Here is a 57,671-nt window from a genome sequence, read left to right as displayed (position 1 = left end):
TGGTAAATATCGTATGTTCCAGGGCATGTTCTTAGGTACAAAGGAGCAAACAGATGACTTTGAACAACGTTTCGCTGAAGAACTTTGTCAGAGATTTAGCGGTGTTCGTTCACAACCAGTGATCTATGAAACAATGCCACTTGGCACAACCAAGGCTTCTGCTCTTTCTCGTTTGGCTGCGATTTTGGATATCCAACCTTCTGAAATCATGGCTATGGGTGATGCTAATAACGACATTGAGATGCTCCAGTTTGCAGGGCTTGGTATTGCCATGGGAAATGCCAGCGACCACGTCAAATCTCTAGCTGATGATGTAACTGCCAGCAATGAAGAAGACGGCGTTGCACGCGCCATTGAAAAATATATTTTGTAGAAAATAAGCCCAGTCAACTAGTATTTCTAGCCAACTGGGCTTTTATTTTTTTTAAATTTAAAAACTTTAGAAACTCTTTAGAAATGCTTGACGATTCTTTGATATCTATGCTTTATACTAGAGTTATAAAAATAAAACATCTTAAAGATTAAAGGAGAAAACTATGAAAACAGTCCTCGAAATCCATGGCTTGTCCAAACAATTTGGCAAACAACCTATTCTACAAGATCTTAGTCTCTCAGTTAAAGAAGGAGATATCTATGGACTTATCGGAAAAAATGGTGCTGGTAAAACAACCCTGATTAAAATCGTTACACAATTATTATCTGCTGACCATGGAACTATTTCCCTCTTTTCTAGTCAAGGGTATAAGGAGTGCACGAAAGCCCTATCTCGAGTAGGTTCAGTCATTGAATCCCCAGTAGCTCACAATCATTTAACAGCCTATCAAAATCTAAGGTACTATTGTACTATTCGACATATCCCAAATGCTGATCAAGTCATTCAGGAAACATTAAAGTATGTGGGATTAACAGATACAGGTAGAAAAGTTTTCCGAGATTTCTCTCTTGGGATGAAACAACGCCTAGGCATTGCTATTGCCCTCCTATCAAAACCAGACTTTCTCATCCTTGATGAACCTATCAATGGACTTGACCCAATCGGTATCAAAGAGTTTCGTCAAATGATTCAACGTCTGAACCAAGAATTAGGAATAACAATTCTCATCTCTAGTCATATCTTGTCAGAACTCTATCTGGTTGCTAATCGCTTTGGAATTTTAGACCAAGGGAAAATCATTCGAGAAATCAGTAAGGCCGAATTTGAAACACTCAATGAAGACTATATTGTTCTAAAAACAAGTGACAAAGAAAAAGCTAGTCAAATCTTAAAAGACAAAGTGCAACTTGAATTTAAAGTTGTTAATTCTGACAATGAGATTCATATTTTTAGTCATGAACAAGATGTCAAACGCATTCTCAAAGAACTTACTCTAGCAGATGTTGCCGTGGATGAGATTTACTATGCTCGTCAAAATCTTGAAGAATACTTCACACAATTAGTAAAATAGGAGGCAAACCATGATACATACAATTCAAGCAGACTTTTACCGTCTTTTCCGTTCCAAAGGATTTTGGATTACAGAGCTCGTTCTCTTTGCACTCATGTTAATGGGGGCTACTTTCGGAGCTACAGGACAGATCATATCCGTCAGTACAAGTACAAACGCAGAAACCGAACTGCCAAGCAAGGGATGGGATGGTATACAAGCCCTTATTAACACCTCTAGCAATAGCTCAAACCTAGTTTTCCTCTGTATTATCCTTGCTTGCTTAGTTCTAGGAGTTGATCTTATCGGAAAACTCTATAAAAATAGTTTGACAGTGGGTGTTTCTCGCACAGAATTCTTCCTAGCTAAGTTTGTAGTATTAGCAAGTATCGCTCTAATGCAAATTCTTGTTAGCCTAGTTATTGCTTTCGTACCAGCAACTATCCTAAACGGGATTGGTACGATGCCAGAAGGATTTATTGGCAATCTCCTTCTAACAATTACTATTCAATTTCTCTGCCTTCTAGCTTGGCTATCTATTGTGTCCTTCATTCTCTATGTGACTCATTCTTATTTAGCTGTTTTCATTGGTTATTTAATCACTTCTATCTTGCTTTCAACGCCGATGCTTATCTTTCCAGATATTGAGATTTTACGCTATTTATCCTTAAATTTTGCCTATGCAATGACTAACTATAGCCAGGCCATTCTATACACCGTTATCGTTACAGTGACCATTATTCTACTCTTTACTATTAGTGGACTTGCTGTTTTCAAGAAGAAAAGCCTATAAAAACAACCTCCTCTATTCAAAAAGAGGAGGTTCTTTGTTTTAAAAGAGAACTCTAACTGTAAACCAAGAACCATCTGTACTTAGTTGTAGTTCTGCACCAAGTAGATGGGATAATTCTTCTGTAATATAAAGACCTAAACCTGATGATTCTTCAGTATCTGAGAGGTTTTCAGAGTAAAATCGTTGACTGAGATTTTCAATTTTACGAATGGGTTGTTTAACTAGATTAGCAATTTCCAAACAGATATGATTGTCCACTTCTTTCAAAGAAAATCTCGCTTCATCCTTACCATGTTTTAAAACATTGCCAACGAGATTTTGCAAGATACGCTCTAATAAATCCGAGTCTGTCAGTAAATACAAACCAGGTTCTACTTGCAAATCAAGGTTAATCTTTGCCGTCTGAAATGAATCATAATAGGCCAGCAATTTTTGCGTCATAAATGTCGAGACTTCTAACTCAGATAAGTCAGGTTTTACTGCTCCCTCCATTAACCGACGATAGTCCAAAAGAGCCTCTAGACGTTTTGAAACTTGATTGAGATGATGAGCAATTTTTTTCAAACTCTCAGACTCAGGATTTTCTGTTTTAAGCAATTGCTGAGTATAACCTGACGCAATCGTTAAAGGTGTCCGAATATCGTGGGCAATATTGCTAATCGCCATGTCTAAAGTCTGTTTTTCACGCTTCATAACCAAGCGTGACTGTTCAACTTCTTGAAAGAGATAATTGATTTGCTGGTAAAGATGTAAAAAATCCTTGGAGAAGGTTGATACTCCTATTCTCTTCATACTTCCAGTCAGAATCTTGTCTTCGATTTGTTGGCTCAAGTTCACGAGTGCTATATGATAGCGAATCAATCCTATCGTCAATAGGATAATAACCAGCAGTAGCAAAGAAAGTAAAATATAGATCATTGCTCATCTCCTTTTAACCGAACACCAACTCCCCAGATAGTCTCAATATACTCTTGCTCTGGATCCAGTTGGCTTAATTTTTTACGGAGATTACTTAAATGAGTGTTGAGAGTATTGTCGCCTAGTAAATAAGTATCCTCCCAGACTAATTCATAGAGTTCTTCTTTCGTGAAAATTTTCTTAGGATGTCCCAACAAGGTTTGGAGAATCAAGCATTCTTTCTTAGCTAGGCGAATAGTTTCCTGGCTATTTTTGATTTCAAAACTATCTACATCAAATTGAATATTTTTTAACTTTTGAATTAACTTGTCTGGATGTTCAATTTCAGCTGGTTGCTTATCACTATTTTGACGTAATTGTACCGTAACCCTGGCAAAAACTTCATCCAAATCAAAAGGCTTTACAATATAATCATTAGCACCATCTAAGAGATATTGGCTGATGAGCTTTTTATCGCTTAGGGCAGTTAGCATGATGACAGGAACTGAGCTATCGTGTCTAATGGCTTTTAAAACCTGATCGCCATTTTTTCCTGGAAGCATAATATCTAACAAGATTAGATCAATGTCACCTTGTTCAAATCGTATCATTCCTTCAGTACCAGAAAAAGCCTGAATCACCTCATGCTCCTCAGAAAGAAGAGTTCTCAAAATTTCTTGAATCTCATTATTATCTTCAACGATAAGTATTCTAGCCATAAACACCAACCTTTCTAATAGTATTATATCATGTTTTTTTAGGAATTTCGGATAAAGAAAAACTCACCTTCATAGTTAAATACGAAGAAGAGTTCACTCTATGTATTAAATTAAAGCTGTCAAAGCGGTTATAATTCCTAAAATTATCCCAGGGATATTAGCTGCAACAATAGGAATATCTCTCTCTTCCTTAAAGAAGCCATAGTAACACCAGAGGCAACAGTTTAAAGCTGCAACTGCTGGTTGGATAAAATTCCCCTTATGACCTGCTAGATTATCTAAAATTTGTGGAATATAAGAAACATACATCATAATGGACATAAAAGTTGCAATCCAACCTACTTTTTTCATTTGTTTTTCAGACATTTATTCTCCTTTTTCTGTCTAACTATATCTTTTTAACATATTTGACTTAAGCTTTTTTCTCTATCGGTGCTACACTGGCTAACAGTTTTTTGAGGCCGACTTCCGGGAAGTTGATTTTTAGTTCCTGAGTAGCTCCACTACCTGATACTTCAAGGACGGTCCCTTCACCCCATTTTTTATGAAGGGCAATATCACCAATAGACCAGCTAGTTTCACTGGAAGACGATTTTGATCCATCAGCAAACTGTCCAAATGGTAGCCCACTTGACTGGATAGATGTAGGCGCAGTATTGCGTTTTCGTTCTTGTAGTGCTTGAGCTAGACTCATTCCTTGCCCAAATGTAGTACCACCACTGCTGTAAGAAGCTTTAAAGCTTGTATTAGTAGGACGAGCTAGACCTTGATAGTCAAGTAAATCCGAACTGATTTCATTAATAAAACGCGTCGGACGATTGTAACTAGTACGACCGAAAAGCAGGCGAGAGTTTGCGTTGGTCAAATAGAGAATTTTCTCGGCACGCGTGATTCCTACATAGGCCAGACGGCGTTCTTCTTCCAGTTCATCAGGATCTTCAGAGGCACGACTAAGTGGAAAGACATTTTCCTCCATCCCGATGATAAAGACAACTGGAAACTCGAGTCCTTTGGCAGCATGTAAGGTCATCAAGGTCACTTCTGATGTTTCCTGACTGCCTGAATCAGTATCTGCGATCAAGGCAAGATCATTCAAGAAACGACTGAGTTTATCCAAGCCAGTTTCTTCCTCTTGGCTTTCAGGATTGTCATCAAAGTTTTTGGTAACAGAAAGAAATTCTTCGATATTTTCAACTCGCGCCTTGCTCTCCAAGGTAGCTTGTGCATTTAGAATATCAACGTAACCTGTTTTTTCAAGGACAGCCTCAACCAACTCTGTAATGGTTAATTGGTCCAGTTTCTCCCTCAAATCCAGAATCATATTGGCAAAGTCCCAGATCGACTGGGCTGCCTTACCCTTAATTCCTGATAACATGATATTGGCTGAAGCATCCAGCATGGACATTTCTTGCAAATTAGCAAAATCACGAATCTTCTCAACAGTTCCTGGGCCAATTCCACGCTTTGGTTCATTGATGATACGCTCAAAACTGATATTATCACTTAGGTTGGCAATGAGATTAAGGTAAGCAATGATATCACGGATTTCCTTACGGCTATAGAACTTGGTACCACCAACCATGGTATAAGGAATATTAGACTTGAGCAGGGCCTCCTCAATAGTACGTGATTGGGCATTGGTACGGTAAAGGACTGCAAAGTCCTTATGAAGGAAGCCATGGCTTCGACTAAGTTCATCAATGGTTTTGGCTACAAAAACAGCCTCATCCTGTTCATCGTTGGCCCTGTAGTAAATAATCTGTTCGCCATCTGCGTTCTGTGTCCAGAGATTCTTTGGACGACGATTTTTATTGTTTTTGATAACGTCGTTAGCAGCTTGGAGAATGGTTTTGGTTGAACGGTAATTTTCTTCTAGTAAAACCACCTTAGCATCAGGATAATCCTTTTCAAAATCGAGGATATTCTGCATATCAGCACCACGCCATCCGTAGATAGACTGGTCAGCATCCCCAACAACACAGATATTTTTAAAGCGAGAAGCCAAGAGTTTAACCAGTTGATACTGGGCATGGTTGGTATCCTGGTACTCATCCACGTGAATGTACTGGAACTTTTGCTGGTAATAAGTCAAGACATCAGGATTTTGATCAAACAGACGCAAGGTCAACATAATCAAGTCATCAAAATCAACTGACTCAGACTGACGAAGTTCCTTTTGATAGGCTTCATAACACTTAGCGACAATATCTGTATACAAATCTCCTGCTTGGGCAGCATAAGCTACATCATCAATCAGGTCATTTTTGGCATTGGAAATGGTTCCCAAAATAGTCCGTTCATTCCACTTTTTTGGATCCAAGTTTAATTGCTTGAGAATGCGTTTCATCAATGTTCGCTGCTCACCTGGATCAATGATAGTGAAGTTACGATTGTAACCAATATGATCTGCATCACGACGTAGGATACGCACACACATAGAGTGAAAGGTCGCAATCAAACAGTCCTGAGTGGCTGGATTGAGACTGTAAGCACGCTCCTTCATTTCACGGGCAGCCTTGTTGGTAAAGGTAATAGCCAAGATATTCCAGGGATTAACCATCTTTTCATCAATCAAGTAAGCAATTCGGTGAGTCAAAACTCGAGTCTTACCAGAACCAGCCCCCGCCATGATAAGCAGTGGACCTTCTGTTGTTTGGACCGCTTCTGCCTGTTTGTCATTCATACCATTTAATAAAGGATTCATCTTCTCTCCCTATTCTTTAAATCAATGTTTCTATTATATCAAAAAAGACTAAAAATAACTCTATCAGAAACAAGCTTCCTTTTTCATAAAAAAAGAACACCAAGAAGTGTTCTTTAATTTTATTCATGGATAGACTCTAGAAGAGTCAAGAGTGCTTGAGCAGAGCGTCGTCCAGCTTCTACGATAAATTCATCAAATGAAATAGAGGCTTCATGGTTTGCATTATCACTCATAGCACGAACGACTAAGAAAGGTATATTAAGCGCGTGAGCTGCCTGAGCGATAGCTGCTCCTTCCATCTCCACAGCAAGAACCTGAGGAAAGTGTTCCTTAATCGTTGCAATCTTATCTTCACCAGCTACAAAGCTATCACCCGTCACAATTAACCCTAAATGCCAATTTTGGTCTAGTTTAGACAAGCTCTCTTGAATCAAGCTAACAAACTTTTTATCAGTTTCAAAGTAAAGAGGTTGTTGGGCCATCTGACCGTATTCATAACCAAAAGCAGTCACATCAACGTCATGATAAGCTAACTTATCTGCAATGACCACATCTCCAACTTCAATACCCGTTGCTAAAGCACCAGCTGAACCGGTGTTGATAACAGCATCTACTTTAAAGTGGTCGGCTAGAATAGCTACACTCATGGCAGACATAACTTTACCGATCCCACTTTCTACCAAGACAAGCTCAACTGACCCAATATTTCCTGTATGATAGCTATTTCCTAAGACCGTCTCTTCTTTAGCATTTTCTATATGTTGAATAAGATAAACCAGCTCTTCTGGCATCGCTGCAATGATTCCAATTTTCATAATAGTCTCCTTAAATAAATCTCATTGCTAAGATCAGTAAAATCAAAAGAAGAATAACTGAAAATAGAATTTTATTCAGTTTTGAGTTAAAGACATTTCTCTTAGTATTTTCAATGCGACGACTCTTATGAATTGAAGGCTCGACTTCAATTGTTAAAGTTTCCTGGCTAAAACCATGATCACTTGAGCGAGACGTTCCATAATGTTGAGATGAAGTTGATAATATCTTAGTTTCTTGGTCATCTACTAACGTAGAACCAGAGATATCTTCACCACGATTCGCACGCTCAATCATTTCGTCTGTTAATAAAGGTTTTCCCATGGGTTCCTCCTCTATTTATTTTGTAATTCCCAGTACTGGATTGCCATGATAGTCTTGGCATCACAGATATGACCAGTCTGGATAAGTTCTTTGGCTTCTTCTAGACTAACTTCTAGTAACTCCAAGGTCTCATCTTCATCCTGAGGACGAGGATGTTCAACCTTTCTTAAGTCACTGGCTAGATATAATCTTAGCCTCTCGTTACAAAAGCCGATGGCAGAATAAAAATCATACAAAAGACTTAATTTACCCGTGTAAGCTGCTTCTTCTTCTAATTCACGAAGAGCAGCTGCTTCTGGATCTTCATTTTCACCCACTTCAAGTTTTCCTGCTGGAATTTCGTAAGAAACTTTTTCAATCGCCTTACGATATTGCTTGACTAGAACAATCTTATTGTCTGGAGTAACAGCGAGAACACATACCGCACCGTTATGGAAAATCAAATCTCGCTGAGCAGTTCCCTTTCCGGCAGGTAATTCAACCTGGTCTTGAACTAGCTGGAAAATAGGCCCGGTGTAGATTTCTTTACGGCTAAGTGTTTTTTCTTCAAATTCCATCGTAAGCTCCTATTGGTTTTTAGGATGATGAGGGAGACGCGTAGCATATTCGTCCTTGATAACCTGACGACCACGACCAATAGCAATGGCATCTGCTGGTACATCTTTTGTAATGGTTGAGCCAGCACCTACAAGAGAATTATCTCCTAGCTCAACTGGAGCGATGATGGTTGAATTCGAACCAACAAAGACATTGTTCCCAATTACTGTCTTGTATTTATTTTTCCCATCATAGTTTACTGTAATAGTCCCAGCTCCAAAGTTGACGTCGCTACCAACTTCACAGTTTCCAATGTAAGTCAAATGGCCAGCTTTAGTATTTTCTCCAATGCTAGAACCTTTCACTTCAACGAAGTTTCCAATATGGACATCTTTCGCCAAGCTAGAACCTGGACGAATATGAGCGTACGGTCCTACTGTCACGCCATCGGCTACTGTGCTTTCTTCAATCATAGAGTTGGTAATCACGGCACCTGCACCGATTTCACTGTCCACAATATAGGTGCCGTTGGTTAAGACTGTCTCAGCCCCAATTTTTGTGTGTCCTTTTAGGGTTACATTTGCTTCTATTTGAACATCTGGAGCAATCTCAACATCAATATCAATATAAGTCGCTTCTGGATTTACAAAGCTAACACCATTGACCATGTGAACTTGGTTAATACGACGACGCATTACAGCTTCTGCTGTAGCGAGCGCTACACGGTCATTAACACCAAGACTTTCATCAAAATCTTTGAGAGTATAGGCTCCTACTTTTTCACCAGCTTCACGGAAAATCCCAATCACATCCGTAATATAATATTCACCTTGAGCGTTGTTGGTATTGATGTTTTTGAGAGCTTCAAAGAGACGAGCATTATCAAAAACATAAGTTCCTGTATTGATTTCTTTGATTTGTTTTTCAAAATCAGTAGCATCTTTTTGTTCTACGATGCGTAGCACTTCAGCATTTTCATTACGGACTATGCGACCATAACCAAATGGATCTTCTGCTTCTGCAGTAAGAATGGTAGCTACATTCTTATGATTTACGTGAAAATCAATCAAATTTTTAAGACTTTCTCCAGTGATTAGTGGTGTATCACCAGCAATAACCAATGTTTGTCCAGAAAGTCCTTTCAGAATAGGTTCTGCCATCATAACTGCATGACCCGTTCCTAATTGTTCAGACTGTCTCACAAATTCAGTTTTACCAGCTAAAACTTGTTCAACTAGCTCTGCCTTATGTCCAACTACAGTAACTGTTTTTTCAGGATTAATTGCTCCAACGCTACGAAAAACATGCTCAAGCATTGAAATGCCTGCAACCTTGTGCATGACTTTTGGTAGATCTGATTTCATACGGGTACCCTTACCCGCTGCTAAAATAATTGCATAATTTGCCATATTATTCTCTTTTCTATAGAAATTCTTTATCATTATACCATATTTTAGCTCACCTTACACAAATTTGTTGAACTCAAGACCACTCTAATGACTGTCACTACCCTATTTTGAGTAAATTTTTTGATTTTTTTATCAAATTAAGTTAAACTATAGGAGTATGAGAAAAAAAATTCAACCAGCTTTTATAGTTATTATATTTGCTGCTTTTATAGGACTCTTGATTCTCAATCGGCCCAGATTCGAAGAACATCCTGTAAAAACTAAACAAAATCCAGTACAAATAGAAACACAAGCTCTACATAACTTGGATAAGCCTATTATCGATATCTCTGGTTGGCAAAGACCATCAGAGATCAACTATGATATTTTATCGCAAAACATCTCTGGTGCTATTGTACGCGTTCATTATGGAGGTCAAGTTTCTGAAGAAAATGACGCTGCCTATAAAAACGGAGTCGATAAGGTCTATAAGGAGCATATCACTGAGTTTCAAAAACGAAATATTCCAGTAGCTGTTTATGCTTATGTTGCTGGAAAAAACGTAGAGGAAATGGAAAAGGCCGCTGAGTCTTTCTATAATTCAGCTTCACCATACAACCCTAGCTACTATTGGTTAGATGTCGAAGAAAAAACCATGTCAGATATGAACAAAGGGGTTGAAGCTTTCCGTGCTAAGTTAGAATCACTTGGTGCAAAAAATATTGGTATCTACATTGGTGTTTACTTTATGGAAGAACATAGCATCAGTACAGATAAGTTTTCAGCTATTTGGATTCCTTCCTACGGACCAGATTCGGGTTATTTTGAAAGTTCTCCGAATACAGACCTAGACTTTGATCTTCACCAATACACATCAAAAGGGAAACTAGTTGGATTTGAACACTATCTAGACTTAAATCTTATCTCTTTATCAAAAGATAAGGAAGAAACCTTTAGAAAGCTATTCTTAAAACCTTAATTTCATTCAGCAAGCATGATATTCCTTCTGCTTGCTTTTTTTATTTCTCTTACTTTGTGATATAATACTAGAAGAGAATTTTAGAGAATAAATACGGAGAGAGTTTATGTTATCTTGGATTTCAAAAATCATTAAAGGGATTGTTATCGCGCTTGGTTTTATTTTACCAGGTATTTCTGGTGGTGTTTTAGCAGCTATCTTAGGGATCTACGAAAGAATGATTCGTTTCCTTGCCCATCCATTTAAAAACCTAAAAGAAGATATCCTTTATTTCTTACCTGTCGCTATTGGTATGTTGCTAGGAATTGGACTATTTTCTTATCCAATTGAGTACCTCCTTGAGCATTATCAGGTTTATGTATTATGGAGTTTTGCTGGTGCCATTATAGGAACAGTTCCTAGTCTTGTAAAGGAGGCAACTCAAGATTCAGAAAGAGACAAAATCGATCTTATATGGTTTTGGGTAACCTTTATTGTGTCCGGAATTGGTTTGTACGCTTTAAACTTTGTTGTTGGTACACTCAGCGCAAGCTTCACTAGCTTTATCTTGGCTGGTGCTTTACTAGCTCTAGGTATCTTAGTTCCAGGCTTAAGTCCCTCAAATCTCCTTTTAATTTTGGGTCTTTATACTCCGATGTTAACCGGATTTAAGACTTTTGATTTATTCGGAACCTTCCTTCCAATAGGAATTGGAGCACTTGTTACTCTTGTCATTTTTTCAAAATTTATGGATTACGCACTTCGAGTTTACCACTCTCGAGTTTATCACTTTATCATTGCAATCGTCCTTTCAAGTACTCTCTTGATATTGATTCCAAATGCAGGTAGTGCTGAAAGTATCAATTACAGTGGTTTATCTCTTGTGTCTTATGTCATCATTGCCTTCTTCTTTGCCCTTGGCATTTGGCTAGGGATTTGGATGAGTCAATTGGAGGATAAATACAAATAATGGCTAAGAAAGTTAAAGTTAAAAAAACCTTAGTCGAGCAGATTCTGACTAAGGCAGGTATTGAACATCAAGGTATTCAAATCAACGCTTTAGAGGGAGAACTTCCTTCTGAATACGAGAGAAATCATATCTTTAAAACCTTGGCTTTATTAGGAGATAAGGCTGGTCCAGTTATAGGTATTGTTCCCATTACTGAACATCTCTCTGAAAAGAAATTAGCAAAAATTTCTGGTAATAAAAAAGTTTCCATGATTCCGCAAAAGGATTTGGAAAAAACAACTGGATATATACACGGTGCTAATAATCCTGTTGGCATTCGTCAAAAACGTAACTACCCTATTTATATTGATGAAACAGCTTTAGAATTAGAAAAAATGATTGTCTCAGCTGGTGAAGTCGGACACAGTATTATCATCTCTCCAAAAGATTTGGCACACTTTGTAAAAGCTAGCTTTGTAGATATCTTGGAGGATAGTAACTCATGAAACTATACTTTGTCCGCCATGGTCGAACAGTCTGGAATCTAGAAGGTCGCTTTCAAGGGGCTGGCGGAGATTCACCACTTCTTCCTGAGTCCATTGATACCTTAAAGGAACTCGGCCAATATCTGAAAGATATCCCATTTGACAAAATCTATTCAAGTGATTTACCAAGAGCTGTAAGATCAGCTGAAATCATCCAAAGTCAACTAATACATCCTTGTCCTTTAGAAAGTGTTCCTGAACTCAGAGAATGGCACCTGGGCAAGCTAGAAGGATTGAAAATTGCTACTTTAAATGCTATCTATCCCCAACAAATTCAAGCTTTTAGAACTAACCTAGCCAAGTTTGATACTAGCATGTTTGAAGCTGAATCACTCTACAGCACAACTCAGCGTACGATTCAATTTATCAAATCTTTAAAAGATTCTAAGGCTGAACATATTTTACTTGTCGGCCACGGAGCAAACCTTACTGCAAGTCTTCGCACGCTGATAGGCTATCAGGAAGCTCTGCTTCGTAAAGACGGAGGTTTGGCTAATGCAAGTCTAACAATTATAGAAACTGATGACTTTGAAACATTTACTCTAAAAACTTGGAACGATACTTCTTATCAGAAAAATGATTGAACTTGATATAAATGATCAAGTTCTTTTTAGTTTTTATAGAATATCCGTGAATTTCTTGACTATTTATGATAAAATGGAGTATCGTGAAAAATTGATTTATGATTTCAAAATTGATTAAAATTAGGAGGAACTCATGTCAACAGAACATATGGAAGAATTGAATGACCAGCAGATCGTTCGCCGCGAAAAAATGGCAGCGCTTCGTGAACAAGGAATTGATCCTTTCGGTAAACGTTTTGAACGTACTGCTAACTCTCAGGAACTAAAAGATAAATTTGCTGACCTTGATAAAGAACAGCTACACCAACTAAACGAAACAGCTACTATCGCTGGACGCATAGTCACAAAACGTGGTAAAGGGAAAGTTGGTTTTGCTCACCTTCAAGACCGCGAAGGTCAAATCCAAATCTACGTTCGTAAAGACGAGGTTGGTGAAGAAAATTACGAAATCTTTAAAAAGGCTGACCTAGGAGACTTCCTTGGTGTCGAAGGTGAAGTCATGCGTACCGATATGGGAGAACTCTCTATCAAGGCAACACACATCACTCACTTGTCTAAAGCTCTTCGTCCACTTCCTGAAAAATTCCACGGACTAACTGACGTTGAAACCATCTATCGTAAACGTTACCTTGATTTGATTTCTAACCGCGAGAGCTTTGAACGCTTTGTCACTCGTTCAAAAATCATCTCCGAAATCCGTCGTTACCTTGACCAAAAAGGATTCCTAGAAGTTGAAACACCTGTTCTTCACAACGAAGCTGGAGGTGCCGCTGCTCGTCCATTTATCACTCACCACAACGCTCAAAACATCGATATGGTTCTTCGTATTGCGACTGAGCTCCACTTGAAACGTCTCATCGTTGGTGGTATGGAACGTGTTTACGAAATTGGCCGTATCTTCCGTAACGAAGGAATGGATGCTACACACAACCCTGAGTTCACTTCTATCGAAGTTTACCAAGCTTATGCTGACTTCCAAGACATTATGGACTTGACCGAAGGTATTATCCAACACGTTGCTAAAGCTGTCAAAGGCGATGGCCCAGTCAACTACCAAGGTACGGAAATCAAAATCAACGAACCATTCAAACGTGTTCACATGGTTGATGCTATCAAAGAAATTACAGGTGTTGATTTCTGGCAAGACATGACCTTCGAAGAAGCTAAAGCTATCGCAGCTGAGAAGAAAGTTCCAGTTGAAAAACACTACACAGAAGTTGGTCACATCATTAATGCCTTCTTTGAAGAATTTGTAGAAGAAACGTTGATTCAACCTACTTTTGTCTATGGTCACCCAGTAGCTGTTTCACCACTTGCTAAGAAGAACCCTGAAGATGAACGCTTCACTGACCGTTTTGAGCTCTTTATCATGACTAAAGAATACGGTAATGCCTTTACTGAGCTCAACGATCCAATCGATCAGCTTAGCCGTTTCGAAGCTCAAGCTAAAGCAAAAGAACTTGGTGACGATGAAGCAACAGGCATTGATTACGATTACATTGAAGCACTCGAATACGGTATGCCACCAACAGGTGGTTTGGGAATCGGTATCGACCGTCTCTGCATGCTCCTCACCGATACTACTACTATCCGTGATGTACTTCTTTTCCCAACTATGAAATAAAAACTAAACTCCTAGATGATTTCTAGGAGTTTTAAATAACACAAAAGACAACCTTAAAATAAGGTTGTCTCTTTTTTTCTATTAGAATAGACCAAGAACAGTTCCATCGCTTTCAACATCCATGTTAAGAGCAGCTGGTCGTTTTGGAAGTCCAGGCATGGTCATAACATCACCAGTAAGGGCAACAATAAAGCCCGCACCAAGTTTTGGTACCAATTCACGAATGGTAATTTCAAAGTTTTCAGGTGCTCCAAGTGCATTTGGATTGTCTGAGAAGCTATACTGAGTTTTAGCCATACAAATTGGCAGTTTATCCCAACCGTTTTGAACGATTTGAGCGATTTGAGTTTGAGCTTTCTTCTCGAAGTTTACTTTGCTACCACCATAGATTTCAGTAACAATTTTCTCAATCTTTTCCTGAACAGAAAGATTGTTATCATAAAGACGAGTATAGTTAGCTGGATTTTCATCAATTGTTTTGACAAGAGTTTCAGCCAAAGCCACGCCACCTTCCGCTCCATCAGCCCATACGCTAGCCAATTCAACTGGAACATCGATTGAAGCACAGAGTTCCTTCAAGGCTGCAATTTCAGCTTCTGTATCAGATACAAATTCGTTGATAGCAACTACTGCTGGAATACCGAACTTACGGATATTTTCTACGTGGCGTTTCAAGTTAGCAAATCCTTCACGAACTGCTTCTACATTTTCTTCTGTCAGAGCATCCTTAGAAACTCCACCATTCATCTTAAGGGCACGCAGGGTTGCAACAATGACAACTGCACTTGGAGCAGTTGGTAAGTTAGGTGTCTTGATATCAAGGAATTTCTCAGCTCCAAGATCGGCACCAAAACCAGCTTCAGTTACTGTGTAATCAGCTAGACGTAGAGCAGTTTTAGTTGCTAGAACTGAGTTACATCCGTGAGCAATATTGGCAAATGGACCACCATGTACAAAGGCAGGTGTACCATAGATTGTTTGCACAAGGTTTGGTTTGATAGCATCTTTCAAAATCAATGCCAAGGCACCCTCAACCTGTAAATCACCAACTGAAACAGGGGTACGGTCATAACGGTAGCCGATGACGATATTGGCCAAACGACGTTTCAAATCTTCAATATCTGTCGCCAAGCAAAGAATAGCCATGATTTCTGAAGCAACAGTGATGTCAAATCCATCTTCACGGGGAATACCATTAAGTGGGCCACCAAGTCCAACAGTTACATGACGAAGAGCACGATCATTCAAGTCAACAACACGTTTCCAGAGGATACGACGTTGGTCAATTCCTAGCTCATTTCCTTGGTGCAAGTGGTTGTCAATCAAGGCAGAAAGAGCATTATTGGCAGTTGTGATAGCGTGCATATCTCCAGTAAAATGAAGGTTAATGTCTTCCATTGGTAACACTTGGGCATAACCACCCCCAGCAGCTCCACCTTTAATCCCCATTACAGGACCAAGAGAAGGTTCGCGAATAGCAATCATGGTTTTCTTACCAATCTTATTCAAAGCATCAGCAAGACCGATTGTAATCGTTGACTTCCCTTCACCTGCTGGCGTTGGGTTGATGGCTGTCACCAAAATCAACTTACCAACTGGATTTGCCTCAACCTCACGAATCTTGTCAAAGCTTAGTTTAGCCTTGTACTTTCCATACAACTCCAAATCATCGTATGAAATACCAAGTTTCTCAACAACATCAACGATCGGTTTTAACTCAATACTCTGTGCAATTTCAATATCTGTTTTCATAAAAAACTCCTCTAGCCTCTAATGTGTTAATTCATTATATCACAAAACAAGATTTTTAACAGTGATTATGATTAGTAACGTTCGTAAATATCGCTAAATGATAGGCTTTCTATATCTCTATTTAAATTTTTATATGTCTTTATAGATTTTAACTATGGATTATCATTCTATTTTCGACCCTTGTTACATCGCTTTCATTTTACTTAATGCTCATTTTTTTGTACAATAGTTCTATGAAAATTTTAGTTACTTCTGGTGGTACAAGTGAAAAAATTGATAGAGTTCGTTCTATTACCAATCACTCTTCTGGTCGACTAGGTAAGATGATCACTGAAACCCTGCTAGAGGCCGGACACCAGATTTGTTTAATTACAACATCCCAGGCGGTGAAACCTAGCGCTCATCAAGACTTAACCATCATTGAAATTGAAAATACAGCTGATTTGCTACAAACTATGAAAGACACTATCATGGACTATCAGATTTTAATTCATTCCATGGCTGTATCAGACTACACTCCTGTATATATGACTGGGTTCGATGAGGTTCAAGCTAGTCAAGATTTAACAGAATTTTTAGATCGGAAGAATCAGGAAACAAAAATCTCCTCTAAAGATGACGTACAGGTACTTTTTCTCAAGAAAAATCCTAAGATCATATCTCTTGTTAAAGCATGGAATCCCAGCATTCATCTGATTGGGTTTAAATTATTGGTTGATGTCAGTCGGGAACATCTGATTCAAATCGCTAGAGAAAGTCTTGAAAACAATCAAGCTGATTTGATTGTAGCAAATGACCTCACTCAGATTAACAGCGAGCAACACAAGGCTTACTTAGTCGAGAAAAATAGTGTTCAAACTGCTACTACTAAACAAGAAATTGCTGATTTACTCCTCGATAGAATCCTGAAATTTAATGATTAGAAAGGAATCATATGGCTAATATTACAATCGCTATTACTGGATCTATTGCCGCATACAAGACTGCTGATTTAGTTAGTTCTTTGAAAAAACAGGGGCATTCTGTGACCGTTCTTATGACTCAGGCTGCGACAGCATTTATTCAGCCTTTAACCCTTCAAGTCTTATCTCAAAACAGCGTGCATCTGGATGTTATGAAGGAACCATATCCTAACAAAGTTAATCATATCGAACTTGGCAAAGAAACAGATTTATTTATCGTAGTTCCTGCAACGGCTAATACAATCGCTAAATTAGCTCATGGTCTAGCTGACAATATGGTGACTGCTACTGCTCTTGCTTTGCCACACTTTGTACCTAAACTATTGGCTCCAGCTATGAACACAAAGATGTATGACCATCCTGCTACCCAAGCTAATCTTAAAACTTTAGAAGATTATGGTTATACAATTATTTCTCCCAAAGATTCGCTACTCGCATGCGGCGATATCGGTCGTGGCGCTCTCGCTGATCTTGAAAGTATTTTACAAGAAATAAAGGATAAAATTCATGAACAAACGCTCTAATATTGCTCCAATCGCTATCTTTTTTGCCAGTATGATTGTTATTCATTTACTGAGCTCAATCCTATTTAACGTGCTGCCCTTTCCTATTAAACCAACTATCGTCCACATTCCTGTTATTATTGGAAGTATCATTTACGGCCCACGTATTGGAGCTATTCTTGGTTTCTTAATGGGAATGATTAGCTTGACGGTTAATACACTTACAATTCTACCAACCAGCTATCTCTTTTCACCTTTTGTACCTAATGGTAACCTATATTCAGTTGTGATTGCAATTGTCCCACGTATCTTGATTGGTTTGACACCTTATTTCGTTTATAAACTGCTAAAGGGAAAAGCCGGGCTCATTTTTGCTGGTGCACTTGGCTCGCTGACAAATACAGTATTTGTCTTAGGTGGTATCTTCTTCCTCTTTGGTAATGTTTTTGATGGAAATATTCAAAAACTATTAGCGACTGTTATCTCTACAAATTCGATAGCAGAATTAATTATCTCGGCTATTTTAACTCTCGCCATTGTTCCAAGACTTGAAAAAATTAAACAATAAAAACTGTATCAAGAGATACAGTTTTTTTAGTTATTACTGAGCTAAACGAGCTTCTTCTAAAATCTTTTCAATCTTAGTAGTCAACAAATCAATCGCTACCGTATTGGTTACTCCTTCAGGAATCACAATATCAGCGTAACGTTTTGTAGGTTCAATAAATTGGTGATACATAGGTTTTACTACACCAAGATATTGATCAATAACGCTATCCAAGCTACGACCACGCTCTTCCATATCTCGTTTAATACGGCGAATGATACGTACATCGTCATCAGTATCTACAAAAATCTTAATATCCATCAAATCACGAAGGCGTTTGTCTTCTAGAACTAAGATTCCCTCTACGATAAAGACATCTTGAGGTTCTTGACGATAGGTTTTCGAACTTCTAGTATGGGCAGCATAATCATAGGTAGGAATATCTACAGGACGACCCGCCAACAATTCCTTGATTTGCTCAATCATCAAGTCAGTATCAAAAGCAAAAGGATGATCATAGTTAGTCTTGATTCGTTCTTCAAAAGTTAGATGAGATTGATCTTTATAGTAGGAATCGTGTTCGATCATAGCAATTTTTTCGTTTGGAAAATGAGATAGAATTGCTTTAGAAACACTTGTTTTTCCTCCTCCAGAACCTCCTGTTACTCCGATAATGATTGGTCTATTTTGCATAGTTGCCTCCTTGTATTGTCCGTTGTCTATTTTACCATAATTTTTGGAAATTTTACAGACAGAGTTTTCTATACGAAGAAACAAAAAAACCTTGTAACTTATTGTTACAAGGTTTTTAAATGATTAATCGAAGTTAACGTATTCTTTTGAAAGTTCAAGAACTTCTTCCATCGTTGAACATTCAGTAAGAGCACGGTTAGCATATTCTTGCATTTTAGCTGTATCAAGTTTCTTCATCAAGCTACGTGTACGAAGTACTGAAGTAGCAGACATTGAGAACTCATCCAAGCCCATTCCGACAAGAAGTGGAACAGCAGTTTGGTCACCGGCCATTTCACCACACATACCAGCCCATTTACCTTCAGCGTGAGCTGCTTTGATAACATTGTTAATCAAGCGAAGGATTGATGGATTGTATGGTTGGTAAAGATATGAAACTTGTTCGTTCATACGGTCAGCAGCCATTGTGTATTGGATCAAGTCGTTTGTACCAATTGAGAAGAAATCAACTTCTTTAGCAAATTGATCAGCAAGCATAGCTGCAGCAGGAATTTCAATCATGATACCTACTTGGATATCATCTGCAACTGCAACACCTTCAGCAACCAATTTCGCTTTTTCTTCTTCAAGAATAGCTTTTGCAGTACGGAACTCTTTCAATAAAGCAACCATTGGGAACATGATACGCAATTTACCTTGAACAGATGCACGAAGCAAGGCACGCAATTGTGTACGGAACATTTGGTTACCAGTTTCAGAGATTGAGATACGCAAAGCACGGTAACCCAAGAATGGGTTCATTTCTTTAGGAAGATCAAAGTAAGGAAGTTCTTTATCCCCACCGATATCCATTGTACGAACAACAACAGGTTTACCGTTCATACCTTCAAGAACTGCTTTGTAAGCTTCGTATTGATCGTCTTCAGTTGGGAAGTCTTGAGAATCCATGTACAAGAATTCAGTACGGTAGAGACCAACTGCTTCTGCACCGTTTTCGTTCACACCCTCAACGTCTTTAGGTGTACCGATGTTCGCAGCCAACTCAAAGTGTTTTCCATCTGCAGTAACTGTTTTAGCATCTTTCAAAAGAGCCCATTCAGCTTTTTGTTGAGCGTAAGCTTCACCAGCTGCTTTGAATGCTGCAATTTGCTCTTCAGTTGGATTGATAACAACTTCACCTGAAATACCTGAAACAGCCAAGACATCACCATCTTTTACTAGATCAGTAATGTTGTTTGTACCCAAAACAGCAGCAATTTCAAGTGTACGAGCCATGATAGCTGAGTGGCTTGTACGTCCACCAATGTTCGTTACAAAAGCTTTTACAAATTTTTTGTCCAATTGAGCAGTATCAGATGGAGTCAAGTCGTGCGCAATGACAATTACTTCTTCATTAATAGAAGCTGGGTTTGGTAATTTCTTACCAAGAAGATTTGCCAAAACACGTTTGGTAACGTCGCGGATATCCGCTGCACGTTCTTGCATGTATGGATTGTCTTCCATTCCCTCAAAGATAGTAATAAACATGTCTGTTACTTCTTTAAGACCTGCTTCTGCATTTACTTTTTTTGCACGAATAGTTTCTTTAATCTGACCAATCAATTCAGGGTCGGCAAGAACCATCAAGTGAGCGTCAAATACTTGCGCCGCTTCTTCACCAAGCGTACCTACAGCCTTCTCGCGGATAAGAGAAAGCTCGTTTTGAGAAGCTTCAAGAGCAACATCCAAACGAGCCTCTTCTGCATTTGTATCTTCGACTGTAATAGTCTCGAATGATAAATCCGGTTGAACGAGTAGATATGCTTTAGCAACTGCAACACCATCAGATGCTGCGATTCCTTTAAGCATTTCTGTCATATTCTTATGCCAATCCTTCTTTTTCCATTGTTTCTGAGATTGCAGCGATAGCATCATCAGCATCCGCACCTTCAGCAGAGATTGTAACGTCTGCACCTTGGCCAACACCAAGACTCATAACACCCATGATTGATTTAAGGTTAACTGATTTACCTTTGTACTCAAGAGTGATATCTGAAGCAAATTTGCTAGCTGTTTGTACCAACAATGTTGCTGGACGTGCGTGAATACCTGTTTCTGCCACTACGTGGAAATCTTTAGAAGCCATAATTTGACTCTCCTTTAATTGTTTTCTTTTTGAGTTATATCTGATAACCCTTACAATTTGGTATTATATCACCTTCTGTGATTTTTTTCAAGTGTTTTATGGGATTTCTTCGTTTTCCTTTCAGATAACTTGCTGAAAATCTTCTATTTTATATATCAAAATACATCATGTAGTTTTTTATATTTTTAACATTTAGAAAACGCTGTTATTTATGGGTTTTATTTTTTCGCAAGCACTATATATTGTGTTTAGTCATCTCTCATCTAAAAAAAATCTACAATATTTAGTTTTTCTTCGTTGACAAAGATTTTTTTTCTGATATACTTAAGAAGTAATAAAATTTTGAAAGGGGAGTTACAGAATGGTAACCGTTTATTCTAAAAATAATTGTGTTCAATGTAAAATGACCAAACGATTCTTAGATAGTAACAACATCGCATATCGCGAAATCAATCTTGACGAACAACCTGAATTTATTGAACAAGTTAAAGAGCTAGGCTTCAACGCTGCTCCTATCATCCAAACACCAACTGAAGTTTTCTCTGGTTTCCAACCAGCAAAACTTAAAGAACTTGCTTAAGTATCAGGATTAAAAGCTTCTATGTCAATCTTAGAAGCCTTTCTTTTGTAATGAATTAAAGGAAATTTTATGGGATTAAAACAACTCGAGGATGTAACTTACTTCCGTCTAAATAATGAAATCAACCGTCCTGTTAATGGACAAATCATGCTCCACAAAGATAAAGAAGCCTTGGACGCTTTCTTTAAAGAAAATGTTGTACCAAATTCTATGGTTTTTGATTCTATCAGAGATAAAATTGATTACCTCATCAAACAAGACTATATCGAAACAGCATTTATCAAGAAATATCGTCCAGAATTCTTAGAAGAGCTTTACCAATTTATTAAAGATCAAAATTTCCAATTCAAGTCATTCATGGCAGCATACAAGTTTTACAATCAATATGCCTTGAAAACGAATGACGGGGAATACTATCTTGAGAGTATGGAAGACCGTGTCTTCTTTAACGCTCTTTACTTTGCTGATGGCGATGAAGCTATCGCAACTGATATCGCAAATGAAATCATCCACCAACGCTACCAACCTGCTACACCATCTTTCCTAAACGCAGGACGTGCACGTCGTGGTGAATTGGTATCCTGTTTCTTGATTCAGGTAACAGATGATATGAACTCTATCGGACGTTCTATCAACTCAGCTCTTCAACTTTCACGTATCGGTGGTGGTGTTGGGATTTCCCTCAGCAACCTTCGTGAAGCTGGAGCCCCTATCAAAGGATATGAAGGTGCTGCTTCTGGTGTCGTTCCAGTTATGAAGCTTTTCGAAGATAGCTTCTCTTACTCTAACCAATTGGGTCAACGTCAAGGTGCTGGGGCTGTTTACCTCAACGTCTTCCACCCAGACATTATCGCCTTCCTTTCAACTAAGAAAGAAAATGCGGATGAAAAAGTTCGTGTGAAGACTCTCTCACTTGGTGTTGTGGTACCAGATAAATTCTACGAATTGGCACGTAAGAATGAGGAAATGTACCTCTTCAGTCCTTATTCTGTTGAAAAAGAGTATGGTGTACCTTTTAACTATATTGATATCACTGAAAAATACGATGAATTGGTTTCAAATCCAAACATTCGTAAGACAAAAATCAAAGCTCGTGATTTGGAAACTGAAATTTCTAAATTGCAACAAGAATCAGGTTATCCTTATGTTGTCAACATCGATACTGCTAACCGTGCAAATCCTGTTGATGGTAAGATTATCATGAGTAACTTGTGTTCAGAGATTCTCCAAGTCCAAGAACCAAGTCTTATCAACGATGCGCAAGAATTTGTTCAAATGGGTACTGACGTTTCATGTAACCTTGGTTCAACAAACGTAGTCAACATGATGACTTCACCTGACTTTGGTCGTTCCATTCGTGCAATGGTACGTGCTTTGACCTTCGTTACTGATAGTTCTCACATCGTAGCTGTTCCTACTATCGACCACGGTAACAGTCAAGCTCATACATTTGGACTTGGAGCTATGGGACTTCACAGCTACCTTGCCCAACAATTGATCGAATACGGATCACCTGAGTCTGTTGAGTTCACTAGCATCTACTTCATGCTCATGAACTACTGGACCCTCGTAGAATCAAACAACATCGCGCGTGAACGTGGCGTTACCTTCCACAACTTTGAAAAATCAGATTATGCTAACGGTACCTACTTTGATAAGTACACATCTGGTCAATTTGTTCCAAAATCTGATCGTGTTAAAGAACTCTTTGAAGGTATCTTTATCCCATCTGCAGCTGATTGGGCTGAACTTCGTGATAAAGTTAAAGCTGATGGACTTTACCACCAAAACCGTCTTGCTGTAGCACCAAATGGTTCTATCAGCTACATCAACGACGTATCTGCTTCTATCCACCCAATCACGCAACGTATTGAAGAACGTCAAGAGAAGAAAATCGGTAAGATTTACTATCCTGCAGCTGGATTGTCAACAGACACCATCCCTTACTATACTTCTGCATACGATATGGATATGCGTAAGGTGATCGATGTCTATGCTGCTGCAACTGAGCACGTAGACCAAGGGCTTTCACTTACTCTCTTCATGCGTAGTGATATCCCAACAGGTCTTTACGAATGGAAGAAAGAAAACAAACAAACAACACGTGATTTGTCTATCCTTCGTAACTACGCCTTTAACAAGGGTATCAAGTCGATCTACTACGTTCGTACTTATACAGATGACGGTGGTGAAGTTGGTGCTAACCAATGTGAAAGCTGTGTGATTTAAGTCGAAGTTCATTTTTAAGGTAACAATCATGAAAAACCTAATTTTAGAATCTGCTAAAATTATAAAAGAAGTTAAGTGGGATTATGCTAAAATGGCTCAACTTACAAAATTATGGGGAGGGCCAAAAAAAGCAGCTGCTATACTTATTTCTTTGGGGACTGCTCTAGGTGCAGTAGCAACTATCAGTTTTCAAAAAGTATATAAAAATTTTCTTTCTAAACTTCAAACAAGCAAGAATATAAACACCTCAAACGATGAAATCAATCAACTAATTCAACAAAAAACTGATGATTACTTAGTCGAAGTACAAAAAAGAAAAGAAAACAATCAAAGTACAGATGACATTGATGAGGAATATAACAATTCTATACAACAACTTTTAGATAGCAAACAAAAATGAATATTTCAGAAGGAATTTTATAAAATGGAAACTTACTACAAAGCCATTAACTGGAATGCCATCGAAGATGTCATCGATAAATCAACATGGGAAAAACTAACAGAACAATTTTGGTTGGATACACGTATTCCTTTATCTAATGACTTAGATGACTGGAGAAAGTTATCAAATAAAGAAAAAGACTTAGTAGGAAAAGTCTTTGGTGGTTTGACACTTTTGGATACCATGCAGTCTGAAACCGGGGTTAATGCTCTCCGTGCCGATATTCGCACTCCTCATGAGGAAGCTGTTTTTAACAATATTCAATTTATGGAATCTGTCCATGCTAAATCTTATTCTTCTATTTTCTCAACCTTAAACACCAAGTCTGAGATTGAAGAAATCTTTGAATGGACTGATACAAACCCATATCTTCAGAAAAAGGCACAAATCATCAATGAGATTTACCTTAAGGGAACACCACTTGAAAAGAAAGTAGCTAGTGTATTCCTTGAAACTTTCCTCTTCTACTCTGGTTTCTTCACTCCACTCTACTATCTAGGAAATAACAAGTTGGCTAACGTTGCTGAAATTATCAAACTCATCATTCGTGACGAGTCCGTTCACGGAACCTACATTGGTTATAAATTCCAACTTGGATTCAATGAATTACCTGAAGAAGAGCAAGAAAAATTAAAAGACTGGATGTACGACCTTCTTTACACCCTTTATGAAAATGAAGAAGGTTATACAGAAAGCCTTTATGATGGTGTTGGTTGGACTGAAGAAGTCAAGACTTTCCTTCGCTACAATGCCAATAAAGCACTTATGAATCTAGGACAAGATCCTCTCTTTCCTGACTCAGCTGACGATGTAAACCCAATTGTTATGAATGGAATTTCAACTGGTACATCTAACCACGACTTCTTCTCTCAAGTTGGTAATGGATATCTGCTTGGTGAAGTTGAGGCGATGCAGGACGATGATTATAACTACGGATTAGATTAAATATAAATAAAAGACATCTGAGTTAAAAACAAACACAGATGTTTTTTGTTTTTGTTTATTATTGTTCTTTATGTTGATTAGATGTTTAAAATATGATAAAATAATATTAGATATGGGGGTGATTCAATGCTAAAACAAGAAAAACTTGATATGATTTTAGAGATTGTCAATACCAAAGGTACAATCACTGTTAAAGAGATAATGAATCGTTTAGATATTTCAGATATGACTGCTCGGCGTTATCTTCAAGAGCTAGCTGACAAGGAGCTACTTGTTCGAGTTCATGGAGGTGCCGAAAAGCTTCGTTCTGGTTCTTTTTTTGCAAATGAACGCTCTAACGTCGAAAAACAAGGTTTACAAATCGCCGAAAAACAAGAAATTGCTCGCTTTGCTGGCCATTTAGTTGAAGAAAGAGAAACCATCTTTATCGGTCCTGGGACTACTCTCGAATTCTTTGCTCGCGAACTTCCAATTGATAATATTCGCGTCGTAACAAACAGTCTTCCCGTTTTTATTATTTTGAATGAACGAAAATTGACTGATTTAATTCTAATTGGTGGGAATTATCGAGAAATCACAGGAGCCTTTGTCGGGACCTTAACGCTCCAGGACATTGATAGTCTTCAATTCTCTAAAGCTTTTGTTAGCTGTAATGGAATTAAAGATCAAGCTATTGCTACTTTTAGCGAAGATGAAGGCGAAGTTCAAAAACTAGCATTAAAAAATGCCAATAAAAAAATTCTCTTGGCTGACCATAGTAAATTTGATAAGTTTGATTTTTACACGTTCTGTAATATTGCTGATATCGATACAATTATTTCAGATTCAAAACTTAGCGAAGAAACCCTAAAAGCTCTGTCCAAACAAACAAATATTATTAAATCGATACCTTAAAAAGTCTCACCAATGGTGAGACTTTTTTTATTTTTTATAATGATATCAAACTGGAGTTTACACACGTTCAGTCCATGAAGTTGCTGTAGTTTTAAGAACTTTGTTGAGTTCATCAATGTTCTCAAAACCAGTTGTACGAAGCCATTCGCGAGCTGCTGCTTCACCGTCTTTAATGTATGCTTCGACTGAACCTGCCCATGTTGCGCGTCCACAAAGAACTCCATTGAAGTTTGCACCTGATTCGTGGGCAAATACAAGAGTTTCTTGGAAGAGCTTAGCTGACACACCTGCACTCAAGTAGATGTATGGCAAGTTAGTAGCTTCGTCTTGAGCTTTAAAGAAGTCTGCAGCTTCTTCACGTGTGTGAACGATTTCGCCTTCGCCAAATCCTTCAACGTATTTCACGTTAACTGGAACTTCCACTTTCAAGACATCGATGTTAAAGCGTGGGTCTGAGAAGACCTTCATAGCACCGATAACCTTGCGTGGTTTTACTTTAGAATATTCTGCAGAACCAGCGTCCGCAATCTTTTCATCGTAAGCCAAGATTTCAAGGAAGAATGGAATATCCTCTGCCACACACTCAGAACCAATACGTTCGATATAGGCTTGTTTTTGTTGGTTGAGTTCGTCAGAGCTATCTACGTCATAGTAAAGCAAGAACTTAACAGCATCTGCACCTTGTTCCTTGATACGTTTTGCAGACCAAACATCCAAGCAGTCAGGCAAACGTTTCGTGCTTGTAGTGTCGTATCCAGTTTTTTCATAGGCAAGAAGTAGACCAGCGTTTGGATCAAGAGCTTTTGTAGCTGGAAGTCCGTACTCAGGGTCAAGTAGCATTGATGAAGCATATTTAGTCAATTCATCTGCCACTAATACTTTAAGTTCTTCCATTTGAGCAACTGTTGGCTCTTCTGTTTGGTATTGAGCCATGAGGCGTTTCAAAGCACCACGTTGATCAAAGGCGAGAGCTGAGATGATACCATTCTCATCAGAGAGTTTTTGCATACAAGCGCGTTTATTTTCAGTTAAAACCATTTTATACCTCTTTCACAATTAATTGGTCATAGAGACCTTGATAGTTGGCCATATTGACATGACCGGTCATTTTTTCTTGAGCATTAAGCATACCAAGGACATTTGCCTTGATCAACAGTTCTTGATCCGTTTCTTTATGGAAAAGACCTGAAGCAATACCTGCCACTGTAGAATCGCCAGAACCGACTGGATTTACTACTTGAATTTTTGGAATATCTACTTTGTAAAAAGTGTTACCGTGTTTAGCGAATGCTCCGTTAGCACCTAAGGAAACGATAATCCACTCGATTCCATCAAATAGTGGTTCTTGAAGGACTTCTTTTAATTCATCTAAGTCTTTAGAAATTTCTCTTCCCAAAAGTTGAGATAATTCTTCATTATTTGGTTTGATAACTGTTGGTTTATGTGGAGATTCAAGAACAGCCTGAAGAGCAGCACCTGAACAGTCCAATACAACAGGTTTCCCAGCTTGATTGGCAAATTCAACCAAACTTGCATAGTAATCAACTGGAAGTCCAGCAGGTAGACTTCCTGAAATAGCAACTACTTCAACACTTTCCAAAAGTGCCTTGAAGTGATGAAGAAAATCTTGGCCTTCTTTATCTTGAACCTCAGGGCCTTTTTCAAGAATTTCGGTTTGGTTTTCTCCATGTAGTATTGCGATACAGTTGCGTGTTTCTCCTTGGATTGAGAAGAAACGTTTACTCACTTTATCGTCAATATTTTCTACTAGAAATTCACCAAGCTTACCGCCAACAAGACCAGTAGCAACTACTGAGTCTCCAAATTCTGATAGAACTCGGGTAACGTTTAAACCTTTACCACCAGCCGTTTTAGTAACATCTACAACACGGTTGACAGTGTCAATTTTCAATTCATCCAAAGGATATGAAATATCAATGGATGGGTTCATAGTGACTGTTAAAATCATAAGTCACCTCTTAGTCGTGGTATTCACCACGATCCCATTTTTCAAGGAATTCTGTAAAGAAATTGGCATCCGTTTGATGATCATTATGAGTTTCTACGTGTTGGATTTTAGCGATCAATTTTTTGTTTTCTTCAGATGGTTTGTATTCAGCGTTGATGAACGCTTCAATGATATCACACATGAGCAATTCGCCAGTGATTTTACCACCGAATCCAATTACGTTTGCATTCAATTGTTCTTTAGCATAAAGAGCTGTTGTCATATCACGAACTAAAGCAGAACGAACACCTGGAACTTTGTTAACAGCGTTATTGATACCTACACCTGTACCACAGATACATACACCAAGGTCAGCTTGGCCACTAACTACTGCTTCACCAACTTTTTTACCAAAGATTGGGTAGTGTGTACGAGCGTGGTCATAAGTACCAAAGTCGATGACTTCATGTCCTTTTGATTTCAAAAATTCTGAAACCGCCATTTTTTCATTTGTTACGATGTGGTCACATCCAATTGCAATTCTCATTTTACTTACCTTTCATTTAATATAAAAATTAGCACATTTTGTTCAACATGTCGACCCTAATTTGGTGACGACCTCCGTCGTACTTACCATTTACAAAGCCTTTAGCAATGTTTTTAGCCAATTCGTCCCCAACAAGTTGAGCTCCCATCGTAATCATACGTGAGTTGTTGTGACCACGAGTCATGTAAGCTGAACGTTCATCAGAAACTTCTGCAGCAACCATTCCTTTAATCTTAGTCGCTACCATAAATGGACCTGCACCATAAGCATCGATTACAATACCAAGGTTTTGCTCTTCTTTCTTGACTTCTTCTGCAACTGCAAGAGTTACATCAACGAAGTCTTGACCTTCTGCTGTAACATCCACAACGTGGAAGTTTTCTTTTTCCAAGAAGTCTTTTACAACTTCTTTCAATCTTAAACCTGCAGCATCTGCACCAATAACAATAGACATATTGTATACTCCTTTTTTATTATAGACTAGTAAAAATTTTTGAATTCAGTTAAAATCATCCTTCTAAAAAGTAACTAGTATTTTTTGACAATATTTTGAATTAAGAATGAATACTACTTTCATTCTTAAAGAGTTTTCTTCAGAGAAAAACTAAAATAATAAATTTGTTAAAATAAACACAAATTGTTCTTTATAAACTTAATATACTACTATTAGTTGGAAAAGTCAACATTTTATGTTTGTTTTTGTTTATTTTTTATAAAATTTCAATATCAAATCCAAGCTGATCAAATTCTCCAGGTTTCAGAACTCTAACATCTTTCTTATCTTCCAGTCTATCTCCTTCTTCGAACGATGTAGACAATCCTGACCATGGTTCCAAGGCAATAAAAGGACCCTTATTAAGAGTTGACCATACGATTAAATTTGGAAACTCTTCAAAATCTAGTTTCAAACCTTTATCATGTTTTCGTGAACGCAAAGCTACTGTGCGAGATCCTAACTCATCTAATGTCACAGCATCATAGCTAAAGAAGTCATAATTCAAGTCTAATTCTTTTTGATTTTCTAACCAGCTACTTCTATCTTTAAAATCTAGCATTCCTGTTTCTGGGAATGGTTTGGGAACTGTACAAGTTTCTGGCTTTTCAAATTCAAGATAGTAATCTTCATATACCTCGTCTTCAAGTAATGGACAGTTAAAACCTGGATGTCCACCGATAAAGTATGGCATGCTCTTTTCAGATTCTTTATTATAGATTTTATACTGTGTTCGTACTATTTTACCAGTCACTGTATAAGTAATTTCTAAACGAAAGTGATAAGGATAATTTGCATACATTTCCTCATCATCTTCAATCGCAAATGTGACAGAGTTCTCTGTTTGGTTCACTAATTCAAATTCTTTTTTTCGAACCAATCCATGACGTGGAATTTTACCTTTTACTTGACTACCATCTTCTTGATCATATAGGACAGTATCATTTCTAACCGAGCCACAAATTGGGAATAATACCGGAGCTTGCCCACTCCAATAAGTGGGATCGCCCTGCCACAAATACTCTACACCATCTTTATCCTTTATAGAAGATAGTGCGCCACCTAGAGACTGAAGCTCTACTTGTAAATCATCTGATTTTAATTCAATCACGACTTATACCTCCATTTTTCAAAAAAACTAGGCTGACTGCTCCATAGTGGAAACTGACAACCTAGTTTTTACAATTTACATTTTTAGGAGCAAATTATTTTGAGTTTGCTGCGTATTCTTCGTTACGTTTGATCATTTGTTTTCTGTACCATGCAAAAATACCGATATAGAAAGTAAGGAAGATTACTGCACCAATAATTGCTTTGATATCACCTGTTGTAGTGTTACCAATTGTCCAACCAAGAAGTTTTTCGATTGGTCCTTCAAGTGTTGAGTGAGTGATCAATTGAGTTTGGCTCACACCTTCTGGGAAGGCACCTACACTTTTAGCAAGATCTGTTGCAAATGGTGCGATAAGTGTACCTGAAAGAAGGAAGAGTGGCAACAAGAGTGTTCCGAAGATAATCATACGGAGCAATTTACCACGAGTAACTACCAAGAGAGCTGGAGTTACACCCATTGCGATGATACCAGCAAGTGGCAAGATACCATTTCCGACATTTGAAAGAAGCACTGCTTCAATCAACATGATTGGTGCAAGTACGTTGGCACAAGCCCAGATTTCAGCACGACCAGCTACGAATGGCCAGTCAAGACCGATGTTGAATTTACGTCCTTGAAGACGTTTAGTAGCAACGTTTGTAATACCTTGTGAAAGTGGTTCTACGGCTGCGATAAACCATGAACCGATCAATGAGAAGAGCTCCAAGCAGACACCGGCAGTCAAACCAAGTGACAACCAACCTTTAATAACAAGTTCCCATTTTTCCGCACCTTCTACACCTGCAACTGGATGTGGAGTACCCATCAAACCGATAACGATACCAAGGATGAAACCGATGAAGAATTTAGATCCCCAGAAACCGATTCTCTTGTTCAATTTAGCAGCGTCAAAGTCATATTTATCAAGACCAGGGAAGAACTTATCAAAAATCTTATCCAAAACCATGATAACTGGGTTCATCATGTAGTTCATGTGAGTTGAAGTCATTGGTGATGAACTTGGTGCGTTAAGAAGGTCGTCGAATGTTGGTTTCATCAAATCAGAGTTAATAATTTTAAGAACCCCTACAAGAACAACTGCTGCAGTCGCGATGAAAAGAGAAACCCCTTGACCAACACCACTCTTGTCAGCATACCATTTAATCAAAAGACCTGTGATAGACAAGTGCCAGATATCGAAGATATCAACGTCAAGTGTGTCTGTTTTCTTCATTGCAAGCATTACAATGTTGACAATCAACATAACTAGCAAGAAGTATAGAGTCCATGCAGATCCCCAAGTGATTGTTGCAAGTGGTGCCCAACCAACGTCGGTGATGGTCAATTGAATACCAGTATTTTCAACGAATTTCGCAAGTGAAGCTGAGAAAGCTCCGTTAAGCATTCCGATGATAGCACCGATACCAGTAAGTGCGATGGCTAGTTTGATACCACCTTCAAGTGCTTTAGAGAATTTAACTCCGAAAAGCAAGGCCAATACTGTCAAAATGATCAGCATGATGATTGGGCCACCCATAGCCAAGATTGGTTTAAAGAATTCATTGGCTAAATTGATAATGAAATCCATAATTTTTCCCCCTTTATTATGTGTTATGGAATATTGACAAAATTATAATTAACTTAATCCGTGTTCTTTGATTGCTGCTTCAATATTGTCATAGACTGGAGCGCTCATCGCTGGAATACGGAATAAGATCGGTCCAGCTTCAACAACTGGAATACCAGGATCAAAACCTAAATCAGTAGCAGCGATTGGTGTGAAGATATCATAACCTTTAATCAAGTCTTCGTTGACATCTTTAACCATAACTGCGTCACACTGTACGTCGTATCCACGGTTAGATAGCTCTTCTTCTAGAGCACTTTTAATTTGGTGGCTTGAGTTAACACCTGCACCACATGCAGCAAGAATTTTAATCATTTGGATTTCCTCCATTTTTTAGTTTCTATTTATTAATAAATTAAGCAGTTGCTTCTGAGATATATTGGAACAAAGCTTCAGGCTCTGTTATCTTAGAGAGTGTTTCAAGATGACCGTCACCTGTAAAGAAGTCCATCAATTGAGCAAGAATATTTGTTTGACTTGAACTTGAATTATTGATGATAAAGAAGAGTAATGATACTTCTACTTCCTTGTCAGGAGCAATCATATTGTGGAATGTTACTGGTTTCGCTAAGCGAACCACAACAACGTTTTCAGTTAAATTATGAATCGTGTCTGTGTGAGGGATTGCTACATTCGGCAAGTCCTTCCCAAGAAATTCCATATCTAAACCGGTTGGGAACATTTTTTCACGTTCAATCAATGCCGATCGATAGGTATCCGTAACAACTTTCTTTTCTTCTAATAGGGTTGCAACTTGATCAAATAGTTGCTCTTGATTATCCGCTTCTAGACAAAAGACTAAGTCTTTGCTGAAGAAATGATCTAATCCCATGACCTTCTCCCTTCATATTTAACTTTTATGATACAAGTATATCACTATATGAAACCGTTGTCAATATTTTTTGTTGTATTTTGTTTGATTTTTATATTTTTTGTTTGATTTCAAACAATATTTCATTACACATAGATTTAAGGGATGTAAATAAAAAACAGGATACAAATCCTGTTTTTTGTCTATTAATCTTTTTTTGTAGTCCAACTTTGTTCAATCAAAGGAAGCATATCTTTCAATACTTCAGGTGTTCCTTCTAGAGAAACGTATCTAAACTTACCGTCATCTGACTTAAAGATCCAGATAACTAGATATTTTCCATTTTTAGCAATACAGTTCACAACATAGGCATCATAACCGCCGATTTTTGACTTAGATCCCCAAACTTTAGAGAAATCAGGACTTTCTGATTTAGATTGATAAATACTATTTGAAATTTGAATAGGGTCTACCTTTTCAAGTTCGCTTTCAGAAATACCAAACTGCTCTGCTTTAAATGTATTTAAGGTTACAATATTGATATCCGTTCCATCACAGTACTGAATATCATCACCACCCTCAACTTCCGTAAAATGAATCCATGATTTTGGAACCTTTACATAACCATATGCATCTGATCCAATTACCTGTGTATCTTTTATCGTTGATTCGGCTACAGTTGTTGTATCTTGTGTTGTGGTACTTTCCAGAACTGTTGTTGTTTCTGAAGCTACTTCTTTTTTAGTTTTTGAACTATTACAAGCAGCAAGAGTTAAGCAACACACTAAAAGTGTAGATAAGCTGATGATTTTTTTCATAATCATTCTCCTTTCACTTCTATTCTAATGAAAGAAAAGATAAGTGTCAAAGGATAACTGTATTAGGAAACAATTATTCTTCATCCATACTCAAGACGCTTAAGAAGGCTTCTTGAGGAACTTCTACTGATCCAATTGCTTTCATGCGCTTTTTACCAGCTTTTTGTTTTTCAAGGAGTTTACGTTTACGGGAAACGTCACCACCGTAACATTTAGCAAGGACGTTTTTACGAAGAGCCTTGATATCTGTACGTGCCACAATCTTATGCCCAATAGCTGCCTGAATAGGAACTTCGAACTGTTGACGAGGAATGATTTTCTTGAGTTTATCAACGATGAGTTTCCCACGTTCATAAGCAAAGTCCTTGTGAACGATAAAGCTGAGAGCATCGACCTTGTCTCCATTGAGAAGGATATCCATTTTCACCAGCTTAGATGGACGATACTCTGACAATTCGTAGTCAAAGCTTGCATAGCCACGTGTTGAAGATTTGAGCTTGTCAAAGAAATCAAAGACAATTTCAGCAAGTGGAATTTGATAGATCACATTAACACGATTATCATCGATATAGTCCATTGTCACGAAGTCGCCACGCTTGCGCTGAGCTAGTTCCATAACTGCTCCTACAAATTCCTGTGGAACCATGATTTGTGCTTTAACATAAGGTTCTTCAATCGTGGCAATCTTAGTAGGATCAGGAAACTCGGATGGATTCGATACATCCATAGACTCACCATCAGTCTGATTGACCTTGTAAATAACGGATGGTGCAGTCATAATAAGATCAATATTAAATTCCCGTTCTAGACGCTCCTGGATAACATCCATATGTAGAAGTCCCAGGAAACCACAACGGAAACCAAATCCAAGTGCCTGCGATGTTTCAGGCTCAAACTGTAAACTAGCATCATTGAGTTGCAATTTTTCAAGAGCTTCACGAAGGTCATTGTACTTGTTTGACTCAATTGGGTACAGACCTGCAAAGACCATCGGATTCATTTGTTTGTATCCAGAAAGAGGTTCAGTTGCTGGATTTGTCGCCAAAGTTACGGTGTCACCCACACGGGTATCTTGAACAGTCTTGATTGAGGCTGCAATATAACCAACGTCACCAGTTGCTAGGAAGTCACGTCCTACCGCTTTAGGTGTGAAGATTCCAACTTCTGTCACATCAAAGGTTTTACCATTGCTCATGAGTTTAATCTTATCGCCAGGTTTAACTACCCCATCCATGACACGAACTTGGAGGATAACCCCACGGTAAGCGTCATAAACTGAGTCGAAAATCAAAGCCTTAAGTGGTGCTGATACGTCACCAGTTGGTGCTGGAACTTTTTCGACAATTTGCTCCAAAATATCTTCAATTCCAATTCCAGCTTTTGCTGAAGCTAATACGGCCTCACTAGCATCCAGACCGATGACATCTTCAATTTCTGTACGCACGCGCTCTGGATCTGCAGCAGGCAAGTCAATCTTGTTAATAACTGGAAGGATTTCCAAATCATTGTCCAAAGCCAAGTATACATTTGCAAGTGTTTGAGCCTCAATCCCTTGGGCAGCATCAACGACCAAAATTGCGCCCTCACAGGCCGCTAGAGAACGTGACACTTCATAAGTAAAGTCAACGTGCCCTGGTGTATCAATCAAGTGGAAGATATAGGTCTCACCGTCTTTAGCAGTATAATTTAGTTCAATAGCATTCAGCTTGATGGTAATTCCACGCTCACGTTCTAAGTCCATACTATCTAATAGTTGAGCTTGCATTTCGCGACTAGAAACAGTCTCTGTAGCCTCCAAAATACGGTCTGCTAATGTTGACTTTCCATGGTCAATGTGAGCGATAATCGAGAAGTTACGTATCTTCTCCTGTCGTTTTTTTAGTTCTTCTACGTTCATGATTCTCTTCCTTTCAGGGTATCTATTAATTATAAATTGTTTTTAATATTTTGACAAGACCATACCCTGCTAGGAGTACTAATCTTCAGCAACGAAGCCGTCATTTTCAATGAAATAATGGTCAGTCATGCCTTGCTCGGTAAAGACGATTCCATGAAGGACACCGCCATAGACTGCTCCTCCATCCATTCCAATCTTACCATCTTCTGTAATCCAAAGTTCTGGAGTTCCTGGTTTTTGATCTAATAAACCATAGACTGGCGTATGACCAAATACAATTGTTTTTCCTGTGTGATTAGGCGCCTCGTGGAATGGTTTTCTGAGCCAGACTTTCTTGTAGTCTGTTGTTTCATGCCAGTCGTCCAAGGTTAGATCAATTCCAGCATGAACAAAGATATACTTTTCAGTTTCAATTACAAAAGGCATCTGACGTATAAATTCAACTAAGTCTGCTGCTTCCGTTTCAACACGCTTTGCATCTTCGACACCATCTACTGGTGCATCTAGCGGGCGACCTAAAATAGAATTAATAGTTGTATCCCCACCATTTCTACGGTAATGATCATAGCTTTCTTTAGGATTATCCAACCAGGTTAAAAACATGTACTCGTGATTTCCTGAAATGCAAATCGCTCCATGATTTTCAACCAAGTCCTTGACCATCTCAAGAACACGACGACTATCTTCCCCTCTATCGATTAGATCACCAAGAAAGAGTAATTGGGTTTTGCCATCCCATGTTTTAAGAAGGTCTTCAAGCATTCCTGCTTTTCCGTGAACATCTCCAATTACATAATAGTCTGTCATTTATTTCTCCTTACTTTGCAATAATTCTCTAGCCTGTGTAAGAGCGGCATCTGTCACATTCTCCCCTGCCAACATCTTGGCAACTTCCTCTACGCGTTCTTCTAAAGTCAAGAGACGAACAGTAGACACAGTCGAATGCTCATCACTAATCTTTTCAATAAAGAACTGATAATCTGCGATAGCAATGACTTGTGGTAGATGGGATATCGCTAATACCTGGCCATGCTGACCAATTTTATGAATTTTTTGAGCAATGGCTTGAGCCACACGTCCTGAAACTCCAGTGTCTACTTCATCAAATACGATGCTGGTCTTGCCTTCCTTGCGAGAAAAAGCAGACTTGATGGCCAACATGAGACGAGACAACTCACCACCAGACGCTACTTTCACTAATGGTTTAAAGTCTTCACCAGGGTTGGTTGAAATATAGAATTCAACACTCTCGTTGCCTTCACGACTAAATTTAGCATTTGTAAACTGAACCTGAAACTTAGCCTTTTCCATATAGAGATCTTTGAGTTCTTGCTGAATCTCGCTCTCTAATTGTTTGGCGAGATTGTGACGAGCAGATGAAAGCTGGCTTGCTAAATCAACTAGACTTACTTCTAACTTTTTGAGTTCTGCTTCCATGTCATCTGAAGATAGATGATGACCAGTCAGTAGATTGTATTCTTCTGTGATTTTAGCAAAATACAGCAAAACATCGTCAACATTTCCGCCATACTTACGTGTAATGGCATGAATAAGATCTAAACGATTTTCAATCTGCATCAAGCGATTGCCATCGAAATCTAAATCTTCGATTATATCCTCTAAACGCTTAGTGACATCCTCTAAAACATAATAGGATTCAGATAGAGAGTTCGAGATTTCGCGGTACTCTGCATCATAGTCTTCTAAACTTTCCATATCATTCATAGCTGAACGCACGTTAGCTAGACTTGAAAATTCATCATTATCTAACATAGCATAAGCATTAGTCAAGGTATCAGCAATATGTTTATGATTTAAAAGTTTATCTCGTTCTTGGTTTAATTTGAGGTCTTCACCAGGCTTTAAGGCTGCAGACTCAATCTCAGCCATTTGAAATTCCAACATTTCAATTCGAGTCTTGTGTTCTTCTTGGTTTTTCTTAACTTCGAGAAGTTGCTTACGCATGTTACGATAAGCTTCAAAGTTGGTCTGATAAGCTTGTTTCAGTTCAAGAAACTCTGCATCACCAAACTCATCCAACATCTGAATATGTCTTTGAGGACGCATTAATTCTTCTTGGTCATGCTGGCCATGAATATCTACTAGATGCTGTCCAATTGAGCGTAGAACTGAAAGATTAACCATCTGTCCATTAACTCGACTAACGCTTCGCCCGTTTTGTAGAATTTCACGACGGATGATGATTTCATCGCCTAACAAGAGACCTTGCTCATCAAAAAGCTCTTGAAGAGCCCGACTGTTTTCAATTGAGAAAAGGCCTTCGATTTCAGCCTTGGGTGCGCCATGACGAATGACATCCGTGGTCGCTCTTGCTCCCAGCATCATATTCATAGCATCGATGATGATAGACTTCCCAGCACCGGTTTCCCCAGTCAGAACTGTCATCCCTTTCTCAAAATTAAGTGAAATAGCCTCAATGATGGCAAAGTTTTTAATTGAAATTTCAAGTAACATAAGGTCCTACCACTTTTTAACTTGTTCAACAATCTCTATAGCTGCTTCTTCAGTTCGCGCCACAATTAAAATTGAGTTATCATCTGCTAAACAGCTAAAAATCATATCCGAAAATGTTTGAGTCAATTGACTTTTAACAAAAATTGTATTCCCAGGAATAACATCTAAGTTGATGAGATTACCCATTCTTTCAAAACTTTCGATATTGTTCTCAGCTAACTGTAAACTTTTAACTACTGACTTTGGTAATTCATAGACATATGTATTGTTTTTCAAAGGAATTTTTACAATCCCTAATTCTTTGATATCACGTGAAACAGTTGCTTGAGTAGCAGAGATGCCTGCTTCTCTCAAATGTTCAACGATTTCTTCTTGTGTGCCGATTTGATAGTCAGTCACAAATCTTCTAATCTTTTCAAGTCTTTCTTTTTTATTCATCTTTAAACTCTCTATGTGCTTTTTCTACTACTTTTTCTATTTCAGAAACTACTTGATTGCTTGCATGTTCTTCTTTACGTAAATAAGCAAGAAACTCAATATTCCCATGTCCACCTTGAATAGGAGAGAAATCCAATCCTAAGACTGAGAATCCTTCATCAACTGCCATTTTAGTAACTGATTCTAAAACATTTTGGTGAACTTTGGCATCTCTGATAATTCCATTTTTACCAATCTGTTCTCGTCCTGCTTCAAACTGTGGTTTTATAAGTGCGACAACTTGTCCATGGTCAGTTAAAACTCTATGTAGAGCTGGAAGAATGAGACTCAGTGAAATAAAACTCACGTCGATACTTGCAAAGCTTGGCTCTTCTTCAAAGTCTTTTTTTTCAGCATAACGGAAATTAAACTGTTCCATACTAACGACACGTGAGTCTTGACGTAATTTCCAGGCAAGCTGATTAGTCCCTACATCAACTGCGTAAACTAGTTTTGCACCATTTTGAAGCATAACATCCGTAAAGCCTCCTGTTGAAGCACCGATATCAATGGTTATTTTGTTCTCAACTGATATCTCAAACTTCTCTAAGGCTTTTTCTAGTTTTAAACCTCCACGGCTCACGTACTTAAGCTTTTCACCTTTTAGTTTCAATTCTGTATCATCTGGGATTTTTTCTCCTGGCTTGTCGAAACGCTCGCCATTTAGAACAGCAACAACCAAACCAGCCATTACGCCGCGCTTAGCTTGTTCTCTTGTTTCAAATAATCCCTGTTTGTAGGCAAGTACATCTACTCTTTCCTTAGCCATCGATTCTCAAACTTTCTACTATTTTTACAATTGGTTCTTTATCAAAGTCGACTAATTGACTAATCTCTTCCAACTTTGCTTTAGCCCGATCCAAAGTATGGTTGCAAAATACTTTTGCCTCTTCTAAGCCTAACAAAGCAGGATAGGTCGACTTCTCAGCTTGCAAATCTTTCTGAGGTGTTTTTCCGATTTCTTCAAAACTAGCCGTAACATCAAGGACATCATCTCTGACTTGGAAAGCAAGTCCAATCAGTTCTCCAACTGTTTCTAGTTGTTTTTGAAGATTTTCATCCAAACCTGCAATGATGCCAGCCGCTTGAAATGGAAAAGCTAAAAGTTTTCCAGTCTTGTTAGCATGAATAGTCTGAAGGTCTTCTAAGCTTAAATGTTTCCCTTCACCTTCCATATCTAACACTTGACCAGCTACCATCCCCATGCTTCCGGAAGCAAGTGATAAGTTTGCTATCAAATCTACCTTAGTTTGGTTAGGCAAATCTGCTTGCGCTATCAAGGCATAGGGATCTAAGAAAAGAGCATCTCCTGCTAAAATTGCTAGGGCTTCTCCATAGACTTTGTGATTGGTCAAACGTCCCCGTCGAAAATCATCATTATCCATAGCAGGAAGATCATCATGGATCAAACTTCCGGTGTGAATCATCTCAAGCGCCGCTGCAACCTGAGCATGAACTGGTGCGATAGATACTTGCAAAGATTCCAAAACTTCTAGAAGTAGATAGGGACGAATTCTTTTACCACCAGCATGTATGGAATAAAGAACGGCTTCTCTTAAGTTTGATGCAAATTGCTGGTCACCATAGAACTCTTCAAGCGCTGACTCGACCAAAGCTAATTTTTCTTGCTTGTTCATAGAAGTTCGCTTTCTGTTCCATCTTCTTGCATGACTTTAACCAAGGTCTTTTCAGCTTTATCAAGTGTAGCTTGCAATTCTTTCGATAAGATCATTCCTTTTTGAAAAGCAGCAATGGCATCTTCTAGTGCAATTTCACCATTTTCTAAACTCTGAACAATCGCTTCAAGTTCTGCTAAATTTTCCTCAAATTTCTTTTGTTTTGACATCTTTAACCTCTAATTCTACTTGACCATCTCGCATCATCAACATCACATGGTCATTTTTTTTCAAATCATTTGCTGAAGATACCACGGTATCCTCTTTTTTAACAATCGCATAACCCCTTGCTACGATACGATTCGTATCTAACATGAGTAGAGCTTCTGACAAGCGTTTTACTTCAGCAACCTTAGCATCATAGATCACAGCCATCTGGCTACGCATTAATTTTTGTAACTGTTGAATACGGTCTTGGTAGCGCTGAATCTTGACATTTGGCGATAATTGCTCCAAACGGTGAATTTGAGCTTGAACCTTCTGTTGATTTCTAACTAACTCACCATTCAATCCCTGCTTCAGTCGAAATACTAACTGATCCAAGCGTTGCAGATATCCATCATATAAACGCTCTGGTTGCCTAAAGATGACTGATTGACTAAGCACTCTCAAGGCTTCTTTTTTCTTTGATATAATATTTTGTACGGCAGTAGCCATTCGTTTCTCTTGATTTTTAAGGTAGGTCAAAAGATCTAACTTGGTAAAAGGAGTTGCGAGTTCTGCCGCAGCCGTCGGTGTAGCCGCTCTCCTATCTGCTACAAAATCAGCCAAGGTCACATCTGTTTCGTGCCCCACACTTGAGATAACAGGTAGACGAGATTCAAAAATGGCACGAACAACGATTTCTTCGTTAAAGGCCCAAAGATCCTCAATGGACCCACCACCACGACCGATGATAAGAACATCCAAGTCCTCTCGTTCATTAGCTCTCGCAATATTACGAGCAATCTCCTCTGCTGCACCTTCACCCTGTACTTTTGTAGGATATAAGACAATTTCCACACCAGGAAAGCGTCTGCTTACGGTTGTGATGATATCCTGGATAACAGCTCCGCTAGGACTAGTCACCACACCGATTTTTTTTGCAAACTGAGGTATTGCTTGTTTAAAGCGATCTTGGAAAAGACCTTCTTCGGATAATTTCTTTTTTAATTGTTCGAACTGAATAGCAAGTGCACCGACACCATCTGGTTCTGCCTTTTCAATGATAATCGAATAGCTTCCGCTTGGTTCATAGATTTGAACATGTCCAATCACATTGACCTTCATACCTTCTTCTAGGTCAAAACCTAGTTTCTGATAAATACCTGACCAAATGGTTGCTTGTATAACAGCACGATCATCCTTTAGAGAAAAATACTGATGAGTTGGGCGCTTTCGGAAATTAGAAACTTGACCAGTTAAATAGACCCGCTCCAAGTATGGGTCTTTATCAAATTTCATTTTCAGGTACTTGGTCAAAGTTGTTACCGATAAATACTTTTCCATCTCAACTTCCTTTTTCTCTAGTTTTCCTGGGTATTATTATACCAAAAATACGTTTAAAAATCTCTTTTTTCACCTCTAGAATACGAAAACTAGATAGCATTTCTTTGACATCTACTTATAATATACAAAAGCCCTTGGAATATCCAAGGGCTTTTATTAGTTCACTGAACTAAATTATTTTTTCAAGTTGTAGAATGATTTCAATCCACGATATTCAGCTACTTCACCAAGTTGGTCTTCGATACGAAGCAATTGGTTGTATTTAGCGATACGGTCAGTACGTGAAAGTGAACCAGTCTTGATTTGTCCTGCATTTGTTGCAACTGCGATGTCAGCGATTGTTGAATCTTCAGTTTCACCTGAACGGTGTGATACAACGGCAGTGTAACCAGCTTCTTTCGCCATTTCGATAGCGTCGAATGTTTCAGTAAGAGTACCGATTTGGTTAACTTTGATAAGGATTGAGTTAGCAGCACCTTCTTCGATACCACGTGCAAGGTAGTCAGTGTTAGTTACGAAGAAGTCGTCACCAACCAATTGAACTTTACCACCAAGACGTTCAGTAAGAGCTTTCCAACCGTCCCAGTCGTTTTCGTCCATACCATCTTCGATAGTGATGATTGGGTATTTGTTTACCAATTCTTCAAGGTAGTCGATTTGTTCTGCAGCAGTACGTACAGCAGCTCCTTCACCTTCGAATTTAGTGTAGTCGTATACTTGACGCTCTTTATCGTAAAATTCTGATGAAGCACAGTCAAATCCGATAAATACGTCTTTACCTGGAACATAACCAGCAGCTTCGATAGCAGCAAGGATAGTTTCAACACCGTCTTCAGTTCCTTCGAAACGAGGAGCGAATCCACCTTCGTCACCTACGGCTGTTTCAAGACCACGAGATTTAAGGATTTTCTTAAGAGCGTGGAAGATTTCAGCACCCCAACGAAGAGCTTCTTTGAATGTAGGTGCACCAGCAGGTACGATCATGAATTCTTGGAAAGCGATTGGAGCATCTGAGTGAGAACCACCGTTGATGATGTTCATCATTGGAGTTGGAAGAACTTTAGTGTTAAATCCACCAAGGTAGCTGTAAAGTGGGATTTCAAGGTAGTCAGCAGCAGCGCGAGCTACAGCGATAGACACACCAAGGATTGCGTTAGCACCCAATTTACCTTTGTTAGGAGTACCGTCAAGAGCGATCATAGCACGGTCGATAGCTTGTTGGTCACGTACATCGTAGCCGATAATAGCTTCAGCAATGATGTTATTTACGTTGTCAACAGCTTTTTGTGTACCAAGACCACCGTAACGAGATTTGTCACCGTCGCGAAGTTCAACTGCTTCGTGTTCACCAGTGGAAGCTCCTGATGGAACCATACCACGTCCGAAAGCACCTGATTCAGTATAAACTTCTACTTCAAGTGTTGGGTTACCGCGTGAGTCTAGGACTTCGCGAGCGTAAACATCAGTAATAATTGACATTTTTTACTCTCCTTTGAGTTTATTTATTTTACACCTCTATGATACATCAAAAAGATACCTTTTTCAAGAAAAAACGTTATCTTTGTGCAAATTTTCCTTAAGTTGATGAAGAAATCGCTTTCTTTTTCGCTTGTTTGAATAGTTTTGTGATATACTATTTTTATGACAGACGTATCTAAACAACTATTAGAAAAAGCTCATGGCGGGCTTAAATTAAATCCAGATGAACAAAGACGTTTTCTCGGTACTTTTGAGGAACGTGTCCTTGGTTATGCAAATCTTGAGACTGCAAATGACGACAAATTCCAAAAAGGTTTTTTGAACATTTTAATGTGTTTAAAAAAAGAAACGAAACCTCTTTTTGTCAAGATTTCTCCTCAAGTTGACTTTGAAAAGCAGGTCTACTATCTAAAACAATCCAAAGATGCTAACTGCCAAGCAACCATCGTTTCTGAAGATCATAATTTCTCCCCTTATGGACTAGTTATTCATAGCGATATTCCTGTCCAAACAAGTGAAAAAGACCTCCGAAAGGCCTTTTCAGATTTGTGGCAAGAAAATGAAACTAAAGCTCCAACTTCTCTCTGGAAAAAGTGGTTTGGTTAATTCTTTTTCAAAGATAGGATTTGAGCGACGCTTGCAGCTGTATGTTCTAAATAGTTGGCTGCATTTTTTAGACTATCTTCCAATGGCTCACTTTTTTCGAGTATAGAAAAAGCGGTGATGATGTTCTCAAATGGTAGGGACGGTAAATCGTCAGCTAAACTACCACAAATAGCAATGACTGGAACACCTTTTGGTGTTCTTTTTGCGACCCCGATTGGAGCCTTGCCAGCCAAACTTTGAGCGTCTAATCTACCTTCACCAACAATGACTAGGTCAGCATCCGCAACCTTTTCATCGTACTTTATCAATTCCAAACAAGTGTGGATGCCTGACACGATTTCTGCTCCTGCAAATACACACAAACCAGCAGCTATGCCACCACCAGCTCCTGCCCCCTCTAACGTTAATACATCCGGGGCAATTTCTTCATAAAACTCACTAATCGCCTTGTCAACCTCTTCGAATTCATTAGAATTTAAACCTTTTTGTTTACCAAATGTATAGGTAGCGCCATGAGGTCCACAAAGTGGATTGGTCACGTCCGCTAGTATTTTGATATGGATATCAGCAGGAATTTGAATGGCTCTCTCCTTAGCAATTTTCCTGATAGCAGATAGAGATTGGCCACATGCCTGAAGTTCATTTCCATTTTCATCGAAAAACTGATAGCCGATTCCAGAAGCTATACCAATACCACCATCGTTACTAGCCGTACCACCGACACCGATGTAAATATCTTTTATCCCTTGGTCGATTAAATGGAGAATAAGTTGACCTATTCCCATTGTTTGAATCTCTAGTGGAGATCGTTTTTCATTAGGAATTTTTCCAAGACCGATTAAATCTGCGACTTCAAAAAGAGCTAATTCCCCTTTTTCAAAGTAGGGTATTTGAACCTCATCACCAAAAGGTCCGGTTACTAAAGCATTTTTTTCCACAAGAGCTAAAGAGTTTTTGATGGCATCTACTGTTCCTTCACCTCCATCACCGACAGGTAAAAGCAGATATTCAGCATCTGGAATCACCCTTTTAAATCCTCTTTTTATAGCTTCTGCTACTTGGTTTGCAGGAAGACTCTCTTTGAAAGAGTCCGGCGCGATAACAACTTTCATTTTGATTCCTCTTTCTATCTAAAGGAAGTCTATCATTTCCAAAACTTTCCCAAAATCTCTCTCATCTACCTGAAGATTTATTTCCTTTTTCACAATATCCTTGGCACAAAAGGCTATACCAAGTCCTGCACTTTTAAGCATTTTTAAGTCATTAGCTCCATCACCGATTGCAATCGTTCTATCAAATGGCACTTCTAATTCTTCAGCCCATCTCAAGAGGGTTGCTTCTTTTACTTCTCTGCTTATAATAGGGCCAATTAGATTTCCAGTTAAATGATCATCTTTGATTTCCAGTTGATTAGCAGTATATAATGAAATACCCAAATCTTTTGCTAATCTTTCTATAATAGTGGTAAATCCGCCTGATACTAAACCGACTTCTATCTGATTTTCTTGAAGAACTTTAATAAACTTAGCAGAGTTTTTACTAAGGTGAAGTTCATGATAAATCTTATCAAAAACATTGATAGAGAGACCTTTAAGAAGGTTAACACGTCTTTTTAAACTTGCTTCGAAGTCTAATTCTCCTCTCATAGCTTGAGCTGTTAACAGGGCTACTTCTTCTTCGCACTCTGCCTCTTTCCCTAATAAATCAATAACTTCTTCTTCTATCAGAGTTCCATCAACATCGAGCACACAGAGACCCTTGATTGTTTTCATTTATAATCCTTACTTTATTATCTCAAAAAATCGTATGAAAGCATCATACGATTTTATTTATTTAATTTGCTAAGCTGTGATATAAATCAAGATAAGACTGACAAGCTGTATCCCAAGAAAAATCACATTCCATAGCTTGTACTTGAAGTTTCTTCCAAACGTCAGGATGATTATAGTAAACATCCAAAGCAGTTTGAAGAGCCCAGTTAAGCCAGTATGGCGTCAAGTTGTTAAAACTAAATCCTGTACCAGTTCCTTCTATCGGATTGAACGGCTGAACAGTATCTCTCAAACCACCTACCTCATGGACAAGAGGTAAAGTACCATAGCACATAGCCATCATTTGAGAAAGTCCACATGGTTCAAAGCGACTTGGCATTAGGAAAATATCACAGGCTGCATAGATCTCTTGTGCCAGTTTAACATCAAAGGTAATATTAGCGGATAATTTATCTGGGAACACTTGGCTAAACCAAGAGAAAGCTTGTTCAAATCCAGGATCACCTGTACCCAAGAGAACGATTTGAACGTCTTCTTGAAGCATGCGATGCAGACCTTCAACGACGACATCAAATCCTTTCTGTCTTGTTAAACGTGACACAATACCAATCATTGGAACATCAGCACGTACTGGAAGACCAACTTTTTCTTGGAGTTTAGCTTTGTTTTGAGCCTTCCCTGATAGGTCAGACTTGTTAAAATGGTAATCCAACAAAGGATCCGTCTCTGGATTATACAGGTCAGTATCAATTCCATTGACGATACCAGACACCTTACCGGACTCCATTCTAAGAATCTGATCAATGCCGCATCCAAACTCTGTTGTCATGATTTCATAGGCATAGCTTGGCGATACAGTTGTTACACGATCTGCATAGAGAATACCAGCTTTCATCCAGTTAAGACAGTCATTCCAGCGAACTGTACCATCCGCATACCGCTCAAAACCAACTCGGAACAAATCCCAAAGCATACCTTCAGAGAATTGACCCTGGAATTCCAAATTATGGATCGTTAAGACAGTCTTAATATTTTGGTAGGCTTGTATCCATCTGTATTTTTCCTTCAACAAGAAAGGAATCATAGCTGTATGATAATCATGAGCATGAAGAACATCCGGAATAAATCCAATACGCTCCATAGCTTCTAGGGCTGCAAGTTGGAAGAAAGCAAAGCGTTCACCATCATCAAAATCTCCATATACATGCCCGCGGAAGAAATAATACTGATTGTCAATAAAGTAGAAGGTAACACCGTTTAAAACAGTTTTTTTAATGCCGCAAAATTGTCTGCGCCAACCAACGTAGACTTCAAATTGAAGAACATCTTCAATTTGATCTCCAAACTTAGCTTCCACCATGTCATAGTATGGTAAGATAACAGCAACTTCATGACCAGCTTTAACTAATGATTTTGGAAGAGCTCCAATAACATCTCCCAAGCCACCTGTTTTAGAAAAAGGAGCTCCTTCTGCTGCTACAAATAAAATTTTCATGAAAGAATATCCTCTGTTACTTTTTCACCCTTTTTGATGACAACAGGATTTTCTGCTGTACCACGAATAACAACTCCATCAGCTACTTCAGCACCCTTATCAATAATTGCATACTCAACTTGAGCGCCTTCGCCAATGACAACACGAGGGAAAATAATGGATTCTTTAACTAAGCTATTTTTATGAAATTGAACATTACGCGAAATAACTGAACGAACAACCTTACCTTCGACAATACTACCAGAAGCAAACTGAGAAGTATTTACTTCACAACCAGGTGCATAATAAGTTGGTTCTTCGTTTTTCACCTTAGTATGAATTTTTTGATTTGGTGAGAATAGAGAGTAGAATTTATGCTGATCAAGCATATCAATATTAGCTTTGTAGTATGTTTCTACTGAATGAATATTTGCTAAGTAACCAGTATACTCATAGGCAAAAGCACCTTCTTTTGCAGCCAAATCACGTAAAACATAACGTAGTTTTTCTGGATGTTCTTTTTGAGCTTCTTCTTCCAGACGTTCAATCAACCATTGAGTATCTACAACAAAGATATCAGTAGACATGTTGTAATATTCTTGTTCAGCCTTTTTATCGAAGAGTTTGTGAGAGAGCACGTGGTCCGTTTCGTCAATATCTAGGATAGCATTTACTTCTGAAATATCCTTTTTAGGTAGTTTCTTATAAACAACCGTAATAGGAGATTTTGTAGTATTATGCAAATGGAAAACCTGAGTAAGATCAATATTTACCAAAACATCACAGTTCAAGGAAACCGTTTGGTTAGAACCAGAACGTTTTAAGTAGGTCAAGAGTTGTTGGTAATACTCTTTACCAACTGTACTACTTTCTACACGAGTATTGTAAATTCCGAGATAGTAGTGACTAAGAAGCGTATTTAAGCCCCACTCACGACCGGAACGAATATGGTCAAAAACTGAACTGATATTATCTTGTTGGAAGATTCCAAAGATACTACGGACACCAGCATTTGCTAAACTTGAAAGCGGGAAGTCAATCAGACGATACTTTCCTCCAAATGGCAAACTTGCCACAGGACGGTTACTCGTCAATGTTGACATATCATGAAAACCAACAGTGTTTCCTAAAATCGCTGAATATTTATCAATCTTCATCTGTTGCTACCCCCACTACTTCGTTATATCCGATAACTTGAACTTCTTCCGTTCCATCAATTTCCACGCCATCAGCAATGATTGCACCTTCACCGATGATTGCGCGTGTAATCTTAGCACCTTTTCCGATGACAGCTCCACTCATGATGACTGAGTCAACGACTTCTGCTCCCTCACGAACTTGAGCACCTGTTGATAAAATTGAGTGCTTGACGGTACCATTTACATAGCAACCATCTACTACTAAAGCATCTTCTACCTGAGCGTGTTCTCCGATAAAGTTTGGTGGAGAGATAAGGTTACGGGAATAGATTTTCCATTGACGATTACGGCTATCTAGAGCATTTTCTGGAGAGATATATTCCATATTTGCTTCCCATAGAGACTCAATAGTACCGACATCTTTCCAGTATCCACTGAATTCGTAGGCATAGACACTTTCTCCAGACTCTAGGTAGTTAGGAATAACATTCTTACCAAAGTCTGACATATCAATATTATTCTTCTCAGCTGCAACCAACATATTGCGCAGACGTTTCCAATCGAAAATATAAATTCCCATTGATGCCTTGGTTGATTTTGGTTGAGCTGGTTTTTCTTCAAATTCAACAATACGATTATTAGCATCTGTATTCATGATACCAAATCGGCTAGCTTCTTTTAATGGTACATCCAAGACCGCTACAGTCAAACTGGCGTTGTTATCCTTGTGAGATTGGAGCATATCATCATAGTCCATCTTGTAGATATGGTCCCCTGAAAGGATCAACACATACTCTGGATTGATGCTGTCGATATAGTCAATGTTTTGGTAAATCGCGTGACTTGTACCTTCAAACCAACGATTTCCTTCACTTGCAGAGTAAGGTTGAAGGATAGAAACACCTGAATCGATTACATCTAGACCCCAACTAGAACCATTCCCAATATGATTGTTCAAAGCAAGAGGTTGATACTGTGTGATAACCCCAACATTGTGGATACCAGAGTTTGCACAGTTAGAAAGAGCAAAGTCAATGATACGGTAGCGCCCACCAAATTGCACAGCTGGTTTTGCAATGCATTGAGTGAGTTTACCGAGACGAGTTCCTTGTCCTCCGGCAAGGATTAAAGCTAGCATTTCATTCTTCATGTTCTACTCCTTTTTCAGATTGATTTGATTCTTTTTTAGCGGGTTTCAAGCGACGTTTGATGTTCCAGATACTTGCCCCCATAGCTGGCAAAGTAAAGGTCAAAGTCTGCTCATAATCCTTCCATAATCCTTCTTGAGTTTGAACAGTTTGATTGTGTTCTTTCCAAACACCACCCCATTGTTCTAATTCTGTATTCCAAATTTCTTCGTAGACACCTGCAACTGGTAGTCCAATTGTGAAATCAGGACGTTCAACTGGTGCCATGTTAAAGACACAGACCAGCATTTCGCCTTTCTTTCCTTTACGAATAAAGGAAAGAACACTTTGATCTCTATTATCTGCATCGATAATCTCAATGCCATCATAGCTTGTATCGATTTCCCAAAGACAACGGTGGTCTTTATAAAGTTGATTCAACTGAGATGTGAAGTATTTCATCTTGGCATTCATTGGATCTTCCAGATTAGACCACTCTAATTGCTCTTCAGATTTCCACTCTAAGAATTGTCCAAACTCACTACCCATGAAGAGTAATTTTTTACCAGGGTGACAAATTTGATAAGTATAAAGATTTCTCAAGCCTGCAAATTGATTATAACGATCCCCCCACATCTTATGCATCATACTCTTCTTACCATGTACAACCTCATCATGTGAGAATGGTAAGAGATAATTTTCATTAAAGACATACATAAAACTGAAGGTTACAAGATTGAAGTCATACTTGCGATAAATTGGATCTTCTTCGTAGAAACGGAGAATGTCATTCATCCAGCCCATATTCCACTTGTAGTCGAATCCTAATCCACCCATTTCCTTCATACCTGTAATCTTGGTACCTGAAGAAGACTCCTCTGCAATCATCATGACATCTGGGTGAGCTAGCTTAATAACAGTATTTAGGCGTTGAAGGAAATAATAACCTTCGTAGTTAAGATTTCCACCATCCTTATTAGGTGTCCAAGGCGCATTATCATAATCAAGATAAAGAATATTACTTACAGCATCAACACGGATACCATCTAAGTGATAGAATTCAATCCAGAACTTAATACTAGAGATCAAGAAGGATTGTACTTCATTTTTACCTAAGTCAAAGTTTAATGCCCCCCAACCATAGTTATGAGCTTTGTTATGGTCTTGATATTCAAAAGTTGGTGTCCCATCATAGTAGGCTAGGGCATCATCATTGATTGTAAAGTGCCCTGGCACCCAGTCAACAATGACACCGATATTATTTAAGTGACATTCCTCAACAAAGTCTTGAAACTCTTCTGGTCTTCCATATGAATGTTCTAGACCGAAATATCCCATCAGTTGATAGCCCCAACTCAAACCGAGCGGATGCGCCATCAAAGGCATAAACTCAATATGAGTGTAGTTCATCTCAACTAAGTAAGGAATCAACTCTTCTTTTAATTGAGCAAAACTGTATGGTGTTCCATCTGGATTTCGTTTCCACGAACCAGCATGAACTTCATAGATATTAACCGGTCTTTCAAAGAATCCTAAACGTTTTCTTCGAGCTAGCCAAAGCCCATCCTTCCATTTCTTTTCTGGAACTTCTGTTAAAACTGCTCCAGTTCCAGGACGAGCCTCATAGCGAATAGCCAATGGATCAATTTTCATTAGCTGATGTCCATTAGCACGAGTGATATGATATTTATAAATTTGGCCCTCTTGGGCTAAGTTTGTAAAAACTTCCCAAACTCCTGATTCATTTCGAACCATGGGGATTTGATTTTCAACCCAATTTGTGAAATCACCCACTAGATGAACAGCCTGCGCATTCGGAGCCCAAACTCGGAATGTGTAACCCCATTCCCCGTCTTTCTCCTCACGATGTGCGCCCAAATAGTGCTGAAGATGGAAATTTTCGCCTGTTGTAAAAGTTCTTAAAGCTTCTAATGTATCCATAAATCCCCCTTTATATTGTAAGCGTTTTCTATATTTCTATTATACTATCTTTTAAGAGAAGTTTCAAGTAAATTACTATATTTTAAAAAATTATTTTGAAAATCTGAAAATAATTTTCTGATGTGTCCCAGGAAAATCATTTTAATTTTCTGATTTATCTTCGTTTCTTTACATCTCCTTACATTTTTATATAATAGTAACAAAATATTCGGGTTTAAGCAATTTTTAACCTGATATTTTTAAAAAATATATTCAAAATCCGTAAATATAGAGTTTATGATGTTCAACTTAGATTGAAATTATTCAGAAAGCAAGGGTTTTCCCTAAAAAAATAGAGCAGATCTTCCAATCTGCTCTGTCTTTATTTACTACTCTTTACGATTTATCTGCATTTTCCTGAAAAATAAATTTCTCTGGATATTTTTTGATAAAACTTAGTTCATTCTCATTTCCATCATAATCATAAACAAAATCATCTGCTTCATCCAACTTCTGATAAAAAGCATCACCATACTCTTCTTCCATCTGTGCTAGCATCTCCGATCTCTCTTCTCTAACAAAGGAGATAGCTCCACCAAAGTATGCAAGAAGATTTTTGAAATTAACAGCATGCTCCGTCATTCCAAACAGTTCCAATCCCTTTAAAGTATCTTCCCAGACAATCCCTGTCGAATTATCGAAAAATTGATAGTGGCCTCCATTGTTTACTTCGATAAAATACCAGATAATCGCCAGAAGGTATCTTTGTTCTAAAGTAAAGATTTTTGCAGAATCGAGATAGTCTTCATAGGTGTTATAGATGTTAACAGTTTCGTATACTGGTTTAATAATATCCCATGAATCTTTTGCCTTTTGGACATCTTCTACCGTAATATTCTGGTATAATTTCTTATTCTGTGCAGTTTTCATTTCTTGATTAGTTTCATTAACATCTTCAAAATAGTATTTTTCTAGCAAGGGATAATCTGCTGGCCTAGCTTCAAGAACTTCATTTAGAGAACCTACTCTAACCAACTCAATACACCATTCAATGACTGGATCTGTTGAGGAATCAGCATTTTTGATAGCATTTTCTAATAAAGCTAGAGCCTGATTAGCTTCAGTTTCAAAGTCATTCTTCGGGTCACTAGATAAACGCCAATGGGTAAAACCATTTCTATAATACCAAATAGCATCCCTATCTTCTTCAGAGACTATCTCTAAAATTGTTTTTGCCTCTTCAAATTGACTCCAATTATTATAAACTTTGGCTAGTTCACTAAGTACTTGACCACTTAAATTTTCTAAACCAAGCTCTGAGAGGATTTCCTTTATCTTTTCGAATTGGTAGGTATGCTTAATGTCTTTGAGACACTGAAGTTTCTCCTCTTCATTTAAGGTGATGAATTTTTCCAGAGTAATTGTATTGATATCCATAAGTATCTCCCACTAAAAGTAATGAACTTTTCTAATTATAATTCAATTAATAATGAAACTTCTGCTTTTTTCTATCTGTCCAGTACTTGAAAATGAACTGCTTTTTCTGAAAATTTTAGTTTTACTTTCGACTTCAAAGAAGACTTTATAGAAGTATAGGCCGGGATCAAAATCCCGACCTCGCATTTTAGTAGAATTGAGTCTTTGAAACATTTTTATTGATTCATTGGACTCTGCAAGAGCGTTTTATCCTACACTTCATTGACTTCGTCTTCAATCTAAGACTTAGTCTAAAACATTCATAACTGCCACACTAACACTGTCAATTGTATTTTCATTTTTTGAACGGCTGTTAGTGATTCGCATTTCAAGGTTACCTGCATTTTCATAATACTGTGATTCTCCTTTAGCATTGAAGACCACTAAGAAATGCTCGTCATCTCCTTGAACTTCGTACACAATCCAGCCACTGTCTTCAATCGCTGTATGAACGAAGACGTGACGATAAACTTCATCGTATGTAGGATATGAAAAAGCACTGCTCTTTGTTTTTAGTTCAATAATCTGACGGATAAATTCAATACTATCCTGACGCTCATTGATTAAGTCCCAATTTACTTGGTTCACAGCATCTGGAGCATTGTAACTATTCATAGCTCGTTCTCGGTCATCATGAGTCAGCTCACCATTTTCGCCTGTAGCTACTAGTTTTGTACGACCGAACTCTTGACCAAGTTCCATAAAGGAGATACCTTGCATAAGTAGGTTCATTGCTGTTGCTGTTTCTACTTTTTTCATGATACTTGTTTGGTCTTCCGTTGGATGAAGAGTCGCTAGCAAATCATGCAAGTTATAATTATCATGTGCTTCTACGTAGTTAACAACCTGATTAGGACTGAGATAAGAACCTAGTTCATGGCTACCAAGGATAGCTTTTGCAATAATCGGTTCAGTAGCAGCTCCGCTAACAAAACCAGATTTGATTTCTCCATAGACTTCGCCACCTTTTACAGCATCACGTTGGTCATCATTGAAGAAGCCGATATTTGGCAACTGATAAGCATTATCTTTCTTAGCCTTATCATATGGTGCAAGACCTGTTCCCATATCCCAACCTTCTCCATAAAGGATAATTTTAGGATCGACTTCATCCATTGCCCAACGAATCATCTGCATGGTTTTAACATCATGGATTCCCATCAAATCAAAACGGAAACCATCGATATTAAACTCATTTACCCAATAGAGAAGCGAATCAATCATGTACTTACGGAACATTTCATGCTCACTCGCAGTTTCGTTTCCTACACCTGTACCATTTTGATAGCTTCCATCTCTATTCATTCGGTAATAATAATCCGGTACCGTCGTTTGGAATGGAGCATCAACAGTTGAATACGTATGGTTGTATACAACGTCCATAATGACACCAATTCCAGCATCATGATAGGCTTGAATCATCGTTTTCAAATCTCGGATAACTTGACCTGGATCGTTTGGATTCGTAGACATGCTGGTTTCTGGCGCATTGTAGTTTTGTGGGTCGTAACCCCAGTTGTATGTGACATTACCATCTGCATCATACTCTTTGTGACGATCTGCAATTGGTTGCAGTTGAACATAGTTAACACCTAGTTCCTTGATGTAGTCAAATGCGGTAGACTGGCCATATTGGTTGACTGTACCAGTTTGAGCAGCTCCCAGAAAGGTCCCTCTTAACTCTGGAGAAACTCCTGATGTTTCAGACTTGGTCAAATCACGTACATGCATTTCATAAACGACAGCTTGACAAGGATTTTCTAAACGCCATGTTGCTTCCGTTCCATTCTTAACTTCAAACCCATTAACTCGGCGTTCTTCTTCAGAAAGGATTGCTGATCGTTTGCCATCTGGACTTGTTGCAGTCGTATATGGATCTCGAGTTACTGATTGATGATGTGGAAAATCTATCTGGTATTGATAAGCTCGCCCTGCAAGATTTTCTGGAACCGTCAAACTCCATACACCAATAGTATTGTCCTTGTGGCTATAAGAATAACTGTTGCCACGATGCATTTCATAAATCTTAAGGATAGGCGCATCATTACTTGCTGATTCATAAACTACAACTTGTACAGTGGTTGCTGTTGGGGACCATAGTTTAAAGCTAGTTTCTTTTTCGGAAACCTGGCAGCCCAAGTCTCCTTGGTAACCCCAGTGGTGGTCAAAACTAGCACTGTTAATCGCTTTATCAAAAGCAAATGGATTTTGATCTTTATAGTGTGGACTTGCAATAGCTGGATTTTCAGAATAATAAACGGTATTATCTCTATCTAAAATCCAAACTTCTGTCAAAAGTGGATAATAATTGAATCGGATAGGATATTCTTTTCTGACTCCATTTTTTTCAACTGTAAACACCATTTGTTCAAGAGGTGTTTCACTCGGTTGAGTAAATGAAAATTTTTCGCCAAAGTATTCTTCCTCTTTGGTAAACTCTACTGAATCTAGAGGAACCTTACTAAAACTGCAAGCCTTATAAGCTTCATCTTTACGATGATAATGAATAAGTACAGGGTAATGATACATGTTTTTCCTAATTTCTAATTGTTTAATTTATATAGTGACATTTCTTGATTAAGGTATTTGGATAGAAGCAAGAAATGATCGATGGTTATTCTAGACTGTGTAGTACTCCTTACAAACTTTCAAGCCAAGCTTCGTCCCGAATCTCAATTCCCAACTCCTGTGCTTTTTGGAGTTTGCTACCTGCATCTGCTCCCGCTACCACAAGATCTGTTTTTTTCGATACACTGCCAGTTACCTTGGCACCAAGATTTTCGAGCTTACTTTTGGCTTCCGAGCGAGTAAGACGTTCAAGTTTCCCTGTCAATACAACAGTTAGACCTGACAAGGCTGCATCTGTCGCAACAACCTGACCTTTATAATCTAGATTAACACCTAATTCTTTTAATTCTCTTAAAAGTATTTTAGCACCCTCAGTCTCAAAATAGGATTGAAGGCTTTGAGCAATAACATTCCCAAGACTTTCGATGCTTGCTACTTCTTCAGGATTTGCTTGTGCAAGTGATTCGATCGAATGGAAATGTTGTAAGAGTAGTTGACTCGCCTTGCTGCCAACATGACGAATCCCTAAACCAAATAAGAGTTTTTCTGCAGAATTTTCCTTAGAGGATTGAATCGCTTGATAAAGCTTTTGCGCCGATTTATCCTTAATACCATCTAATAAAAGGAAATCTTCTACAGTTAAGCGATAAATATTCGCAACATCTTTAACCAAATCAGCAGCAAATAGTTTCTCGACGATAGATGGTCCAAGACCAGCAATATTCATGGCGTCACGAGATGCAAAGTGAATCAAGCCTTCCTTAATCTGAGCAGGGCATCTAGGATTAATGCAACGAAGGGCAACCTCATCTTCAAAGTGTAACAGTTTGCTCTCACAACTTGGACAGATTGTTGGAATATCTAGTTTTTCTTCCGACACACGTTTAGACTCTACCACTCGTAAAACGGCTGGTATAATATCGCCTGCCTTGTACACAATGACAGTATCATCCTTACGAATATCCTTTTCAGCGATATAGTCAACATTATGAAGTGTCGCCCGACTAACCGTTGTTCCAGCTAGTTGTACGGGTGTAAGGTTTGCAGTCGGAGTTACAACTCCTGTACGGCCAACTGTCCAGTCAACAGAAAGGAGTTTCGCTTCTTTTTCTTCTGCTGGAAACTTATAAGCTACAGCCCACTTCGGTGCTTTGACAGTAAATCCAAGTTGCTCTTGACCAGCTAGGTCGTTAACCTTAATAACGACACCGTCAATATCATAAGGTAATTGATCTCTTTCTTGCCCTACTTCTTGGATAAATTCCCAAACCTCATCCATGCTATGAGCTAATCGGCGTCTAGGGTTAACTACAAATCCTAACTGCTCTAAATGGTTCAAAACTTTCTCTTGGCTATCGCGAGTTGAAGGACTAGCTTCCTGATAAAGGAAGGTTGCGAGATTACGTTTAGCTACTACTGCTGTATCTAACTGACGAAGTGTTCCTGCAGCAGCATTTCTCGGATTTGCAAACTCTGGTTCACCGTTTTCTTGACGAGTTTGATTGACCTGGTCAAATGAAGCTCTCGGCATATAACACTCACCACGAACAGTAATATCAAGTTTTTCTGGCAAGGATAACGGAATGTCTTTCACTCGTTTAAGATTTTCTGTGATATTTTCACCAATAAAACCATCACCACGAGTCGCCCCAGCAACAAAAAGTCCTTGCTCATAAGTCAAGGAAATCGATAAACCATCAATCTTCAACTCACAAATATAAGTGACATCATCCAATTCCTTACGAACACGCGCATCAAAGGCATCGAGCTCTTCACGAGAAAAAGCATCCTGCAAACTATAGAGAGGATACTGATGACTATATTTTTCAAATCCATCTAGAATCTTACCGCCAACACGGTGGGTTGGACTATCTGGCAAGACTTGATCTGGATGAGCTTTTTCTAACTCTACTAATTCACGATAAAGACGATCATACTCACTATCTGATACAGAAGGGTTATCACTTGTATAATACTCTGTCGCATAGCGATTGAGCAACTCAACGAGCTCTTTCATTCTTTCATTCATAAAACCATTTTACCATAAAAATGACTATAGAAACAATCCTCAAGCTCTAAAAAATAAAATGGGAGTGGGACAGAAATCGGTAATTCTTTAGAATTCGATTTCGTCGTCCCACCTCCGCACAGTTGAGTAGGGCTGTAAAAGCTGATGAAATCTGCGTAGTAGAGCCCACTCAACCACTGCGTCTTGCTCGACAATCCAAAGACAATTGAGAGGCTAGGACTTTTGTCCCAGCCTCTTTATGTTATTTTTTTCGGTTCAAAATAGCGTTCAAAATGATGGCCACTGTACTTGCAATGACGATACCATTTGAGAAGAACATTTGTAATTCTGTTGGTAGAGTATTGAAGAGGTTGCTTCCGTTTAGTCCCACCCCTGCAGCTATAGAAATTGCTGCAATGAGGAAGTTATGTTCATTATGTTCGAAATCCACACGAGACAAGATTTGCATCCCTTGTAGAGAAACAAAACCAAACATGACAAGCATAGCTCCTCCTAAAACAGGACTTGGGATAATCTGAGCTAAGGCACCAAATTTTGGTAAGAGACCAAGTAAGATAAGGAAACCAGCTGCGTAGTAGATTGGCAAGCGAGTACGAATACCTGATAGTTTAACCAAACCAACGTTTTGAGAAAATCCTGTATAAGGGAAGGTATTGAAAATACCACCAAGTAAAACAGCGAGACCTTCAGCACGGTAGCCATTACGGAGACGAGTGCTATCGATTGGATCTTTAGTAATATCAGAGAGTGCAAGATATACACCAGTTGATTCTACCATTGAAACGGTAGCGATAATACAC

The 57,671-nt window shown here is 38.4% G+C and carries 57 protein-coding genes (2 of these 57 running past the window's edge); 17 read left to right on the top strand and 40 right to left on the bottom strand.

What is annotated here, in order from left to right; translation table 11 throughout:
• The 3 genes from ACVC7R_RS01235 to ACVC7R_RS01225 all read left to right on the top strand — a co-directional run.
• A protein-coding gene (locus ACVC7R_RS01235; protein ID WP_447263168.1) for a Cof-type HAD-IIB family hydrolase crosses the window boundary here: on the top strand, nt 1-373 show its 3' end. The gene continues 437 nt to the left of window position 1, outside the view; 373 of the gene's 810 nt are visible here — the last part of the coding sequence; its start codon lies off the left edge, out of view; the stop codon is at nt 371-373.
• A 163-nt stretch (nt 374-536) separates the two neighbouring features.
• Nucleotides 537-1,445, top strand: coding sequence for an ATP-binding cassette domain-containing protein (locus ACVC7R_RS01230; RefSeq protein WP_447263167.1), 909 nt, complete (start codon nt 537-539; stop codon nt 1,443-1,445).
• Nucleotides 1,446-1,455: 10 nt separating this feature from the next.
• Entirely contained in the window at nt 1,456-2,217 is a 762-nt protein-coding gene (locus ACVC7R_RS01225) for an ABC transporter permease (protein WP_447263166.1), read from the top strand.
• A 39-nt stretch (nt 2,218-2,256) separates the two neighbouring features.
• Here ACVC7R_RS01225 and ACVC7R_RS01220 read toward each other — a convergent pair whose 3' ends face one another.
• The 8 genes from ACVC7R_RS01220 to glmU all read right to left on the bottom strand — a co-directional run bounded on the left by ACVC7R_RS01220 (nt 2,257) and on the right by glmU (nt 9,620).
• Nucleotides 2,257-3,135, bottom strand: coding sequence for a sensor histidine kinase (locus tag ACVC7R_RS01220; protein ID WP_447263165.1), 879 nt, complete (start codon nt 3,133-3,135; stop codon nt 2,257-2,259).
• Nucleotides 3,132-3,833 (bottom strand): response regulator transcription factor, encoded by a 702-nt coding sequence (locus tag ACVC7R_RS01215; RefSeq protein ID WP_447263164.1) that lies wholly within the window; start codon nt 3,831-3,833, stop codon nt 3,132-3,134. Before ACVC7R_RS01215 ends, ACVC7R_RS01220 begins: the two co-directional genes overlap by 4 nt.
• Before the next feature lie 105 nt (nt 3,834-3,938).
• Nucleotides 3,939-4,199, bottom strand: a complete 261-nt coding sequence (locus ACVC7R_RS01210) for a SemiSWEET family transporter (protein ID WP_447263163.1) — start codon at nt 4,197-4,199, stop codon at nt 3,939-3,941.
• A 46-nt stretch (nt 4,200-4,245) separates the two neighbouring features.
• Nucleotides 4,246-6,537 carry a DNA helicase PcrA gene (gene pcrA, locus ACVC7R_RS01205; protein ID WP_447263162.1) on the bottom strand — a complete coding sequence of 764 codons (2,292 nt, stop codon included), beginning with the start codon at nt 6,535-6,537 and terminating at the stop codon, nt 4,246-4,248.
• A 119-nt stretch (nt 6,538-6,656) separates the two neighbouring features.
• A complete protein-coding gene (locus tag ACVC7R_RS01200; RefSeq protein WP_447263161.1) occupies nt 6,657-7,352 on the bottom strand; it encodes a 5'-methylthioadenosine/adenosylhomocysteine nucleosidase in 696 nt (231 codons plus the stop codon).
• 10 nt (nt 7,353-7,362) lie between these two features.
• Nucleotides 7,363-7,674, bottom strand: a complete 312-nt coding sequence (gene macP / locus ACVC7R_RS01195; protein ID WP_447263160.1) for a cell wall synthase accessory phosphoprotein MacP — start codon at nt 7,672-7,674, stop codon at nt 7,363-7,365.
• A gap of 11 nt (nt 7,675-7,685) precedes the next feature.
• Nucleotides 7,686-8,231 carry an NUDIX hydrolase gene (locus tag ACVC7R_RS01190; RefSeq protein WP_447263159.1) on the bottom strand — a complete coding sequence of 182 codons (546 nt, stop codon included), beginning with the start codon at nt 8,229-8,231 and terminating at the stop codon, nt 7,686-7,688.
• A 9-nt stretch (nt 8,232-8,240) separates the two neighbouring features.
• A complete protein-coding gene (gene glmU / locus ACVC7R_RS01185; RefSeq protein WP_447263158.1) occupies nt 8,241-9,620 on the bottom strand; it encodes a bifunctional UDP-N-acetylglucosamine diphosphorylase/glucosamine-1-phosphate N-acetyltransferase GlmU in 1,380 nt (459 codons plus the stop codon).
• Between the two features lie 157 nt (nt 9,621-9,777).
• Here glmU and ACVC7R_RS01180 point away from each other — a divergent pair, with 157 nt between their 5' ends.
• The 5 genes from ACVC7R_RS01180 (at nt 9,778) to lysS (ending at nt 14,259) form a co-directional block, all read left to right on the top strand.
• Nucleotides 9,778-10,578: a GH25 family lysozyme gene (locus ACVC7R_RS01180; protein WP_447263157.1), complete on the top strand. Its 801-nt coding sequence runs from the start codon at nt 9,778-9,780 to the stop codon at nt 10,576-10,578.
• A 106-nt stretch (nt 10,579-10,684) separates the two neighbouring features.
• Complete coding sequence (locus tag ACVC7R_RS01175) at nt 10,685-11,527, top strand: DUF368 domain-containing protein (protein WP_447263156.1); 843 nt, start codon at nt 10,685-10,687, stop codon at nt 11,525-11,527.
• Nucleotides 11,527-12,012, top strand: a complete 486-nt coding sequence (locus tag ACVC7R_RS01170) for an aminoacyl-tRNA deacylase (RefSeq protein WP_447263155.1) — start codon at nt 11,527-11,529, stop codon at nt 12,010-12,012. Before ACVC7R_RS01175 ends, ACVC7R_RS01170 begins: the two co-directional genes overlap by 1 nt.
• Nucleotides 12,009-12,635 carry a histidine phosphatase family protein gene (locus ACVC7R_RS01165; protein ID WP_447263154.1) on the top strand — a complete coding sequence of 209 codons (627 nt, stop codon included), beginning with the start codon at nt 12,009-12,011 and terminating at the stop codon, nt 12,633-12,635. Before ACVC7R_RS01170 ends, ACVC7R_RS01165 begins: the two co-directional genes overlap by 4 nt.
• Nucleotides 12,636-12,768: 133 nt before the next feature.
• Entirely contained in the window at nt 12,769-14,259 is a 1,491-nt protein-coding gene (gene lysS, locus ACVC7R_RS01160) for a lysine--tRNA ligase (protein WP_447263153.1), read from the top strand.
• 81 nt (nt 14,260-14,340) lie between these two features.
• On the opposite strand, the gene ACVC7R_RS01155 is transcribed toward lysS, so the two are convergent.
• Nucleotides 14,341-16,011: a formate--tetrahydrofolate ligase gene (locus tag ACVC7R_RS01155; RefSeq protein WP_447263152.1), complete on the bottom strand. Its 1,671-nt coding sequence runs from the start codon at nt 16,009-16,011 to the stop codon at nt 14,341-14,343.
• Between the two features lie 233 nt (nt 16,012-16,244).
• Here ACVC7R_RS01155 and ACVC7R_RS01150 point away from each other — a divergent pair, with 233 nt between their 5' ends.
• Genes ACVC7R_RS01150 through ACVC7R_RS01140 form a run of 3 tightly spaced genes read left to right on the top strand, consistent with a single transcriptional unit; the run spans nt 16,245 to nt 18,044 of the window.
• A complete protein-coding gene (locus tag ACVC7R_RS01150) occupies nt 16,245-16,934 on the top strand; it encodes a phosphopantothenate--cysteine ligase (protein ID WP_447263151.1) in 690 nt (229 codons plus the stop codon).
• Nucleotides 16,935-16,945: 11 nt separating this feature from the next.
• Complete coding sequence (coaC, locus tag ACVC7R_RS01145; protein ID WP_447263150.1) at nt 16,946-17,497, top strand: phosphopantothenoylcysteine decarboxylase; 552 nt, start codon at nt 16,946-16,948, stop codon at nt 17,495-17,497.
• The gene (locus tag ACVC7R_RS01140; RefSeq protein ID WP_447263149.1) at nt 17,481-18,044 is read left to right on the top strand and encodes an ECF transporter S component; all 564 of its coding nucleotides are present in this window, start codon (nt 17,481-17,483) and stop codon (nt 18,042-18,044) included. Before coaC ends, ACVC7R_RS01140 begins: the two co-directional genes overlap by 17 nt.
• A 33-nt stretch (nt 18,045-18,077) precedes the next feature.
• Here the strand turns inward: ACVC7R_RS01140 and udk are convergent, their stop codons facing one another.
• From udk to ACVC7R_RS01125, 3 genes are all read right to left on the bottom strand, one after another.
• Entirely contained in the window at nt 18,078-18,716 is a 639-nt protein-coding gene (gene udk, locus ACVC7R_RS01135; RefSeq protein WP_006151141.1) for a uridine kinase, read from the bottom strand.
• Between the two features lie 123 nt (nt 18,717-18,839).
• Nucleotides 18,840-20,573 carry a phosphoenolpyruvate--protein phosphotransferase gene (gene ptsP / locus ACVC7R_RS01130; RefSeq protein ID WP_447263380.1) on the bottom strand — a complete coding sequence of 578 codons (1,734 nt, stop codon included), beginning with the start codon at nt 20,571-20,573 and terminating at the stop codon, nt 18,840-18,842.
• Between the two features lie 4 nt (nt 20,574-20,577).
• Nucleotides 20,578-20,841 (bottom strand): phosphocarrier protein HPr, encoded by a 264-nt coding sequence (locus ACVC7R_RS01125; protein ID WP_000146947.1) that lies wholly within the window; start codon nt 20,839-20,841, stop codon nt 20,578-20,580.
• A 361-nt stretch (nt 20,842-21,202) separates the two neighbouring features.
• Between ACVC7R_RS01125 and nrdH the strand changes: the two genes are divergently transcribed.
• The 5 genes from nrdH to ACVC7R_RS01100 all read left to right on the top strand — a co-directional run bounded on the left by nrdH (nt 21,203) and on the right by ACVC7R_RS01100 (nt 25,931).
• Nucleotides 21,203-21,421 (top strand): glutaredoxin-like protein NrdH, encoded by a 219-nt coding sequence (nrdH, locus tag ACVC7R_RS01120; protein ID WP_006148571.1) that lies wholly within the window; start codon nt 21,203-21,205, stop codon nt 21,419-21,421.
• Between the two features lie 69 nt (nt 21,422-21,490).
• A complete protein-coding gene (gene nrdE, locus ACVC7R_RS01115) occupies nt 21,491-23,650 on the top strand; it encodes a class 1b ribonucleoside-diphosphate reductase subunit alpha (protein ID WP_447263148.1) in 2,160 nt (719 codons plus the stop codon).
• Nucleotides 23,651-23,678: 28 nt separating this feature from the next.
• Entirely contained in the window at nt 23,679-24,050 is a 372-nt protein-coding gene (locus ACVC7R_RS01110; protein WP_447263147.1) for a hypothetical protein, read from the top strand.
• A gap of 24 nt (nt 24,051-24,074) precedes the next feature.
• Nucleotides 24,075-25,037 (top strand): class 1b ribonucleoside-diphosphate reductase subunit beta, encoded by a 963-nt coding sequence (nrdF, locus tag ACVC7R_RS01105; RefSeq protein ID WP_447263146.1) that lies wholly within the window; start codon nt 24,075-24,077, stop codon nt 25,035-25,037.
• Between the two features lie 126 nt (nt 25,038-25,163).
• On the top strand, nt 25,164-25,931 hold the full coding sequence (locus tag ACVC7R_RS01100) for a DeoR/GlpR family DNA-binding transcription regulator (RefSeq protein ID WP_447263145.1): 768 nt from the start codon (nt 25,164-25,166) through the stop codon (nt 25,929-25,931).
• A gap of 57 nt (nt 25,932-25,988) precedes the next feature.
• On the opposite strand, the gene lacD is transcribed toward ACVC7R_RS01100, so the two are convergent.
• The 18 genes from lacD to eno form a co-directional block, all read right to left on the bottom strand.
• Nucleotides 25,989-26,969, bottom strand: coding sequence for a tagatose-bisphosphate aldolase (gene lacD, locus ACVC7R_RS01095; RefSeq protein ID WP_447263144.1), 981 nt, complete (start codon nt 26,967-26,969; stop codon nt 25,989-25,991).
• A gap of 1 nt (nt 26,970) precedes the next feature.
• A complete protein-coding gene (locus ACVC7R_RS01090) occupies nt 26,971-27,900 on the bottom strand; it encodes a tagatose-6-phosphate kinase (RefSeq protein WP_447263143.1) in 930 nt (309 codons plus the stop codon).
• Between the two features lie 10 nt (nt 27,901-27,910).
• Nucleotides 27,911-28,426, bottom strand: a complete 516-nt coding sequence (gene lacB, locus ACVC7R_RS01085) for a galactose-6-phosphate isomerase subunit LacB (RefSeq protein WP_001216925.1) — start codon at nt 28,424-28,426, stop codon at nt 27,911-27,913.
• Nucleotides 28,427-28,454: 28 nt separating this feature from the next.
• Complete coding sequence (lacA, locus tag ACVC7R_RS01080) at nt 28,455-28,880, bottom strand: galactose-6-phosphate isomerase subunit LacA (protein ID WP_000029280.1); 426 nt, start codon at nt 28,878-28,880, stop codon at nt 28,455-28,457.
• Nucleotides 28,881-29,136: 256 nt separating this feature from the next.
• On the bottom strand, nt 29,137-30,030 hold the full coding sequence (locus tag ACVC7R_RS01075) for an aldose 1-epimerase family protein (protein WP_447263142.1): 894 nt from the start codon (nt 30,028-30,030) through the stop codon (nt 29,137-29,139).
• A gap of 94 nt (nt 30,031-30,124) precedes the next feature.
• Nucleotides 30,125-31,600, bottom strand: a complete 1,476-nt coding sequence (locus ACVC7R_RS01070; RefSeq protein ID WP_447263141.1) for a PTS galactitol transporter subunit IIC — start codon at nt 31,598-31,600, stop codon at nt 30,125-30,127.
• 48 nt (nt 31,601-31,648) lie between these two features.
• Complete coding sequence (locus ACVC7R_RS01065; RefSeq protein WP_006148587.1) at nt 31,649-31,954, bottom strand: PTS sugar transporter subunit IIB; 306 nt, start codon at nt 31,952-31,954, stop codon at nt 31,649-31,651.
• Nucleotides 31,955-31,994: 40 nt separating this feature from the next.
• Nucleotides 31,995-32,471 carry a PTS sugar transporter subunit IIA gene (locus ACVC7R_RS01060; RefSeq protein ID WP_447263140.1) on the bottom strand — a complete coding sequence of 159 codons (477 nt, stop codon included), beginning with the start codon at nt 32,469-32,471 and terminating at the stop codon, nt 31,995-31,997.
• A 185-nt stretch (nt 32,472-32,656) separates the two neighbouring features.
• Nucleotides 32,657-33,268, bottom strand: a complete 612-nt coding sequence (locus ACVC7R_RS01055) for a hypothetical protein (RefSeq protein ID WP_447263139.1) — start codon at nt 33,266-33,268, stop codon at nt 32,657-32,659.
• 73 nt (nt 33,269-33,341) lie between these two features.
• Entirely contained in the window at nt 33,342-35,165 is a 1,824-nt protein-coding gene (lepA, locus tag ACVC7R_RS01050) for a translation elongation factor 4 (protein ID WP_447263138.1), read from the bottom strand.
• Between the two features lie 78 nt (nt 35,166-35,243).
• Nucleotides 35,244-35,972, bottom strand: coding sequence for a metallophosphoesterase family protein (locus ACVC7R_RS01045; protein WP_447263137.1), 729 nt, complete (start codon nt 35,970-35,972; stop codon nt 35,244-35,246).
• Nucleotides 35,973-37,640: a DNA repair protein RecN gene (gene recN, locus ACVC7R_RS01040; RefSeq protein WP_447263136.1), complete on the bottom strand. Its 1,668-nt coding sequence runs from the start codon at nt 37,638-37,640 to the stop codon at nt 35,973-35,975.
• 6 nt (nt 37,641-37,646) lie between these two features.
• The gene (locus ACVC7R_RS01035; RefSeq protein WP_447263135.1) at nt 37,647-38,078 is read right to left on the bottom strand and encodes an arginine repressor; all 432 of its coding nucleotides are present in this window, start codon (nt 38,076-38,078) and stop codon (nt 37,647-37,649) included.
• Nucleotides 38,071-38,886, bottom strand: coding sequence for a TlyA family RNA methyltransferase (locus ACVC7R_RS01030; protein WP_447263134.1), 816 nt, complete (start codon nt 38,884-38,886; stop codon nt 38,071-38,073). The genes ACVC7R_RS01035 and ACVC7R_RS01030 overlap by 8 nt, the downstream gene beginning before the upstream one ends.
• Nucleotides 38,879-39,754, bottom strand: coding sequence for a polyprenyl synthetase family protein (locus ACVC7R_RS01025; protein ID WP_447263133.1), 876 nt, complete (start codon nt 39,752-39,754; stop codon nt 38,879-38,881). Before ACVC7R_RS01025 ends, ACVC7R_RS01030 begins: the two co-directional genes overlap by 8 nt.
• Nucleotides 39,751-39,963: an exodeoxyribonuclease VII small subunit gene (locus tag ACVC7R_RS01020; protein ID WP_447263132.1), complete on the bottom strand. Its 213-nt coding sequence runs from the start codon at nt 39,961-39,963 to the stop codon at nt 39,751-39,753. The genes ACVC7R_RS01025 and ACVC7R_RS01020 overlap by 4 nt, the downstream gene beginning before the upstream one ends.
• Nucleotides 39,941-41,281: an exodeoxyribonuclease VII large subunit gene (gene xseA, locus ACVC7R_RS01015; RefSeq protein ID WP_447263131.1), complete on the bottom strand. Its 1,341-nt coding sequence runs from the start codon at nt 41,279-41,281 to the stop codon at nt 39,941-39,943. The genes ACVC7R_RS01020 and xseA overlap by 23 nt, the downstream gene beginning before the upstream one ends.
• A 174-nt stretch (nt 41,282-41,455) precedes the next feature.
• Entirely contained in the window at nt 41,456-42,760 is a 1,305-nt protein-coding gene (gene eno / locus ACVC7R_RS01010; protein WP_447263130.1) for a surface-displayed alpha-enolase, read from the bottom strand.
• 162 nt (nt 42,761-42,922) lie between these two features.
• Between eno and ACVC7R_RS01005 the strand changes: the two genes are divergently transcribed.
• The gene (locus tag ACVC7R_RS01005; RefSeq protein ID WP_447263129.1) at nt 42,923-43,366 is read left to right on the top strand and encodes a DUF1694 domain-containing protein; all 444 of its coding nucleotides are present in this window, start codon (nt 42,923-42,925) and stop codon (nt 43,364-43,366) included.
• Here the strand turns inward: ACVC7R_RS01005 and ACVC7R_RS01000 are convergent.
• The 10 genes from ACVC7R_RS01000 to ACVC7R_RS00955 all read right to left on the bottom strand — a co-directional run.
• Nucleotides 43,363-44,478: a glycerate kinase gene (locus tag ACVC7R_RS01000; RefSeq protein ID WP_447263128.1), complete on the bottom strand. Its 1,116-nt coding sequence runs from the start codon at nt 44,476-44,478 to the stop codon at nt 43,363-43,365. The two genes, ACVC7R_RS01005 and ACVC7R_RS01000, sit on opposite strands and share 4 nt — an antisense overlap.
• A gap of 18 nt (nt 44,479-44,496) precedes the next feature.
• Nucleotides 44,497-45,138, bottom strand: coding sequence for a phosphoserine phosphatase SerB (serB, locus tag ACVC7R_RS00995; protein ID WP_447263127.1), 642 nt, complete (start codon nt 45,136-45,138; stop codon nt 44,497-44,499).
• 61 nt (nt 45,139-45,199) lie between these two features.
• Entirely contained in the window at nt 45,200-46,633 is a 1,434-nt protein-coding gene (glgA, locus tag ACVC7R_RS00990) for a glycogen synthase GlgA (protein ID WP_447263126.1), read from the bottom strand.
• Entirely contained in the window at nt 46,630-47,769 is a 1,140-nt protein-coding gene (glgD, locus tag ACVC7R_RS00985) for a glucose-1-phosphate adenylyltransferase subunit GlgD (protein ID WP_447263125.1), read from the bottom strand. Before glgD ends, glgA begins: the two co-directional genes overlap by 4 nt.
• Entirely contained in the window at nt 47,759-48,901 is a 1,143-nt protein-coding gene (locus ACVC7R_RS00980; RefSeq protein WP_447263124.1) for a glucose-1-phosphate adenylyltransferase, read from the bottom strand. The genes glgD and ACVC7R_RS00980 overlap by 11 nt, the downstream gene beginning before the upstream one ends.
• A complete protein-coding gene (glgB, locus tag ACVC7R_RS00975; protein WP_447263123.1) occupies nt 48,891-50,819 on the bottom strand; it encodes a 1,4-alpha-glucan branching protein GlgB in 1,929 nt (642 codons plus the stop codon). The genes ACVC7R_RS00980 and glgB overlap by 11 nt, the downstream gene beginning before the upstream one ends.
• Before the next feature lie 375 nt (nt 50,820-51,194).
• Nucleotides 51,195-52,235 (bottom strand): DMP19 family protein, encoded by a 1,041-nt coding sequence (locus ACVC7R_RS00970; RefSeq protein ID WP_447263122.1) that lies wholly within the window; start codon nt 52,233-52,235, stop codon nt 51,195-51,197.
• Between the two features lie 285 nt (nt 52,236-52,520).
• Nucleotides 52,521-54,803 (bottom strand): type I pullulanase, encoded by a 2,283-nt coding sequence (gene pulA, locus ACVC7R_RS00965; protein ID WP_447263121.1) that lies wholly within the window; start codon nt 54,801-54,803, stop codon nt 52,521-52,523.
• Nucleotides 54,804-54,912: 109 nt separating this feature from the next.
• On the bottom strand, nt 54,913-56,871 hold the full coding sequence (ligA, locus tag ACVC7R_RS00960; RefSeq protein WP_447263120.1) for an NAD-dependent DNA ligase LigA: 1,959 nt from the start codon (nt 56,869-56,871) through the stop codon (nt 54,913-54,915).
• Between the two features lie 241 nt (nt 56,872-57,112).
• A protein-coding gene (locus ACVC7R_RS00955) for a nucleobase:cation symporter-2 family protein (RefSeq protein ID WP_447263119.1) crosses the window boundary here: on the bottom strand, nt 57,113-57,671 show its end. The gene runs 701 nt beyond the window's last position; 559 of the gene's 1,260 nt are visible here — the last part of the coding sequence; the start codon falls outside the window, past its right edge — the gene reads right to left on this strand; its stop codon occupies nt 57,113-57,115.

Source organism: Streptococcus sp. Z554, assembly GCF_053010305.1.
Note: the sequence above shows the minus strand (reverse complement) of the source record. Positions and strands in the feature narration are given on the sequence as shown.

Bases quoted from the DNA above. Each gene is read 5' to 3' on its own strand.
- ACVC7R_RS01230 (WP_447263167.1), top strand. From the start codon at position 537: ATGAAAACAGTCCTCGAAATCCATGGCTTGTCCAAACAATTTGGCAAA.
- ACVC7R_RS01225 (WP_447263166.1), top strand. From the start codon at position 1,456: ATGATACATACAATTCAAGCAGACTTTTACCGTCTTTTCCGTTCCAAA.
- ACVC7R_RS01220 (WP_447263165.1), bottom strand. From the start codon at position 3,135: ATGATCTATATTTTACTTTCTTTGCTACTGCTGGTTATTATCCTATTG.
- ACVC7R_RS01215 (WP_447263164.1), bottom strand. From the start codon at position 3,833: ATGGCTAGAATACTTATCGTTGAAGATAATAATGAGATTCAAGAAATT.
- ACVC7R_RS01210 (WP_447263163.1), bottom strand. From the start codon at position 4,199: ATGTCTGAAAAACAAATGAAAAAAGTAGGTTGGATTGCAACTTTTATG.
- pcrA (WP_447263162.1), bottom strand. From the start codon at position 6,537: ATGAATCCTTTATTAAATGGTATGAATGACAAACAGGCAGAAGCGGTC.
- ACVC7R_RS01200 (WP_447263161.1), bottom strand. From the start codon at position 7,352: ATGAAAATTGGAATCATTGCAGCGATGCCAGAAGAGCTGGTTTATCTT.
- macP (WP_447263160.1), bottom strand. From the start codon at position 7,674: ATGGGAAAACCTTTATTAACAGACGAAATGATTGAGCGTGCGAATCGT.
- ACVC7R_RS01190 (WP_447263159.1), bottom strand. From the start codon at position 8,231: ATGGAATTTGAAGAAAAAACACTTAGCCGTAAAGAAATCTACACCGGG.
- glmU (WP_447263158.1), bottom strand. From the start codon at position 9,620: ATGGCAAATTATGCAATTATTTTAGCAGCGGGTAAGGGTACCCGTATG.
- ACVC7R_RS01180 (WP_447263157.1), top strand. From the start codon at position 9,778: ATGAGAAAAAAAATTCAACCAGCTTTTATAGTTATTATATTTGCTGCT.
- ACVC7R_RS01175 (WP_447263156.1), top strand. From the start codon at position 10,685: ATGTTATCTTGGATTTCAAAAATCATTAAAGGGATTGTTATCGCGCTT.
- ACVC7R_RS01170 (WP_447263155.1), top strand. From the start codon at position 11,527: ATGGCTAAGAAAGTTAAAGTTAAAAAAACCTTAGTCGAGCAGATTCTG.
- ACVC7R_RS01165 (WP_447263154.1), top strand. From the start codon at position 12,009: ATGAAACTATACTTTGTCCGCCATGGTCGAACAGTCTGGAATCTAGAA.
- lysS (WP_447263153.1), top strand. From the start codon at position 12,769: ATGTCAACAGAACATATGGAAGAATTGAATGACCAGCAGATCGTTCGC.
- ACVC7R_RS01155 (WP_447263152.1), bottom strand. From the start codon at position 16,011: ATGAAAACAGATATTGAAATTGCACAGAGTATTGAGTTAAAACCGATC.
- ACVC7R_RS01150 (WP_447263151.1), top strand. From the start codon at position 16,245: ATGAAAATTTTAGTTACTTCTGGTGGTACAAGTGAAAAAATTGATAGA.
- coaC (WP_447263150.1), top strand. From the start codon at position 16,946: ATGGCTAATATTACAATCGCTATTACTGGATCTATTGCCGCATACAAG.
- ACVC7R_RS01140 (WP_447263149.1), top strand. From the start codon at position 17,481: ATGAACAAACGCTCTAATATTGCTCCAATCGCTATCTTTTTTGCCAGT.
- udk (WP_006151141.1), bottom strand. From the start codon at position 18,716: ATGCAAAATAGACCAATCATTATCGGAGTAACAGGAGGTTCTGGAGGA.
- ptsP (WP_447263380.1), bottom strand. From the start codon at position 20,573: ATGACAGAAATGCTTAAAGGAATCGCAGCATCTGATGGTGTTGCAGTT.
- ACVC7R_RS01125 (WP_000146947.1), bottom strand. From the start codon at position 20,841: ATGGCTTCTAAAGATTTCCACGTAGTGGCAGAAACAGGTATTCACGCA.
- nrdH (WP_006148571.1), top strand. From the start codon at position 21,203: ATGGTAACCGTTTATTCTAAAAATAATTGTGTTCAATGTAAAATGACC.
- nrdE (WP_447263148.1), top strand. From the start codon at position 21,491: ATGGGATTAAAACAACTCGAGGATGTAACTTACTTCCGTCTAAATAAT.
- ACVC7R_RS01110 (WP_447263147.1), top strand. From the start codon at position 23,679: ATGAAAAACCTAATTTTAGAATCTGCTAAAATTATAAAAGAAGTTAAG.
- nrdF (WP_447263146.1), top strand. From the start codon at position 24,075: ATGGAAACTTACTACAAAGCCATTAACTGGAATGCCATCGAAGATGTC.
- ACVC7R_RS01100 (WP_447263145.1), top strand. From the start codon at position 25,164: ATGCTAAAACAAGAAAAACTTGATATGATTTTAGAGATTGTCAATACC.
- lacD (WP_447263144.1), bottom strand. From the start codon at position 26,969: ATGGTTTTAACTGAAAATAAACGCGCTTGTATGCAAAAACTCTCTGAT.
- ACVC7R_RS01090 (WP_447263143.1), bottom strand. From the start codon at position 27,900: ATGATTTTAACAGTCACTATGAACCCATCCATTGATATTTCATATCCT.
- lacB (WP_001216925.1), bottom strand. From the start codon at position 28,426: ATGAGAATTGCAATTGGATGTGACCACATCGTAACAAATGAAAAAATG.
- lacA (WP_000029280.1), bottom strand. From the start codon at position 28,880: ATGTCTATTGTTATTGGTGCAGATGCTGCAGGTTTAAGATTGAAAGAA.
- ACVC7R_RS01070 (WP_447263141.1), bottom strand. From the start codon at position 31,600: ATGGATTTCATTATCAATTTAGCCAATGAATTCTTTAAACCAATCTTG.
- ACVC7R_RS01065 (WP_006148587.1), bottom strand. From the start codon at position 31,954: ATGATTAAAATTCTTGCTGCATGTGGTGCAGGTGTTAACTCAAGCCAC.
- ACVC7R_RS01060 (WP_447263140.1), bottom strand. From the start codon at position 32,471: ATGGGATTAGATCATTTCTTCAGCAAAGACTTAGTCTTTTGTCTAGAA.
- ACVC7R_RS01055 (WP_447263139.1), bottom strand. From the start codon at position 33,268: ATGAAAAAAATCATCAGCTTATCTACACTTTTAGTGTGTTGCTTAACT.
- lepA (WP_447263138.1), bottom strand. From the start codon at position 35,165: ATGAACGTAGAAGAACTAAAAAAACGACAGGAGAAGATACGTAACTTC.
- ACVC7R_RS01045 (WP_447263137.1), bottom strand. From the start codon at position 35,972: ATGACAGACTATTATGTAATTGGAGATGTTCACGGAAAAGCAGGAATG.
- recN (WP_447263136.1), bottom strand. From the start codon at position 37,640: ATGTTACTTGAAATTTCAATTAAAAACTTTGCCATCATTGAGGCTATT.
- ACVC7R_RS01035 (WP_447263135.1), bottom strand. From the start codon at position 38,078: ATGAATAAAAAAGAAAGACTTGAAAAGATTAGAAGATTTGTGACTGAC.
- ACVC7R_RS01030 (WP_447263134.1), bottom strand. From the start codon at position 38,886: ATGGCTAAGGAAAGAGTAGATGTACTTGCCTACAAACAGGGATTATTT.
- ACVC7R_RS01025 (WP_447263133.1), bottom strand. From the start codon at position 39,754: ATGAACAAGCAAGAAAAATTAGCTTTGGTCGAGTCAGCGCTTGAAGAG.
- ACVC7R_RS01020 (WP_447263132.1), bottom strand. From the start codon at position 39,963: ATGTCAAAACAAAAGAAATTTGAGGAAAATTTAGCAGAACTTGAAGCG.
- xseA (WP_447263131.1), bottom strand. From the start codon at position 41,281: ATGGAAAAGTATTTATCGGTAACAACTTTGACCAAGTACCTGAAAATG.
- eno (WP_447263130.1), bottom strand. From the start codon at position 42,760: ATGTCAATTATTACTGATGTTTACGCTCGCGAAGTCCTAGACTCACGC.
- ACVC7R_RS01005 (WP_447263129.1), top strand. From the start codon at position 42,923: ATGACAGACGTATCTAAACAACTATTAGAAAAAGCTCATGGCGGGCTT.
- ACVC7R_RS01000 (WP_447263128.1), bottom strand. From the start codon at position 44,478: ATGAAAGTTGTTATCGCGCCGGACTCTTTCAAAGAGAGTCTTCCTGCA.
- serB (WP_447263127.1), bottom strand. From the start codon at position 45,138: ATGAAAACAATCAAGGGTCTCTGTGTGCTCGATGTTGATGGAACTCTG.
- glgA (WP_447263126.1), bottom strand. From the start codon at position 46,633: ATGAAAATTTTATTTGTAGCAGCAGAAGGAGCTCCTTTTTCTAAAACA.
- glgD (WP_447263125.1), bottom strand. From the start codon at position 47,769: ATGAAGATTGATAAATATTCAGCGATTTTAGGAAACACTGTTGGTTTT.
- ACVC7R_RS00980 (WP_447263124.1), bottom strand. From the start codon at position 48,901: ATGAAGAATGAAATGCTAGCTTTAATCCTTGCCGGAGGACAAGGAACT.
- glgB (WP_447263123.1), bottom strand. From the start codon at position 50,819: ATGGATACATTAGAAGCTTTAAGAACTTTTACAACAGGCGAAAATTTC.
- ACVC7R_RS00970 (WP_447263122.1), bottom strand. From the start codon at position 52,235: ATGGATATCAATACAATTACTCTGGAAAAATTCATCACCTTAAATGAA.
- pulA (WP_447263121.1), bottom strand. From the start codon at position 54,803: ATGTATCATTACCCTGTACTTATTCATTATCATCGTAAAGATGAAGCT.
- ligA (WP_447263120.1), bottom strand. From the start codon at position 56,871: ATGAATGAAAGAATGAAAGAGCTCGTTGAGTTGCTCAATCGCTATGCG.